The organism is Phaeobacter sp. JH20_02, from assembly GCF_048056915.1.
GTDB lineage: Bacteria > Pseudomonadota > Alphaproteobacteria > Rhodobacterales > Rhodobacteraceae > Phaeobacter > Phaeobacter bryozoorum.
The window spans coordinates 514,154-570,797 of record NZ_JAYMVP010000022.1 but is presented as its reverse complement, the minus strand read 5'-3'; the positions used below and the strand labels follow the sequence as shown (position 1 = coordinate 570,797).

Annotated in this window: 56 protein-coding genes (2 of these 56 cut by a window edge); 18 read left to right on the top strand and 38 right to left on the bottom strand. The window is 61.6% G+C overall.

From position 1 onward, the window contains the following. From VWY34_RS09475 to VWY34_RS09380, 20 genes are all read right to left on the bottom strand, one after another. Positions 1-245: the 5' portion of a carboxymuconolactone decarboxylase family protein gene (locus VWY34_RS09475; protein WP_340545124.1), read on the bottom strand. The gene continues 175 nt to the left of window position 1, outside the view; only the first 245 of its 420 coding nucleotides appear in the window; its start codon is at positions 243-245; its stop codon lies off the left edge, out of view. After that, positions 242-736: an NADH-quinone oxidoreductase subunit NuoI gene (gene nuoI / locus VWY34_RS09470; RefSeq protein WP_340545123.1), complete on the bottom strand. Its 495-nt coding sequence runs from the start codon at positions 734-736 to the stop codon at positions 242-244. The genes VWY34_RS09475 and nuoI overlap by 4 nt, the downstream gene beginning before the upstream one ends. A gap of 3 nt (positions 737-739) precedes the next feature. Then, a complete protein-coding gene (gene nuoH / locus VWY34_RS09465; protein WP_340545122.1) occupies positions 740-1,777 on the bottom strand; it encodes an NADH-quinone oxidoreductase subunit NuoH in 1,038 nt (345 codons plus the stop codon). A gap of 6 nt (positions 1,778-1,783) precedes the next feature. Next, positions 1,784-2,170, bottom strand: a complete 387-nt coding sequence (locus tag VWY34_RS09460; RefSeq protein WP_416535934.1) for a hypothetical protein — start codon at positions 2,168-2,170, stop codon at positions 1,784-1,786. Then, a complete protein-coding gene (gene nuoG / locus VWY34_RS09455; RefSeq protein ID WP_416544714.1) occupies positions 2,167-4,185 on the bottom strand; it encodes an NADH-quinone oxidoreductase subunit NuoG in 2,019 nt (672 codons plus the stop codon). Before nuoG ends, VWY34_RS09460 begins: the two co-directional genes overlap by 4 nt. A gap of 3 nt (positions 4,186-4,188) precedes the next feature. Next, a complete protein-coding gene (locus VWY34_RS09450; protein WP_340546294.1) occupies positions 4,189-4,593 on the bottom strand; it encodes a DUF5333 domain-containing protein in 405 nt (134 codons plus the stop codon). 113 nt (positions 4,594-4,706) lie between these two features. Further along, the gene (locus VWY34_RS09445) at positions 4,707-5,057 is read right to left on the bottom strand and encodes a hypothetical protein (protein WP_340545119.1); all 351 of its coding nucleotides are present in this window, start codon (positions 5,055-5,057) and stop codon (positions 4,707-4,709) included. Positions 5,058-5,073: 16 nt separating this feature from the next. Further along, entirely contained in the window at positions 5,074-6,372 is a 1,299-nt protein-coding gene (nuoF, locus tag VWY34_RS09440) for an NADH-quinone oxidoreductase subunit NuoF (protein ID WP_040172812.1), read from the bottom strand. Positions 6,373-6,378: 6 nt separating this feature from the next. After that, the gene (locus VWY34_RS09435; RefSeq protein WP_340545117.1) at positions 6,379-6,606 is read right to left on the bottom strand and encodes a DUF5337 domain-containing protein; all 228 of its coding nucleotides are present in this window, start codon (positions 6,604-6,606) and stop codon (positions 6,379-6,381) included. 53 nt (positions 6,607-6,659) lie between these two features. After that, the gene (locus VWY34_RS09430; protein WP_340545116.1) at positions 6,660-7,853 is read right to left on the bottom strand and encodes an NADH-quinone oxidoreductase subunit E; all 1,194 of its coding nucleotides are present in this window, start codon (positions 7,851-7,853) and stop codon (positions 6,660-6,662) included. Then, positions 7,853-9,064: an NADH-quinone oxidoreductase subunit D gene (locus tag VWY34_RS09425; protein ID WP_260084618.1), complete on the bottom strand. Its 1,212-nt coding sequence runs from the start codon at positions 9,062-9,064 to the stop codon at positions 7,853-7,855. The genes VWY34_RS09430 and VWY34_RS09425 overlap by 1 nt, the downstream gene beginning before the upstream one ends. Continuing rightward, positions 9,064-9,669, bottom strand: a complete 606-nt coding sequence (locus VWY34_RS09420; RefSeq protein ID WP_416535936.1) for an NADH-quinone oxidoreductase subunit C — start codon at positions 9,667-9,669, stop codon at positions 9,064-9,066. Before VWY34_RS09420 ends, VWY34_RS09425 begins: the two co-directional genes overlap by 1 nt. Before the next feature lie 24 nt (positions 9,670-9,693). Further along, positions 9,694-10,227: a NuoB/complex I 20 kDa subunit family protein gene (locus VWY34_RS09415; RefSeq protein WP_082996117.1), complete on the bottom strand. Its 534-nt coding sequence runs from the start codon at positions 10,225-10,227 to the stop codon at positions 9,694-9,696. After that, positions 10,218-10,583 (bottom strand): NADH-quinone oxidoreductase subunit A, encoded by a 366-nt coding sequence (locus VWY34_RS09410; protein WP_014874151.1) that lies wholly within the window; start codon positions 10,581-10,583, stop codon positions 10,218-10,220. The genes VWY34_RS09415 and VWY34_RS09410 overlap by 10 nt, the downstream gene beginning before the upstream one ends. A gap of 238 nt (positions 10,584-10,821) precedes the next feature. Then, positions 10,822-11,604 (bottom strand): crotonase/enoyl-CoA hydratase family protein, encoded by a 783-nt coding sequence (locus VWY34_RS09405; protein ID WP_416544713.1) that lies wholly within the window; start codon positions 11,602-11,604, stop codon positions 10,822-10,824. Positions 11,605-11,694: 90 nt separating this feature from the next. Continuing rightward, positions 11,695-12,555: a hydroxymethylglutaryl-CoA lyase gene (locus VWY34_RS09400; RefSeq protein WP_416535938.1), complete on the bottom strand. Its 861-nt coding sequence runs from the start codon at positions 12,553-12,555 to the stop codon at positions 11,695-11,697. 91 nt (positions 12,556-12,646) lie between these two features. Further along, a complete protein-coding gene (locus VWY34_RS09395) occupies positions 12,647-14,596 on the bottom strand; it encodes an acetyl/propionyl/methylcrotonyl-CoA carboxylase subunit alpha (protein WP_416544712.1) in 1,950 nt (649 codons plus the stop codon). A gap of 90 nt (positions 14,597-14,686) precedes the next feature. Continuing rightward, positions 14,687-16,291: a carboxyl transferase domain-containing protein gene (locus tag VWY34_RS09390; RefSeq protein WP_416539238.1), complete on the bottom strand. Its 1,605-nt coding sequence runs from the start codon at positions 16,289-16,291 to the stop codon at positions 14,687-14,689. Further along, positions 16,288-16,764 carry a hypothetical protein gene (locus VWY34_RS09385; protein ID WP_416545429.1) on the bottom strand — a complete coding sequence of 159 codons (477 nt, stop codon included), beginning with the start codon at positions 16,762-16,764 and terminating at the stop codon, positions 16,288-16,290. The genes VWY34_RS09390 and VWY34_RS09385 overlap by 4 nt, the downstream gene beginning before the upstream one ends. Continuing rightward, a complete protein-coding gene (locus VWY34_RS09380; protein ID WP_416545427.1) occupies positions 16,761-18,302 on the bottom strand; it encodes an AMP-binding protein in 1,542 nt (513 codons plus the stop codon). Before VWY34_RS09380 ends, VWY34_RS09385 begins: the two co-directional genes overlap by 4 nt. 149 nt (positions 18,303-18,451) lie before the next feature. Here VWY34_RS09380 and VWY34_RS09375 point away from each other — a divergent pair, with 149 nt between their 5' ends. Then, complete coding sequence (locus VWY34_RS09375) at positions 18,452-19,054, top strand: OmpW/AlkL family protein (RefSeq protein ID WP_416536805.1); 603 nt, start codon at positions 18,452-18,454, stop codon at positions 19,052-19,054. A 152-nt stretch (positions 19,055-19,206) separates the two neighbouring features. On the opposite strand, the gene VWY34_RS09370 is transcribed toward VWY34_RS09375, so the two are convergent. Further along, entirely contained in the window at positions 19,207-20,367 is a 1,161-nt protein-coding gene (locus tag VWY34_RS09370; protein ID WP_416545425.1) for an isovaleryl-CoA dehydrogenase, read from the bottom strand. A gap of 198 nt (positions 20,368-20,565) precedes the next feature. Here VWY34_RS09370 and VWY34_RS09365 point away from each other — a divergent pair, with 198 nt between their 5' ends. Next, on the top strand, positions 20,566-21,630 hold the full coding sequence (locus tag VWY34_RS09365) for a Hint domain-containing protein (RefSeq protein ID WP_416545424.1): 1,065 nt from the start codon (positions 20,566-20,568) through the stop codon (positions 21,628-21,630). Positions 21,631-21,651: 21 nt separating this feature from the next. Here the strand turns inward: VWY34_RS09365 and VWY34_RS09360 are convergent, their stop codons facing one another. Further along, positions 21,652-22,860 (bottom strand): DegT/DnrJ/EryC1/StrS family aminotransferase, encoded by a 1,209-nt coding sequence (locus VWY34_RS09360; RefSeq protein WP_416545422.1) that lies wholly within the window; start codon positions 22,858-22,860, stop codon positions 21,652-21,654. Between the two features lie 108 nt (positions 22,861-22,968). Further along, the gene (locus VWY34_RS09355; protein WP_416545420.1) at positions 22,969-23,634 is read right to left on the bottom strand and encodes an HAD-IA family hydrolase; all 666 of its coding nucleotides are present in this window, start codon (positions 23,632-23,634) and stop codon (positions 22,969-22,971) included. Between the two features lie 132 nt (positions 23,635-23,766). Here VWY34_RS09355 and glmU point away from each other — a divergent pair, with 132 nt between their 5' ends. From glmU to VWY34_RS09340, 3 genes are read left to right on the top strand one after another with little or no spacing between them, the layout of a single operon-like run. Then, positions 23,767-25,122, top strand: a complete 1,356-nt coding sequence (glmU, locus tag VWY34_RS09350; RefSeq protein WP_416545418.1) for a bifunctional UDP-N-acetylglucosamine diphosphorylase/glucosamine-1-phosphate N-acetyltransferase GlmU — start codon at positions 23,767-23,769, stop codon at positions 25,120-25,122. Then, positions 25,122-26,930, top strand: a complete 1,809-nt coding sequence (gene glmS / locus VWY34_RS09345; protein WP_340545102.1) for a glutamine--fructose-6-phosphate transaminase (isomerizing) — start codon at positions 25,122-25,124, stop codon at positions 26,928-26,930. Before glmU ends, glmS begins: the two co-directional genes overlap by 1 nt. Then, positions 26,927-27,646, top strand: a complete 720-nt coding sequence (locus VWY34_RS09340) for a DNA alkylation repair protein (RefSeq protein WP_416539231.1) — start codon at positions 26,927-26,929, stop codon at positions 27,644-27,646. Before glmS ends, VWY34_RS09340 begins: the two co-directional genes overlap by 4 nt. A gap of 118 nt (positions 27,647-27,764) precedes the next feature. Here the strand turns inward: VWY34_RS09340 and VWY34_RS09335 are convergent, their stop codons facing one another. Continuing rightward, positions 27,765-28,235: a hypothetical protein gene (locus VWY34_RS09335; protein ID WP_340545100.1), complete on the bottom strand. Its 471-nt coding sequence runs from the start codon at positions 28,233-28,235 to the stop codon at positions 27,765-27,767. 102 nt (positions 28,236-28,337) lie between these two features. Here VWY34_RS09335 and moaA point away from each other — a divergent pair, with 102 nt between their 5' ends. Genes moaA through VWY34_RS09320 form a run of 3 tightly spaced genes read left to right on the top strand, consistent with a single transcriptional unit; the run spans position 28,338 to position 31,747 of the window. Then, positions 28,338-29,345: a GTP 3',8-cyclase MoaA gene (gene moaA, locus VWY34_RS09330; RefSeq protein ID WP_416545416.1), complete on the top strand. Its 1,008-nt coding sequence runs from the start codon at positions 28,338-28,340 to the stop codon at positions 29,343-29,345. Between the two features lies 1 nt (position 29,346). Further along, positions 29,347-30,690, top strand: a complete 1,344-nt coding sequence (locus tag VWY34_RS09325; protein ID WP_416545414.1) for a 3-deoxy-D-manno-octulosonic acid transferase — start codon at positions 29,347-29,349, stop codon at positions 30,688-30,690. A 13-nt stretch (positions 30,691-30,703) separates the two neighbouring features. Continuing rightward, positions 30,704-31,747 carry a glycosyltransferase family 4 protein gene (locus VWY34_RS09320; RefSeq protein ID WP_416545412.1) on the top strand — a complete coding sequence of 348 codons (1,044 nt, stop codon included), beginning with the start codon at positions 30,704-30,706 and terminating at the stop codon, positions 31,745-31,747. 83 nt (positions 31,748-31,830) lie between these two features. On the opposite strand, the gene VWY34_RS09315 is transcribed toward VWY34_RS09320, so the two are convergent. From VWY34_RS09315 to VWY34_RS09295, 5 genes are all read right to left on the bottom strand, one after another. Then, on the bottom strand, positions 31,831-32,994 hold the full coding sequence (locus VWY34_RS09315; RefSeq protein WP_416545410.1) for a M20 aminoacylase family protein: 1,164 nt from the start codon (positions 32,992-32,994) through the stop codon (positions 31,831-31,833). Positions 32,995-33,083: 89 nt separating this feature from the next. Beyond that, a complete protein-coding gene (locus VWY34_RS09310) occupies positions 33,084-34,247 on the bottom strand; it encodes a M20 aminoacylase family protein (protein ID WP_416558543.1) in 1,164 nt (387 codons plus the stop codon). A gap of 10 nt (positions 34,248-34,257) precedes the next feature. Further along, positions 34,258-35,424, bottom strand: coding sequence for a M20 aminoacylase family protein (locus tag VWY34_RS09305; RefSeq protein ID WP_416545406.1), 1,167 nt, complete (start codon positions 35,422-35,424; stop codon positions 34,258-34,260). A 241-nt stretch (positions 35,425-35,665) separates the two neighbouring features. Then, a complete protein-coding gene (argE, locus tag VWY34_RS09300) occupies positions 35,666-36,832 on the bottom strand; it encodes an acetylornithine deacetylase (RefSeq protein ID WP_416545404.1) in 1,167 nt (388 codons plus the stop codon). Positions 36,833-36,836: 4 nt separating this feature from the next. Then, on the bottom strand, positions 36,837-38,657 hold the full coding sequence (locus tag VWY34_RS09295) for an ABC transporter ATP-binding protein (RefSeq protein WP_340545092.1): 1,821 nt from the start codon (positions 38,655-38,657) through the stop codon (positions 36,837-36,839). 329 nt (positions 38,658-38,986) lie between these two features. Between VWY34_RS09295 and VWY34_RS09290 the strand changes: the two genes are divergently transcribed. The 4 genes from VWY34_RS09290 (at position 38,987) to VWY34_RS09275 (ending at position 44,152) form a co-directional block, all read left to right on the top strand. Then, complete coding sequence (locus VWY34_RS09290) at positions 38,987-40,687, top strand: peptide ABC transporter substrate-binding protein (protein ID WP_416536791.1); 1,701 nt, start codon at positions 38,987-38,989, stop codon at positions 40,685-40,687. Positions 40,688-40,840: 153 nt separating this feature from the next. Next, positions 40,841-41,848, top strand: coding sequence for an ABC transporter permease (locus VWY34_RS09285; protein WP_416536790.1), 1,008 nt, complete (start codon positions 40,841-40,843; stop codon positions 41,846-41,848). Next, on the top strand, positions 41,841-42,812 hold the full coding sequence (locus VWY34_RS09280) for an ABC transporter permease (protein ID WP_416536789.1): 972 nt from the start codon (positions 41,841-41,843) through the stop codon (positions 42,810-42,812). The genes VWY34_RS09285 and VWY34_RS09280 overlap by 8 nt, the downstream gene beginning before the upstream one ends. 266 nt (positions 42,813-43,078) lie before the next feature. Then, entirely contained in the window at positions 43,079-44,152 is a 1,074-nt protein-coding gene (locus VWY34_RS09275) for a YeeE/YedE family protein (protein ID WP_416545402.1), read from the top strand. Here VWY34_RS09275 and VWY34_RS09270 read toward each other — a convergent pair. The 8 genes from VWY34_RS09270 to VWY34_RS09235 form a co-directional block, all read right to left on the bottom strand. Then, on the bottom strand, positions 44,088-45,368 hold the full coding sequence (locus VWY34_RS09270) for a DUF3422 family protein (RefSeq protein ID WP_416545400.1): 1,281 nt from the start codon (positions 45,366-45,368) through the stop codon (positions 44,088-44,090). The genes VWY34_RS09275 and VWY34_RS09270 overlap by 65 nt on opposite strands. Positions 45,369-45,499: 131 nt before the next feature. Continuing rightward, positions 45,500-45,871 carry a carboxymuconolactone decarboxylase family protein gene (locus VWY34_RS09265; protein ID WP_416539221.1) on the bottom strand — a complete coding sequence of 124 codons (372 nt, stop codon included), beginning with the start codon at positions 45,869-45,871 and terminating at the stop codon, positions 45,500-45,502. Next, positions 45,864-46,232 carry a MerR family transcriptional regulator gene (locus VWY34_RS09260; RefSeq protein WP_416539220.1) on the bottom strand — a complete coding sequence of 123 codons (369 nt, stop codon included), beginning with the start codon at positions 46,230-46,232 and terminating at the stop codon, positions 45,864-45,866. Before VWY34_RS09260 ends, VWY34_RS09265 begins: the two co-directional genes overlap by 8 nt. 70 nt (positions 46,233-46,302) lie before the next feature. Then, a complete protein-coding gene (locus tag VWY34_RS09255; RefSeq protein WP_416545398.1) occupies positions 46,303-46,677 on the bottom strand; it encodes a VOC family protein in 375 nt (124 codons plus the stop codon). A gap of 98 nt (positions 46,678-46,775) precedes the next feature. Then, a complete protein-coding gene (locus VWY34_RS09250) occupies positions 46,776-48,209 on the bottom strand; it encodes an NAD(P)(+) transhydrogenase (Re/Si-specific) subunit beta (RefSeq protein WP_416545396.1) in 1,434 nt (477 codons plus the stop codon). 13 nt (positions 48,210-48,222) lie between these two features. Further along, entirely contained in the window at positions 48,223-49,794 is a 1,572-nt protein-coding gene (locus VWY34_RS09245) for a Re/Si-specific NAD(P)(+) transhydrogenase subunit alpha (RefSeq protein ID WP_416545394.1), read from the bottom strand. Positions 49,795-49,931: 137 nt separating this feature from the next. Next, complete coding sequence (locus VWY34_RS09240; RefSeq protein ID WP_416545392.1) at positions 49,932-50,393, bottom strand: methyltransferase family protein; 462 nt, start codon at positions 50,391-50,393, stop codon at positions 49,932-49,934. Positions 50,394-50,692: 299 nt separating this feature from the next. Continuing rightward, positions 50,693-51,646, bottom strand: a complete 954-nt coding sequence (locus VWY34_RS09235; RefSeq protein WP_416545390.1) for an MBL fold metallo-hydrolase — start codon at positions 51,644-51,646, stop codon at positions 50,693-50,695. A gap of 248 nt (positions 51,647-51,894) precedes the next feature. Here VWY34_RS09235 and VWY34_RS09230 point away from each other — a divergent pair, with 248 nt between their 5' ends. The 4 genes from VWY34_RS09230 to kynA all read left to right on the top strand — a co-directional run bounded on the left by VWY34_RS09230 (position 51,895) and on the right by kynA (position 55,309). Then, a complete protein-coding gene (locus tag VWY34_RS09230) occupies positions 51,895-52,647 on the top strand; it encodes an SDR family NAD(P)-dependent oxidoreductase (protein ID WP_416545388.1) in 753 nt (250 codons plus the stop codon). Further along, positions 52,647-53,030, top strand: coding sequence for an MmcQ/YjbR family DNA-binding protein (locus tag VWY34_RS09225; RefSeq protein ID WP_416545386.1), 384 nt, complete (start codon positions 52,647-52,649; stop codon positions 53,028-53,030). Before VWY34_RS09230 ends, VWY34_RS09225 begins: the two co-directional genes overlap by 1 nt. A gap of 99 nt (positions 53,031-53,129) precedes the next feature. Then, positions 53,130-54,323 carry a kynureninase gene (kynU, locus tag VWY34_RS09220; protein WP_416545384.1) on the top strand — a complete coding sequence of 398 codons (1,194 nt, stop codon included), beginning with the start codon at positions 53,130-53,132 and terminating at the stop codon, positions 54,321-54,323. 152 nt (positions 54,324-54,475) lie between these two features. Further along, positions 54,476-55,309: a tryptophan 2,3-dioxygenase gene (gene kynA, locus VWY34_RS09215; protein WP_416545382.1), complete on the top strand. Its 834-nt coding sequence runs from the start codon at positions 54,476-54,478 to the stop codon at positions 55,307-55,309. 86 nt (positions 55,310-55,395) lie between these two features. Here the strand turns inward: kynA and VWY34_RS09210 are convergent, their stop codons facing one another. Beyond that, the gene (locus tag VWY34_RS09210) at positions 55,396-55,977 is read right to left on the bottom strand and encodes a TetR/AcrR family transcriptional regulator (protein WP_416545380.1); all 582 of its coding nucleotides are present in this window, start codon (positions 55,975-55,977) and stop codon (positions 55,396-55,398) included. Between the two features lie 102 nt (positions 55,978-56,079). On the opposite strand from VWY34_RS09210, the gene VWY34_RS09205 reads away from it, so the two are divergent. Both VWY34_RS09205 and VWY34_RS09200 read left to right on the top strand, forming a co-directional pair. Further along, the gene (locus VWY34_RS09205) at positions 56,080-56,544 is read left to right on the top strand and encodes a (2Fe-2S)-binding protein (protein ID WP_416536778.1); all 465 of its coding nucleotides are present in this window, start codon (positions 56,080-56,082) and stop codon (positions 56,542-56,544) included. Positions 56,545-56,547: 3 nt separating this feature from the next. Continuing rightward, positions 56,548-56,644 carry the start of a molybdopterin cofactor-binding domain-containing protein gene (locus VWY34_RS09200; RefSeq protein ID WP_416545378.1) on the top strand. It continues 2,144 nt past the right edge of the window, so the window shows 97 of its 2,241 coding nt (coding positions 1-97); its start codon is at positions 56,548-56,550; the stop codon falls past the right edge of the window.

The window sequence follows — 56,644 nt, the reverse complement described above, 5'->3', positions numbered from 1 at the left end:
TGCGCGCCCTGCATTGTCAGCCCGGCCAATGTCAGCAGCAGCCGGGTCTTGGCATCCAGCCCGCCCTTGTTGACGGTATTGCCGAACATCATCTCCATGACATCCTTCGGCATCGTCGGCCACAGCGCTTCAAACTCCTTGAACGCTCCGGTGGGAGAGAAGCTCTCCAACGCCGGGTTCAGGGCTTTGGCCATGTCCTGGGCCTGGGCCATCATGGCCTCAAATGGGTTCTTGGCATCGCTCATCGGTACGGCGCGTCCAGTTCGAGATTGCGCGCGATCTCGGCTTCCCAGCGCTCCCCGTTCGAAAGCAGCTTGTCCTTGTCGTAGAACAGCTCCTCGCGGGTCTCGGTGGCGAACTCGAAGTTCGGGCCTTCGACAATTGCATCCACCGGGCAGGCTTCCTGGCAGAAACCGCAGTAGATACACTTCGTCATGTCGATGTCGTACCGCGTGGTGCGGCGGCTGCCATCCTCGCGCGGTTCTGCGTCGATGGTGATCGCCTGCGCCGGGCAGATCGCCTCGCACAGTTTACAGGCAATGCAGCGCTCCTCGCCGTTCGGATAGCGGCGCAACGCGTGCTCACCGCGGAAGCGGGGCGACAGCGGGCCCTTCTCGTGCGGATAGTTCAGGGTGGCCTTAGGGGCGAAGAAATACTTCATCCCCAGTTTGAAGCCGACCCAGAAATCCTGCAGCAGGAAGTATTTGGCGGCGCGGGTGTAGTCGATGTTCGCCATTGATCAGCCTCCCACGGTCCAGCGGGCGAAGATGCCCCAGAACCAGTCAAATTTTGCAGCAAAGGATACGAAGACCACCCAGGCCAGCGAGAACGGCAGGAACACTTTCCAACCCAGACGCATCAGCTGGTCATAGCGGTAGCGGGGCGTGATTGCCTTCACCATTGCGAAGAGGAAGAAGAAGAACGCCATTTTGCCGACCATCCACAGGACGCCGTCGGGCAGCCCAGGGATCGGAGACAGCCAGCCGCCGAAGAACAGCAGTGTTGTCAGCGCGCACATCAGGAAGATGGCGATGTATTCCCCGGCCATGAACAGCAGGAACGGTGTCGCCGAGTATTCCACCTGGTAGCCTGCAACCAGCTCCGATTCCGCTTCGGGCAGATCGAACGGCGGGCGGTTGGTTTCCGCAAGTGCCGAGATGAAGAACAGGAAGACCATCGGGAAATGCGGGATCCAGTACCAGTTCAGCAGACCCAGATCACCGTCCTGCGCACGTACGATGTCGCCGAAGTTCATGCTGCCGGTGGAGATGATGACCCCAACGATAATCAGACCAATCGAGACCTCGTAAGAGATCATCTGCGCCGCTGAGCGCAAGCTGCCGAGGAACGGATATTTCGAGTTCGAGGCCCAGCCGCCCATGATCACGCCATAGACCTCCAAGCTGGAGACAGCGAAAACATAGAGGATCGCCACATTGATGTCCGACAGGACCCAGCCGTCGTTGAAGGGGATCACCGCCCAGGCGATCATTGCCAGCACAAAGCTGGTCAATGGGGCCAGAATAAACACGGTGCGATCGGCACCGGCGGGGATCACCACCTCTTTGACAACATATTTGAGCGCGTCGGCCACCGTTTGCAGCAGGCCGTAGATGCCTACGACATTGGGGCCACGACGCATCTGGACAGCCGCCCAGATCTTGCGGTCCCCGTAGACGAGGAACAGCAGCGAAATCATGACAAATGCAACAACTGCAAGCACTTGCGCCAGGATCAGAACAGCGATGCCGCCTGGGGTGTTAAAGAATTCAGCCATAGGTCCTCACACCGTGGGTATTCCGTTAGCCTCGCAATCCGCGACCACGACTTCGGCGTCGATGGTGCGCAGTCCGCGCGGGAGGGAAGGCGAGATGGTGTAGACAGCATCTGCCGTCTGATTGCCACCCTCTTGTTTCATTTTTGTGCGCACATGACGTGCAAATCCATAACCGCGGATCAGCGCATATTGCGCCGCCGCGCATTCCGCATAGTTGTCCAGATCGGCACCATTGCGGGCGCCGGTCATGGCCACGTGGAATTGCACCAGATCGCCGTCCAGTAGCCGTGTCTCTACCCCTTTGTAGTCGGGGGTGAACGGCGCCCGAGACGTCTGCGGGGCCTGCACGCAGGCTGCCAGCAGCAGAGGCGATATGATGCTCGCACGGATCACTCCGCCGCGATCTTCTCGGCGCTACGCGCCTTTGCGTTGGCGGAGAGTTCCGCCATCAGCTGCGACGACCGCGCAATCGGGTTGGTCAGGTAGAAGTCCTTGACCGCAGGCAGGAATGCCGCCTTGCCCATGGCCTCAACCTCAAGCGCCGGGCCGTCATTTGCCGCCACTTCGTCAATGCGCGCCAGATGCGGCACCTCTGCCACCAGCGCACTGCGCAGTTGCGCCAGCGAGTCATAGGGCAGCTTGGCATCCAGCTCCGCGCTGAGCGCCCGCAGGATCGCCCAGTTTTCCTTGGCCTCACCGGGGGCAAAGCTTGCGCGCATGGCCAGCTGCGGACGCCCTTCGGTGTTCACGAACAGACCGTTTTCTTCGGTATAGGCAGCACCGGGCAGGATGACGTCGGCGCGATGGGCACCACGATCGCCGTGCGAGCCCTGGTAGATCACAAAGGCGCCTGCATCAATTTCGACCTCATCAGCGCCGAGGTTGTAGATCACCTCTGCGCCGTCGATGGCCGCCTCAAGGCCACCCTCGGTGACCGCATTCACATCCATCGCACCAACACGGCCGGCAGCGGTGTGCAGCACCAGCAGTTTGCTCTCGGTCATGGCCGCGTATTTCTGCGCATGGGCCAGTACCGCCAGACCATCGGCCTCACGCAGGGCGCCCTGGCCGACGATGACCAGCGTATCTTTGCCAATCGCGCCTTCGGTTTCGCCGTTGAGCAGTGTCTCGAGCGCTGCGCGGTCGGTGCCGAGGTGGGCGTAGTCATAGGTCAGATCGACCGGCTGGCCGATCAGGCCGATATTGGCGCCGTTGATCCAGGCCTTGCGCAGGCGGGCGTTCAGAACCGGCGCCTCATTGCGAGGATCGGTGCCAATCAGCATGATCGCCTTGGCGCTGTCGATATCTTCGATGGTTGCGGTGCCGACATAGGCCGCGCGGTTGCCGATAGGCAGACGGGCCTTGTCCGTCCGGCACTCAACCTTGCCACCCTGCCCTTCCACCAGCTGTTTCAGCGCAAAAGCCGCCTCAACCGGGACCAGATCACCAATCAGGCCGGCAATCTTCTTGCCCTTCATTGCAGTGGCCGCTGCCTCCAGGGCCTCCGGCCAGGTCGCGGGCTTCAGCTTGCCGTCAACACGCACATAGGGGCGATCCAGACGCTGGCGACGCAGCCCGTCCCAGACGAACCGGGTCTTGTCGCTGATCCATTCCTCATTCACGCCGTCATGGTTGCGCGGCAGGATGCGCATCACTTCGCGGCCTTTGGTGTCGACACGGATGTTCGACCCCAGCGCGTCCATCACGTCGATGGTTTCGGTTTTGGTCAACTCCCACGGGCGGGCCGTGAAGGCATAGGGTTTCGAGGTCAGCGCCCCAACCGGGCACAGGTCGATGATGTTGCCCTGAAGGTTCGAATCCAGCGTCTCGTTCAGATAGGAGGTAATCTCGCTATCCTCACCACGACCAGTCTGGCCCATCTGGGTAATGCCTGCGACTTCGGTGGTGAAACGAACGCAGCGCGTGCAGGAAATGCAGCGGGTCATCGCGGTGCCGACGAGCGGGCCGAGATCGAGATCGTCGACGGCGCGCTTTGCTTCGCGGAAGCGCGAGAAATCGACGCCATAAGCCATCGCCTGATCCTGAAGATCACATTCGCCACCCTGATCGCAGATCGGGCAATCCAGCGGATGGTTGATCAGCAGGAACTCCATCACGCCCTCACGGGCCTTCTTGACCATCGGCGAATTGGTCTTCACCTGCGGTGCCTGGCCTTCGGGACCGGGACGCAGGTCGCGGACCTGCATGGCGCAGGAGGCGGCAGGTTTCGGCGGGCCGCCGACAACCTCAACCAGGCACATCCGGCAATTGCCGGCGATGGACAGGCGCTCGTGGTAGCAGAAGCGGGGAATTTCCACCCCGGCCTCTTCACAGGCCTGGATCAGGGTCATCGCCCCATCCACCTCAATCTCGGTTCCGTCAATGTTGATCTTGCGGAGGTCAGACATGGTCTATTTCGCCCTCAGTAAAACGCCGATCGCGCTGTTTTTCTTGATTTCCGCACGACCAAACGTACAGAATGTTTCCGTTTTCTCATATGAGACCCCGTTTTGCGCCAGGAAGCGTTCTCCCTTGGCCCGCATCCGGGCTTTTTCCTCGTCCGAGCCGATGTAGGCGCGGATTTCCGTATCCGTGTAGCCAAGAGCATTGGCACGTGCCCGCAGGCGTCGCAGTTCGGTCAGACCCTTGAAGTAACGCGCGGTAATCGCATCACAGTGGTCGGCCACTTCCTTGGCCAGAGCGACCGCGAACAGCGGGTCTTCGATCTCTTGCACATCGCGCAAGGACGGCTTCGCCGCGCCCATCGACGGCAGTAGCATCAGGCAGGCGGCACAGGTCGCAATCAGGATTCGCATTGGTGAACACTCCTTGGTGAGGGAGCGACCAGAACGCGCGCAGGCGACGGCGTTATGCAATAACACCGGCGTGGGCGCAGATTGCGCGGCCAAGGGATATGCCCGGCCTGCGATCACGGGGTGCAGGTTCCGCCATAGACGGCCGTATCGCCATCCAGCGGCACGGCAATATCCGCATCAAGCGGGTTGACCTGCCAGGCAATGCGCGACGTGCCGAAGTTTTCGATGCAGTAACGGGTGCTTTCGTGATGAGCGGCCAGCCGCGCGCCTTCCAGCGAGCGCGAGGCTTTGGATACCGTAGTGGTAAACACCGCCAGCGTCTCTTTCTTGTTGACCGCTTTGGACTTCGCCGAGAAGGGCACGCCCGCGTAGGTCGGGCGATTGTTGACGATACCGTCACACCCCGCCAGCACCCCGCCGCAGACGGCCAGCACAGCCATGGTTTTGGTCACACCCGTGATCATCCGCTACCCCCCGACCCTATTCGGCTGCCATGGCGCCCATGCGCCCGGACTTCTGTGCCTTGATACGGTCTTCGATTTCCTCGCGGAAATTGCGGATCAGGCCCTGGATCGGCCAGGCTGCGGCGTCGCCGAGCGCGCAAATGGTGTGGCCTTCGACCTGCTTGGTCACATCCCACAGCATGTCGATCTCTTCCAGCTCGGCCTCGCCCTTCACCAGACGATCCATCACGCGCATCATCCAGCCGGTGCCTTCACGGCAGGGCGTACACTGACCGCAGCTTTCGTGCTTGTAGAACTTCGACAGGCGCCAGATCGCCTTGATGATATCGGTCTGCTTGTCCATCACGATGACCGCCGCCGTGCCAAGGCCGGAGCCCAGTTCGCCGCGCAGATAGTCAAAGTCCATGATGGCGTCTTTCATCTTCTCGCCGCGCACACAAGGAACCGAAGAGCCGCCGGGAATGACAGCCAGAAGATTGTCCCAGCCGCCGCGAATACCGCCGCAGTGCTTCTCGATCAGCTCCTCAAAGGAGATGCTCATCGCCTCTTCAACCACACAGGGATTGTTGACGTGACCGGAGATCGCAAACAGCTTGGTGCCGGCGTTGTTCTGACGGCCAAAGCCTGCAAACCAATCGGGTCCACGACGCAGAATGGTCGGCACCACGGCGATAGACTCCACGTTGTTCACCGTGGTCGGGCAGCCATAAAGGCCAGCACCAGCCGGGAACGGCGGCTTCATACGCGGCATGCCCTTCTTGCCCTCAAGGCTTTCGATCAGCGCAGTTTCTTCGCCGCAGATATAGGCCCCTGCACCATGGTGCAGGAAGACGTCAAAGTCCCAGCCGGATCCGGCTGCATTGCGCCCCAGAAGACCTTGGTCATAGCATTCGTCGATGGCGGCCTGCAGCGCTTCGCGCTCGCGGATGTATTCGCCGCGCAGATAGATGTAGCAGGTATGCGCATTCATCGCGAAGGAGGCGATCAGCGCGCCCTCGATCAGCGTGTGCGGATCATGGCGCATGATCTCGCGGTCTTTGCAGGTGCCCGGCTCCGATTCATCGGCGTTGATGACCAGATAGGAGGGACGACCATCGCTCTCCTTCGGCATGAAGGACCATTTAAGGCCGGTCGGGAAGCCCGCACCACCGCGTCCGCGCAGGCCGGAATCCTTCATGTTCTGGATGATCCAGTCCCGCCCTTTTTCGATGATGCCCGCAGTGCCATCCCAATGGCCCCGCTGTTTTGCGCCTGCCAATGTGCGCTCATGCATCCCGTAAAGGTTGGTAAAGATCCGGTCCTGGTCCTTCAGCATGTCTGCCTACCTTTGGCTGTCCTGGCGCATCCGCCAGAGTTGAAAAATGTTGACCGCTGCATAGATGAAGCCTGCAAGGGCTGCGAAATCAAACAGCAGAGCGTAGCGCCCGGCGAGCCCCAGCGCGGGGCCGATGAACAACGACATTGCCAGCCAGCCAAGCATGGTTGCGGCAATCACCAATGCGATGTGCCGTCCCTTTGCTGCCAGTGCTTTGTCGCGCTCTACGCTCATGTGGTCCTGAATATTGGCCCCTGCCCCGTAGGACAGGCGCGGTTATCGTGGTGTCAGTCTTTTTTGTAGCGGTCGTCGGCCTTGGCCTTCTTGGCGAATTCGGTTTCCTCGCCAGCCGCCAATTGCCGGGACTGTTCGATCCAGCCGTCGCGGACGATGCGCCCCTTGAACTTCAACCGGCTATCGACCCATGCGATCTGCTCATCCGTCCAGGCGGCGATCTGGTCAAAGTGGTAGAACCCCAGATCATTCAGGGTCTGCTCCAGCTTGGGACCGACACCTTTCAGCATCTTCAGATCATCGGCCTTGCCATCACGCGCTGCGGTCAGGGTTTCCGGTTTCTCTTCAACAGCGGCTCCGGCTTCTGCGGCGGCGCCCTCTGGCGATGCAGGTTCGCTGACAGCAGCTTTTTTCGGAGCGGCCTTCTTTGGGGCGTCGCTCTTTGCCTTGGCAACCTCGGCCTGTTTCACCGCCGGAAGCGGTGTTTTCGGCGCGGGCGGCGGGGTGTCGGCACTGTCGCGACCGGCAACCTTGCCGTCCTTGCCAATCCAAGGCGTCAGGATCGGCACTTCGGTGCCGTCGATACGCTTGACTGTATCGCCAATATCCGCCGCCAGCTGGACCGACGCATTATACTGCGTCTTGCCGCTTTCATATTCTGTCAGCGAGGTCAGCCCCGATTTCGGCTCGGCCGCGTAGCGCCCGTTTTGCGGGCCCGGCAGCGGCACCTGACCGGCAGCCAGATCATCCAGCAGCTTGGCAAAGCCTTCTGCGGTCAGATCTTCGTAATAATCCTTGCCGATCTGGGCCATCGGGGCGTTGGTGCAGGCACCAAGGCACTCGACCTCTTCCCAGGTAAACTTACCATCCGCCGACAGGGTAAAAGGCTTGTTCGCGATCTTTTCCTGACAGACGGCAATCAGATCCTCTGCGCCGCAGATCATGCAGGACGTGGTCCCGCAGATCTGAACATGTGCAACCGATCCAGTGGGTTGCAGCTGGAACATGAAGTAGAAGGACGCAACCTCAAGCGCACGGATATAGGCCATGCCCAGCATGTCCGCGACATATTCGATTGCAGGCTTCGTCAGCCAGCCTTCCTGCTCCTGCGCACGCCACAGCAGCGGAATGATCGCACTGGCCTGACGGCCATCAGGGAATTTGGTGATCTGCGCTTCGGCCCATGTCTGGTTCTCGGGCGTGAAGGCAAAACTATCGGGTTGTTCGGAATGCAGACGACGAAGCATTAGCGGTCAATCTCTCCAAATACGACGTCCATGGTGCCAATGATGGCCGCGACGTCGGCGAGTTGGTGGCCCTTGGCCACATAATCCATGGCCTGCAGATGCAGGAAGCCCGGCGCACGCAGCTTGGCGCGATAAGGTTTGTTGGTGCCATCTGCAACCAGATAGACGCCAAATTCGCCCTTGGGTGCCTCAACAGCGGCGTAGACCTCGCCGGCGGGCACGTGGAACCCCTCGGTATAGAGCTTGAAGTGGTGGATCAGGCTCTCCATCGAGGTTTTCATATCGCCCCGTTTGGGCGGGGTCAGCTTGCCACGGGCCAGAATATCACCGGGGGTTTCGCGCAGTTTGCCGATACACTGGCGAATGATCGACAGCGACTGGCGCATCTCTTCCATACGGACAAGGTAGCGGTCGTAGCAGTCGCCGTTCTTGCCAACCGGGATCTGGAAATCGAATTCGTCATAGCACTCATAGGGCTGCGCACGGCGCAGGTCCCAGGCAAGGCCGGAGCCGCGCACCATCACCCCGGAGAACCCGTAGTTGAGGATATCCTCCTCGGTCACGACACCGATATCGGCATTCCGCTGTTTAAAGATGCGGTTCTCGGTCAGCAGCCCGTCGATGTCATCCAGAACGGATGGGAAGCTATGGGTCCAGGCCTCGATATCGTCGATCAGCGCGTCGGGCAGATCCTGATGCACACCACCGGGGCGGAAATACGCCGCGTGCAGGCGCGCACCACAGGCCCGCTCGTAGAAGATCATCAGCTTCTCGCGCTCTTCAAAGCCCCACAGCGGCGGGGTCAGCGCGCCAACGTCCATCGCCTGCGTCGTCACGTTCAGCAGGTGGTTCAGAATCCGGCCGATCTCGGAATAGAGAACGCGGATCAGCGACGCGCGACGCGGAACTTCCACGCCGGTCAGCTTTTCGATGGCCAGGCACCAGGCGTGTTCCTGGTTCATCGGCGCCACATAGTCGAGGCGGTCGAAATACGGCAGGTTCTGCAGGTACGTCCGGCTTTCCATCAGCTTTTCGGTGCCGCGGTGCAACAGGCCGATATGCGGGTCGCAGCGCTCAACGATTTCGCCGTCCAGCTCCAGCACCAGACGCAGAACGCCGTGTGCCGCAGGGTGTTGCGGTCCGAAGTTGATGTTGAAGTTACGGATCTTCTGTTCGCCGGTCAGGGCGTCGTCCATTTTGGAGCCGTCCATCATTTCGCCCCCTCTTTCTCGTCTCCGGGCAGGATGTATTCGGCACCCTCCCACGGGCTCATAAAGTCAAACTGGCGGTACTCCTGAACCAGGCTGACCGGTTCATAGACTACGCGCTTCTGCGCCTCGTCGTAGCGAACCTCGGTATAGCCGGTGGTCGGGAAATCCTTGCGCAGCGGATAGCCACGGAAACCATAGTCGGTCAGGATGCGGCGCAGATCCGGGTGGCCGGTGAACAGGATGCCGAACATGTCGAACACCTCCCGCTCAAACCAGTTGGCCGAGGGATGGATGGTCACGATCGACGGCAGCATCTCGTCCTCGCGGATCGACACGCGCAGGCGGATCCGCTGGTTCTGATACATCGACAGAAAGTGGTAGACCACGTCGAACCGCTTGGCGCGGTCCGGGTAGTCAACGGCCGTGATATCGACAAGCGACGAGAACTTGCAGCTCGCATCGGCTTTCAGAAATTCGACAAACCCCGCAAGGTTCGACGGGGCAACATCGACATTCAGCTCATCAAAGCTGACATCCCAGTCGATGACACAATCAGGACGTTTGGCAGCGATCTGGGTGCCGAGTTCTTTCAGAGCTTCAGTCATATTTGTCTCTCCAACCAAAGCCACTTAACGCACAAGCGTGCCGGTGCGGCGAATTTTGCGCTGCAATTGCATCAGACCATACAGCAGCGCCTCTGCCGTCGGCGGGCAACCGGGCACATAGACATCCACAGGCACGATCCGGTCACATCCGCGCACCACGGAATAGCTGTAGTGGTAATAGCCGCCGCCATTGGCGCAGGACCCCATCGAGATCACATAACGCGGCTCGGGCATCTGGTCGTAGACCTTACGCAGGGCGGGCGCCATCTTGTTGGTCAGCGTCCCCGCGACGATCATCACATCCGACTGGCGCGGAGAGGCACGCGGCGCGATACCGAAACGCTCGGCATCGTAGCGCGGCATCGAGGTGTGCATCATCTCAACCGCGCAGCAGGCCAGACCAAAGGTCATCCAGTGCAGCGAGCCGGTGCGCGCCCAGTTGATGATATCTTCTGCCGAGGTCAGCAGAAACCCCTTGTCCTGCAGTTCGGCATTCAGGGCCTGGGTGACAACTTCCTTGTCGACGCCAGCCGTATTGGCTCCGGTCATCACTCCCATTCCAGGGCCCCTTTCTTCCACTCATAGGCAAAACCGATGGTCAGCACAGCGAGAAACACCATCATCGACCAGAAGCCCGCATCGCTCATATCCTTGAAGCCGACGGCCCAGGGAAACAGAAACGCAATTTCCAGATCAAAAATGATGAACAGAATCGACACCAGGTAGAACCGGACATCAAACTTCATCCGTGCGTCGTCGAATGCGTTGAACCCGCATTCATAGGCGCTGACCTTTTCAGGGTCCGGATTGCGGACGGCCAGCACAACTGCCGCCAAAATAAGAACAATTCCAAGCCCGACCGCTACGGCCAGAAACACCAGAATCGGGAGGTATTCCCGCAACATCTCTTCCACGAGTGGCTCCTTTCCGTGCGCGCGGATTTCTGCGCGCCGTCAATTGGCGTGTTGACTTGGGGCAGTGTCTACTCCCCTCCCCCCTCACCGTCAACCAACGCATCGTTAATGGATAAACCTTCTGTAACGGGCGCGGCAGATCCACATCATGGGCCTTAAACCCTATTGTTTTCATAGGATAAGGCGTACCCGGCAAAAGGCACGCCCCAAGCGAAGAAATCAGGCATTTTTGACGGGGCTACCGCTGCCAGCTTGGTTTTTCCTTGGCGAAAAACGCGGCAATCCCTTCGGGTGCCTCCCGGCCTTCCCAGCGCTCCACCAATGCGGCAATCGTGTGATCAATCACCGCATCGTCGATTTTCGGCCCCAGATCACGTACCAATGCCTTTGCGGCCCCGACCGCCTCGGGCGCGCAGCTCAGATAGGGGGTCACCTCGGCCTCGATTGCGGCGTCCATCTCGCTGACGGGCACGGCCCGCGCAAGAATCCCCAGATCGACCGCCTCATCAGCCCCGAACAGACGCGCCGACATAAAGACACGCCGCGCCCGCGCCTCACCCATGCGGGCGACGACATAGGGGCCAATCGTGGCCGGGATCAGGCCCAGCCGTGTCTCCGTAAGACCCATCTTGATGTGGTCGGCCCCAATCGCGACATCGCAGACACAGGCCATGCCGACACCGCCGCCAAAGGCATTGCCCTGAACCGCCCCAATCACCGGCTGCGGCAGGGTATTGATGGCCATCAGCATCTCCGCCAGAACCCTGGCTTCGCGCGCGCGGGTTTCGGCATCCGCAGTCATCTGTGCCTGCATCCAGCCCAGATCGCCGCCCGCGCAGAAACTCTTGCCCGCCCCAGTGAGCACGACAACGCGCACCGACCGGTCCGCAGCCAGCGCAGCTGCGGCAGCCTTCAGCTCCTGTAGCATATCGCCGGACATGGCGTTGTGCTTCTCGGGGCGGTTGAGCATGAGGGTCGCAACACCCCGATCGTCGGTGGTCAGCGTGAGTGTGGTGTACATAGGGGTCGTCCTGCCTGTCCTGCTCGCAGCCCACTGCCGGCGGGCTGCGATTTTGGTTTCGGTCCGCTGTTGTTTACGCTTCGGTGTGAATCAGCTGCCGTCGCTGCGCATTGCCTGGGCCATCTTCGCCGCGTCCTGTAGCACAGAACCGTCAAGACCCGTCTCGTAGCCAAGCCGCGTCAGATGCTCATGCACCGCCTCGGTTGCGACATTGCCTGCTGCCCCCGGCGCATAGGGGCAACCGCCCAGGCCGCCGACGGCCGCGTCAAACACCCGGACACCAAGCGAAAGCGACGCATCAATGTTGTCAATCGCCCGCCCAGCCGTGTCATGATAGTGCCCCGCCAAGCGGCTGACCGGCACCCGCTCACGCACCGCAAGCAACATGCGTGCAATCGAATCCGGTGTTGCCTGACCAATGGTGTCGCCCAGCGAAATCTCATAGCAGCCCATGGAAAACAGCCGATCCGCCAGCGCCGCAACAGCGTCGGGGTCCGTTGGCCCGTCAAACGGGCATTCTGTCACACAGGAGATATATCCGCGCACCGGCAGATCGATATGGCGCGCGGCCTCGATGATTGGCGTGAACCGTTCGATGGATTCGGCCACGCTGGCGTTGATATTGGCCTTGGAGAACCCCTCCGACGCAGAGGCAAAGACCGCGATCTCATCCGCTTTGGCGGCCAAGGCATCCTCGTAACCGCGCATATTCGGCGTCAGCGCGGCATAGCGCACATCCGCCCCACGGTTGATCCCGGCGAGCACCTCGCCCGATCCGGCCATCTGCGGCACCCATTTGGGCGAGACAAAGCTCGCAACTTCGATCCGCCGGAAGCCCGCCTGCGTCAGGCGGTCGATCAGCGCAACCTTCTCCGATACCGGTATGTCCCGCTTTTCATTCTGCAAACCATCGCGTGGTCCGACTTCGAAAATCTCGACGCTTTCACCCACAGCACATCCTCCCAAGCTCAATTCACAAATCAAATGGCCCATCAGGCCGCAGGGCGCGGGCACGACCCGAGATCGCGCCCATGCCAGCCGTTTAGCTGTCCGCCTCCTCCAGGCGGACCAACGCGGCCCCCGCTTCGACCTGATCACCAGCCGAGGCCAGCACCTCGGCCACCATGCCGTCGCGGGCCGCCAGAAGCGAGTGTTCCATTTTCATCGCCTCAAGGATAGCGAGTCGTTCACCTTCTTTGACGCTCTGGCCTGCTTCGGCAAAAACCGCCTTGACCAGACCGGGCATCGGGGCCTCGATCACATTCTGATCCCCGCCCGCTGCCGATGCGCGGTCCAGGGGGTCAATCACCTCGAACTCGAGGCCATAGCTATCAAATACGGTGATCGTATTGCCCGATTGGGCGATCGAGGGCAGACGATTACCGCCCAGCACCCAATGTCCACCGATCCTGGTGGCGCAGACCTGGGATTCGGGGTCCTGAGGGAACTCCCAGATCTGGCGATCCGGTCCATCCACCTCAACCGTGGCTTCAAACACATCACCCTGATGGCTGAGGTGAACGGAACGGCGCATATCGGACCAAAGGGTAAAGCCGGTCTCCCAGCCGCCCTCGAGGAGGCCAAGGGCCTGCATACCGGCGGCGGCCTTCTGCTCGGGCGTCACCCCAGGCGCCTGCACCAGCTGATCCAGATCGCGCGCGATAAGGCCCGTGTCGACGTTCCCCGCCGCAAAGCCCTCATGCGCCGCCAGCGCGCCAAGGAAGGCAAGGTTGGTGACCGTGCCGCCGACCTCGGTTGCCGCCAGCGCCTGCGACAGGCGCGACAGGGCGATTGCGCGGGTGGGACCATGTACGATCACCTTCGAGATCATCGGATCATACCAGGGGCTGATGGTATCCCCTGCCCTGACACCGCTGTCGGCGCGGGCCTCAGCCGGGAAGGACAGATGCGTCAGCGTGCCGGTTGCGGGCAGGAAGCCCTTGGGCACGTCTTCGGCGTAAAGCCGTGCCTCAAACGCATGGCCGGTGATGGTGAGGTCTTCCTGTTTGGCAGGCAGGCTCTCGCCCGATGCAACCCGCAGCTGCCATTCCACCAGATCAACGCCGGTGATCAGCTCGGTCACTGGATGCTCCACCTGCAGGCGGGTGTTCATTTCCATGAACCAGAACCCGTCAGGGCGCAGCCCGTCAGAGCCGTCAACGATGAACTCAACCGTGCCCGCGCCCTTGTAGCCGATGGCTTCGGCCGCGCGCACGCCCGCCTCGCCCATCGCGGCGCGCATTTCTGCGGTCATGCCCGGCGCGGGGGCTTCCTCGATCACCTTCTGATGGCGGCGTTGCAGGGAGCAGTCGCGCTCGAACAGATGCACGGCACTTTTGCCGTCGCCAAAAACCTGCACCTCGATATGGCGCGGCTGCTGGATGTATTTCTCGATCAGCACATCGGGGTTGCCAAAGGCGGTGGTGGCCTCCCCCTGCGCGCTTTTGAGCGCGTCGGCGAAATCGGCAGGTTTCTCAACCAGCCGCATCCCCTTGCCGCCGCCACCGGCAACTGCCTTGATCAGCACCGGATAGCCAATCTGATCCGCCTGATCCCTGAGGAAATCGGCATCCTGATTGGCGCCGTGATAGCCCGGGACCACCGGCACGCCAGCCGCCTCCATCAGCACCTTGGCGGCGTCTTTCAGACCCATCTTGCGGATCGCCTCCGCAGAAGGGCCGATGAAGGTAAGGCCCGCAGCCTCTATCGCATCCACAAAACCCGGGTTCTCCGAAAGAAACCCATAACCGGGGTGGATGGCCTGCGCACCGGTCGCCCTGGCAATTGCGATGATCTCATCGCCGAGGAGATAGCTGTCGGCCGGCGCCGGGCCATGCCCGATGTGGCAGGCCTCATCCGCCATGGCGACATGCTTTGCGCCACGATCGGCGTCGGAATAGACCGCCACGGTTTTCACGCCCATGGCGCGGGCGGTTTCCATCACACGGCAGGCGATCTCGCCGCGATTGGCAATCAGGATTTTGTCAAACATGGGGTTGGTCCTTTGTCTGGAGCTCTGGACCGGGGGCTGCCTGCCCCCGGACCCCCGGGGATATTTTGGGCCAGAAGAAACGCGGGGCGCTTACATCCGGAAGACGCCGAATTTGGTCTCTTCGATCGGGGCGTTCAGGGCGGCACTCAGCGACAGGGCCAGCACGTCACGGCTCTTGCGCGGGTCGATGATGCCGTCGTCCCAAAGCCGCGCCGAGGCGTAAAGCGGGTGGCTCTGCTCCTCGAACATCTCGATGGTGGGGCGTTTGAACTCGGCCTCGTCCTCAGTGCTCCAGCTGCCGCCCATACGTTCGATCGCGTCGCGTTTCACTGTCGCCAGCACGCCCGCCGCCTGCTCGCCACCCATCACCGAGATACGGGAATTCGGCCAGGTCCACAGGAAACGCGGGGAATAGGCGCGGCCCGACATGCCGTAATTGCCAGCACCGAAGGAGCCGCCAACCAGCATCGTAACCTTCGGCACATTGGTGGTGGCCACCGCTGTCACCATCTTGGCGCCGTGGCGGGCAATGCCTTCGTTTTCGTATTTGCGGCCGACCATGAAGCCGGTGATGTTTTGCAGGAACACCAGCGGGATCTTGCGCTGGGAGCACAGCTCCACGAAATGCGCGCCTTTCTGGGCGGCTTCGGAGAACAGGACACCGTTGTTGGCGATGATGCCGACCGGGCAGCCCTTCACATGGGCAAAGCCGGTCACAAGGGTCTCGCCAAAGCGCGGCTTGAACTCATCAAAGCGCGAGCCATCGACCAGCCGCGCAATCACCTCGCGGATGTCATAAGGCGTGCGCAGATCGCCCGGCACCACGCCGAGGATTTCCTCGGGGTCGTAGGCGGGGTCCTCTGGGCTGGCCCAGTTCACTGTCAACGGCTTGGTGATATTCAGCGATTGCACCGCGCGCCGCGCCAGTGCCAGCGCATGGGCGTCATCCTCGGCGAGGTAATCCGCCACACCGGAGAGGCGCGTGTGCACATCGCCGCCACCCAGATCCTCGGCGCTGACCACCTCGCCCGTGGCGGCCTTCACCAGCGGCGGGCCCGCGAGGAAGATGGTGCCCTGCTCCTTCACGATGATGGTGACATCCGACATCGCCGGCACATAGGCACCGCCCGCAGTGCAGGAGCCCATGACGACGGCAATCTGCGGGATGCCCTTGGCCGACATCCGCGCCTGATTGTAGAAGATGCGCCCGAAGTGGTCACGGTCGGGGAAGACCTCATCCTGGTTGGGCAGGTTGGCACCACCCGAGTCGACCAGGTAGATGCAGGGCAAACGGTTTTCCTCGGCAATCTCCTGCGCGCGCAGGTGCTTCTTCACCGTCATCGGGTAGTAGGTGCCGCCCTTCACGGTGGCGTCGTTGCAGACCACCATGACCTCCTGGCCGTGAACCCGACCGATGCCCGCGATCACGCCCGCCGCAGGAGCAGCACCGTCATACATGGCGTGCGCCGCAGTGGCGCCGATCTCCAAAAACGGGGAGCCGGGGTCCAAGAGGTTCGCCACCCGGCGGCGCGGCAGCATCTTGCCGCGGCTTTCGTGCCGGGCGCGGGATTTCTCGCCGCCGCCCATGCGCGCGGCCTCTGCCGCCTCGCTGATCTGCGCGAGCGCGTCCAGATGCGCCTCGCGGTTCTGTTTGAAGCCTTCCGAGGAAGGCATCGCCTTGGAATTGAGTTTCATTTCACATCCAATTCATTTGCTACACCGGCAGTGCGTGCCAATTCGCGAGCCGTGCTCCATCGCAACACGACTTTCAGGGTTTCACACATAAATTTCGTCATCTGCGCGCAGTTGGGGGCCAACTCATCGTTCATAAGCGTTGCCAATCTCTGATGATACGATTGCTCCAAGAAGGCGTCAGACAACGATGCCTGTTCAGGAAGTACCGCTGCGATCGCCTCAGTTCGACCTCGAATATGGAGGGTCAGCTCCTCAATGCAGGGCCGCCTTTCATCATACAGCCTCCCATATTCGCAATAGTCGTATGCGGTGGACATACACCGACGATCCATCTCACTGGCAATGTGAGTGCTCGAAAGGGCAGTACAACGGTCAAACCAAAGTGGCACATCGAGTTGCTCTGGTGCTTTCTGCGCAGCTGCACCGGCGGCGCCTGCGATCAGAAGAGCCGATATTGCCAGTTGCCTTATCATTTCACCTCCCCCGCTGCCCGCGCCTTCAGTTCCTTGCGGATCACCTTACCGGTCACCGTCATCGGGAGGGCCTCCAAGAACTCCACTTCGCGTGGGTAAGAGTACTTTGCCAGACGGGATTTGACGTAGTCCTGCAGATCTTTCTCGGATGGCGAGTGACCGGGTTTCAGCACCACATAGGCCTTCACGATTTCGGTGCGCAGCTCGTCCGGCTTACCCACCACACCCACGGTTGCCACGGCCGGGTGGGTCATCAGGCAGTCCTCGATCTCGGCCGGGCCGATGCGATAGCCGGCGGAGGTGATGACATCATCCTCGCGGCCCACAAAGCGCAGATAGTCACCCTCCCAGATGCCGCGATCCCCGGTGACCAGCCAGTCGCCATGAAATTTTTCAGCCGTCGCGTCGGGGCGATTCCAGTATTCAAGCATCATCGACGCCGCGCCCCGGCGCACGGCGACATCGCCCTCAGCACGTGTGGGGGTGCCGTCGGCGTCGATCACCTCGACCACGCACCCCGGAACCGGCCTGCCAATACAGCCAGGACGGACCGGGAAATCAGCGGCGCAGGAGGAAACCGTCATATTGCATTCGGTCTGACCGTAGAATTCGTTGATGGTCACGCCCAGGCTCCGCTGGCCCCAGGCGAGCATCTCTGCGCCCAGGGGCTCTCCACCAGACGCGACCGAGCGCAGACCGTCGAGCCCCTGCCCCGCCGCCTTCAGCAGGCGCAATGCGGTCGGCGGGAAGAAGACGTTGCGCACGTCCCCCCGGCGGATGATGTCGGCGCAAGCCTCCGGCGTAAATTTGTCCAACCGTGCGGCGACAACAGGGACGCCCAGCGCCAGACCCGGCATCAGCACATCGAACAGACCGCCGATCCAGGCCCAGTCCGCAGGGGTCCAGAGGCAATCGCCAGGTTGGCCGAGATGATCATGGCTGATCGCAACACCGGGAAGATGGCCCGACAAAACCCGGTGCCCGTGCAATGCCCCCTTGGCGCTGCCTGTGGTGCCGGAGGTGTAGATCAACACCGCTGGCGTCTCCGGGGTGGTTTCGGCATAGGGCAGCAGATCGCCATTGTGCGCCGGGGTTTTGGTCAGGACCTCCTCCACCAGAAGCGGCTGTGCCAGCTCACCCAGCTGGGCGGCCCCAGCCGTATCGGTCAGCACAAGGTCCAATCCGGCATCGCCGATGCGTGAGGCCAGCGCATCCTGCTGGAACAGCTTGAACAACGGCACCGAGATGGCACCAATCTTCCAGATCGCCAGATGCGCAACTGCGCAGCCGACAGACTGGCTCAGCAGTACACCGACACGATCTCCGGGGGCGACCTGCGCCGACAGGTGGCGGGCCAGCAGGTCCACCTGTCCGCGCAGCATCCCGTAGGTCACATCCCGGCGGTCTGCGGTTGTGAGATCAATCAGCGCAAGCGCATCGTCCGGGTGGTCCAGAGCTTGTTCAGCCATGTTGAGGCGGGCAGGAAACGCCCAGTCGCCTGCGGCCGTCAACCCGGGATATGTCGTCTGCTTGGTCATTAACAGCCCCTCGCAGGTTGCATGGCCGACATGCGTTTTTTCACTGCGTTCCCAAGGGGAAAGCCCGCGCGGGTTTGATCCAGATCAGTGTAACACCCGGCGGATGAGCGCATAGATCCCCCGTACACGAAAGAAGAGGGATAGTCCCAATGACCCGTATGGTTTCCGCCCTGGCTCTTAGCGCTGCACTGGCAGCCCTGGCCGGCCCCGCCCTTGCCCAGTCCCAGGGGGATTGGACCCTTGGCATCGGCATCGCCAACGTCAATCCGAAATCCGACAATGGTACGCTCGCCGGTGCTGCTGCCACGATTGACGACGATACTGCTCTGACCTTCACCGCGGAGTACTTCATCCGCGACAACATCGGGATTGAACTTCTGGCCGCCAGCCCGTTCGAACATGATATTTCTTTGAACGGCGCCTATACCGCGACTACGAAGCATCTGCCGCCGACCCTGTCGGTCAACTATCACTTCCCGACACAGACCAAGTTCAAACCCTTTGTCGGCGTTGGTATCAACTACACGACCTTCTTTGAGGAAAGCTCGCCCGCGGGGGTGATTTCGCTTGATGACAGCGTCGGGCTGGCACTGAACCTTGGCGCCGACTGGCAGATCTCGGATCGTGGCGCATTGCGGGTGAACGTCCGCTACATGGATATCGAAACCGATGTGACCCTGAACGGCACCAAGATCGGCACCGCCGAGATTGATCCGGTCACTGTTGGGTTTGGCTACGTTCACCGTTTCTGATCCCTTTGACGAGTAACTGATTAGAACGAGTGGTTCAGGGAGAGGCGGCGCACCTTATGGGGCGCCGCTTTCTCCGTCTTGCGCCTTGCAGGCGTGTTGCATCACCAAGCCGCAAGACAGCAGTCAGCCAGGGCATCTGCCCCGGTGTCGGCTTACATCTGGCCCATCAGCTCGCGGCCGATCAGCATCCGGCGGATCTCCGAGGTGCCCGCGCCAATCTCCATCAGCTTGGCATCCCGGAAGATACGGCCCACCGGGTTGTCGGAGAGATAGCCCGCCCCACCAAAGGCCTGCACCGCCTGATGCGCCTGCGTCATGGCCACCTCAGAGGCGTAAAGACAGCAGGCGGCGGCATCCTGGCGGGTCACAGTCCCCTTGTCGCAGGCTTTTGCCACTTCGTAGACATAAGCCCGCGCGGTGTTCATCGCGGTATACATGTCGGCGATCTTGCCCTGCATCAGCTGGAAGTTTCCAATCGGCTGGCCGAATTGTTTGCGTTCTTTCATGTAGGGCATCATCTCATCCATGCAGGCGGCCATGATGCCAGTGCCGATGCCCGCCAAAACGACGCGCTCATAGTCGAGACCAGACATCAGGACGCGCACGCCCTTACCTTCTTCACCCAGCACATTCTCAAATGGGACCTCGACGTCTTCGAATACCAGTTCGGCGGTGTTGGAGCCGCGCATCCCCAGCTTGTCAAAATGCGGCGAGGTCGAGAAGCCCTTGAATTCCTTTTCGATCAGGAAGGCTGTGATCCCCTTGGATCCCGCTTCGGGATCGGTCTTGGCATAGACCACCAGCGTGTCGGCATCGGGACCGTTCGTGATCCAGTATTTATTGCCGTTCAGGCGGTAGTGATCATTGCGCTTCTCCGCGCGCAGGCTCATCGAGACAACATCGGAACCGGCGCTTGCCTCGGACATGGCCAGCGCGCCGACGTGTTCGCCGGAAATCAGCCGCGGCAGATATTTTGCCCTTTGTTCGGCATTGCCGTTGAGCTTGATCTGATTGACGCAGAGATTCGAATGCGCGCCATAAGACAGCGACACCGAGGCGCTGGCCCGGGCGATTTCCTCAACCGCGACGGTATGGGCCAGATAGGACATGCCGGCACCGCCGAATTCCTCAGGCACGGTGATACCCAACAATCCCAGCTCACCCATCTCCTGCCATAGCTCGGCGGGGAATTCGTTTTTCTGATCAATCTCCTGCGCCATTGGCTTGACGCGCTCCTGCGCCCAGCGGTGCACCATGTCGCGCAGGGCATTCACATCTTCGCCCAGATCAAAGGTCATGCTTGCGTTAAACATCGTTTTCTCCCGAAGTCGCCGGTTATTGAACACTTGTTCATTAATAGCCACATCCCTGGCCTTCAGTCAATAAGATGACACCTCAGGGTGCAGAAATAATCTGCACATACCCGCCGCCACGGCGGTGCGATTGCCACACTGGCGCCTTACTTTGCGATTAACGCATTGTTTACCAAAAGCAGGCAGAGGCCCGGCGCGATGCAAAATCTGATCATCAACGGAACATTTGACAGCGGCTCCGCCAATTGGAGCGGCACCGACCTGGAGGCCAGCAATACCGAGAGCGCCTATCTCGGGAATGGCTCATCCAATCGCGTGGCCGAAATGGACGGTCAATCCGGCCAGACCACCGTGATGGAGCAGAGTTTTACCGTCACTGCTCCGATCCAGACCACGCTGACGCTGGACGCCGCCCTGCGCACTGCCTCGCTGAGTCAGGCGGGCACCGAGGGATTTACCGTCGAAATTCTGGATGCGAGCGGAGCGGTTATCGCCTCCATGTCGGTGCTGCCGACCACCAGCAGCTTTACCCAGACCAGCCTGAATGTGAACTTCACCAGCCCCGGAGACTACACGCTGCGCCTGACCGAACTTGGCAGCGACGATAGTCTCGGCGCGATCGTCGACAATATCTCGCTCTTGGTATGCTTCTGCAATGGCACCCTGATCGAAACGGCCGACGGTCCCCGCGCCATCGAAACCCTCACGCCGGGCGACATGGTCATGACCGAGGAGGGGCTGAAGCCGCTGCGCTGGATTGGCAGGCGGCGTGTCTCGGCGAACGAGATGAGGGACGACCCCAGGCTCCGCCCGGTGCGGATCGAGGCCGGCGCCCTCGGGCCGGGACTGCCCAAGAAACCGCTGCTGGTTTCGCGGCAGCATCGGATGCTGATCCGATCACGCGTGGCGCAGCGCATGTTTGGCCAATTCGAGGTGCTGATCCCGGCCATTCGCCTTACGGCCCTGCCGGGGATCTATGTATCCGCACCGCAGGAGGGCATCGCCTATTTCCACATGCTGTTCGACAACCACGAGATCGTTCTCGCCAATGGTGCCCCCAGCGAAAGCCTGCTGGTCACCGAACCGTCTCTGGCCGCCCTCTCCCCCGCCGCGCGGCAGGAGTTGAAACAGCTGTTTCCGGATCTGGTTGGCGCAGCCCAGCACGGCCCTGCCAGCGCCAGACCCATCCCGCCACAGCCCAGACAAAAGCGGCTTCTGGAACGGATCGGCAAAAACAATCGCGCTGTCGTGGATCCTATCTGAGCCGAGCAGCCAGCCGACCCGTCAGCGCTCTCCGGCCTGGAACACCGCCGCCACCTCAGCCCGGATGATGCGCGCGATCTGCGCACAGTCGGAAAGCGAGAAGGTCAATGGCACCCGCATGTCGATGATCCCGTGCAGCACCCGATCACTTGCGGGCATTGCCGGTGCCGCCGCATAGCGCCAGCTGTCATAGCGGGAGGTGAATGCGACCGGCTCAGCCGCACCAAACCATTTGAGTTCGACTCCGCGAGCGCTGCACCGGCGCAGCACCTCACGGATCTTGTCAGCCGACCAGTCCAGCAGCAGGAACTGGATGGAGGAGCCGACATATAACTCCGCTTGCGGGCGTTCGACGACCTGCAGGCCGGGCGTGTCTCGCAGCCCTGTCTCGATCTGCTGATAGCGTTCGTTCCAGCGCTGCACCTGCTGGTCCAGTTGCCGCAGCTGCGGGCGCAGGATCGCAGCGCGCAGGTTGTCCATACGGCCCGAAATGTTGGGGGTTTCATATTTGATCCGCTCGAACACCTCAGGTCCGGGCGCAGCCCGATGCCGTGAGTAGAGCATATAAGACCCCGACAGCATGATGGCGCGGGCCGCGATTTCGGGGTCCGAGGTGATCATCAGACCGCCCTCTCCCGAGTTCACGTGCTTATAGGTCTGGCAGGAATAGCAGCCGACAGCGCCGTGACGGCCGGACAGAACCCCGCTCCACCGCGCGCCCATGGTGTGGGCGCAGTCCTCGATCACGGTGACGCCCGCAGCATCGCAGATGGCCATCAACCGATCCATATCGCAAAGATGACCCCGCATATGTGACAGCATCAGAACCTTTGGGTGACCATCCGCCGCCAGCTGACGCTCAAGATCCTCAAGATCAAGGGTCAGCGCTTCGGTTACCCCGACATAGACCGGCTGTGCGCCAACAGCGGCAATCGACCCCGGTACCGGCGCGAGGGTGAAGGCATTGGTCAGCACCCTGTCGCCGGGCCGCACCCCGACCGCGCGCAGGGCGGTTGCCAGCGCATAGCCCCCCGACGCCACGGCCAGGGCATAGGGCGCGCCCATCTGTGCCGCAAATTCCTCTTCCAGCAGGGTTACCTCGCCCGCCTCATCCGCTACCACATTGTAGCGATGCAGGCGTCCGTGGCGCATCACCGCGACGGCGGCTTCGATGGCGTCTTCGGGGATGGGTTCCTGCTGGGTAAAGCTACCGCTGAATATCTCTGTCATGGTGTTTTTGTCTGCCCCTGATCACAGGAGGTCAAGCCCTGCCATGGAACCACCCGAGAATACGGCGACGATGTCACGACGACATCGCCCGGACGACATCGCCTGACATCAAAGAGGCAGCAAGCGGGCCGCCAGTGCCGGAAGATCCTCAAAACGCTGTAACAGCGCCTCGGGGCGCAGCGCCTCAAGGTCGTCGCCGGACGGACCAAAGGTCACCAGCACCGAGGCCACCCCGGCCGCTGCCGAGGTCTTGCGGTCGGTGTCCGTATCACCGATCAGAATTGTACGCTCAGGATCACCCCCGGCCCGCCGGGCAGCCTCCCGCAGCGGCTCCGGGTCAGGCTTGCGCACCGGCAGCGTATCCGCCCCGACCAGAGAGTGGAACGCATCACGTACGCCCAGACTCTGCATCAGCTTCTCCGCCAGCGCCTCCGGCTTGTTGGTGCAGATCCCCACCCGGAACCCGTCGGTTTTCAACTGCTCCACCGCCGCCATGGCGCCCGGATACAACACCGTGTGATGGTCAATCGCATCGCGGTAATACTCCAGAAGCTGCGGATAGTATTCCTCGACGGTTTCTTCACGATACTCCCCGGCGCGTTTCAGCCCGGTGGTCAACATGCTCTTGCCACCGCGCAGGGCAACCGCAGCATCCCGTGGCAAGGTCAGCAGGTCCCCCAGTCCCATCTGACGGAAACAGGCATTCGCCGCAGCCAGAAGATCACCGGATGTATCCGCCAAAGTACCATCGAGATCGAAGATAACAGTTCGCATATCTGCCCTCCCTCGGCGCGTTTCCGCCACCGCTTGTTGCAAGCCGCAACCTTGTTTGATGGCGCTTTGCCTTGCGCGCCTGCTGTTAGCGGATAAAACGGGGGCGCTGAAAAGACAAAGAGAAAACATCACATGAGCACCGCCCTCGTCATTCTGGCCGCAGGCAAAGGCACCCGGATGAACTCCGACCTGCCCAAGGTTTTGCATCCCATTGCCCACGCCCCGATGCTGGAACATACGCTGTCCGCCGGTCGCGCGCTGGCCCCCGAGCGCACCATCGTGGTGGCCGGCCACGGCGCGGATTATGTACGGGCAGCCCTGGCCGATATCGACGAAGATGTCGAAATTGTCGTTCAGGAAGAACAGCTTGGCACAGCTCATGCCGTCGCGCAGGCGCGTGAGTCACTGACCGGTTTCGAGGGCGATATCGTCGTGCTTTATGGCGACACGCCCTTTGTCAGCGCCGAAACGCTGGAACATATGATCGCCGCACGGCAGAACGCCGATCTGGTGGTTCTGGGCTTCACCGCAGCTGATCCGGCACGCTATGGCCGCCTGGTCATGAATGGCGACAGCCTGGAACGTATTGTCGAATACAAGGACGCAACCGAAGCCGAGCGCGCGATTGATTTCTGCAATTCCGGGCTGATGGCCGGCAATGCGGCGCAGATGTTTGCGTTGATTGACCGTGTCGACAGCGCCAATGCCTCCGGCGAATATTATCTCACTGATCTTGTGGAACTGGCCTGCGCCGATGGGCTTCGGGTCACTGCGGTCTCCTGCGATGAGGCCGAGACCCTTGGCATCAATTCCCGCGCGGATCTGGCCGAAGCCGACCGCATTTTCCAGCGCCGTGCACGTGCCGCGCTGATGGAGGATGGCGTCACGCTGATGGATCCGGAGACGGTCTATCTGGCCTTTGACACCGTCATCGGCCGCGACACGATCATCGAGCCCAATGTGGTCTTCGGCCCCGATGTCACGGTCGAAAGCGGTGTCTTCATCCGATCATTCTCACATTTTGAGGGCTGCCATATCTCGCGCGGCTCCAAGGTCGGCCCCTATGCCCGCCTGCGCCCCGGTGCAGAGCTGGCAGAGAACACCCACATCGGCAATTTCGTTGAGATCAAGAATGCTGAAATTGCCGAGGGCGCCAAGGTCAACCACCTCAGCTACATCGGCGATGCCAGCGTTGGTGCCGGTACCAATATCGGCGCGGGAACGATCACCTGCAACTACGACGGCGTGATGAAACACCGGACCGAAATCGGAGCCGGTGCCTTTATCGGGTCCAACACCATGCTGGTGGCCCCGGTGCGCGTCGGCAATCAGGCCATGACCGCGACCGGAGCCGTGATCACGAAATCCGTCGAGGACGGCGCATTGGCCATTTCGCGCGCCGAGCAACAGAACAAACCTGGGCGGGCGCGCAAGCTGATGGACATGCTGCGCGCCAAGAAGGCCCGTCTTGGCAAAGGAGCCGAATAATGTGTGGCATCGTCGGCGTTCTTGGCAATCATGAAGCGGCCCCAATCCTGGTCAAGGCTCTCGAGCGGCTGGAGTACCGCGGCTATGACAGCGCCGGGATCGCCACCGTCAGTGACGGCGCGCTGGACCGCCGCCGTGCGGTGGGAAAGCTGGTGAACCTTTCCGATCTTCTTGTTCATGAACCGCTGCGAGGCAAATCCGGTATCGGCCATACCCGCTGGGCCACCCATGGGGCGCCGACGGTCAGCAACGCCCACCCGCATCGGGCCGGCAGGGTTGCCGTTGTCCACAATGGCATCATCGAGAACTTCAAAGAGCTGCGTGTGGAGCTGGGTCAGAAAGGCATCACCTTTGAGACCGAGACAGATACCGAAACCGTCGCCCTGCTCTGCGAGGCGCTGATCAGCGACGGCAAGTCCCCGGTCGAAGCGGCGCGCGAAACCGTGTCGCGTCTGGACGGAGCGTTTGCCCTAGCCTTCCTGTTTGAGGGCGAAGAGGATCTGATGATCGCCACCCGCAAGGGTTCGCCGCTTGCCATCGGCCATGGCGAGGGCGAAATGTTCGTCGGGTCGGACGCGATAGCGCTGGCTCCGTTCACCGACCAGATCACCTATCTGGAAGAAGGCGATTTTGCGGTACTGACGCGGACCAGCCTCGATATCTGGGACCAGCGCGGCGCCATCGCCAACCGCGAAAAACGCCAGATCCAGCTGGCAAATGCGCGCGTCGACAAGGACGGCCACAAGCATTTCATGGCCAAGGAAATCGCCGAACAGCCGGTTGCCATTGACCGCGCGCTGAAAGCCTATCTGAGCGAGGATGGCCAGCTGGCGCTGCCGTCCGAGCTGGACTTCACCAGGATCGAGCGGCTGACCATGGTGGCCTGTGGCACCGCCTATTATGCCTGTATGGTTGCGAAATACTGGTTCGAACAGATCGCCCGGATGCCGGTCGAAGTCGATGTTGCCTCTGAGTTCCGCTACCGCGAGCCGCCGGTGTCGGAGAAGACGATGGCGCTGTTTGTGTCACAATCGGGAGAGACCGCCGACACCCTGGCCGCCCTGCGCTACATGGACGGCAAGGCGCAGCAGATCGTGGGGCTGGTCAATGTTCCCGAAAGCTCCATCGCGCGGGAAAGCGATGTGCTTCTGCCGCTGCACGCTGGCCCGGAAATCTCTGTTGCCTCGACCAAGGCATTTACCTGCCAGCTGACCATCCTGCTGCTGCTCGCCCTGCGGGCGGCCCAACAGCGCGGCATCGCCCTGCCTGCCGGAATGCCCGACGATCTGCGCGCGCTGCCCGGTCTGATCAACCAGTCACTGACGGGCGCCAAGCAGATCACCGCTACGGCACGCGGGCTGGCGAAGGCACGGGATATCATCTTCCTCGGGCGGGGGCAGCTCTATCCGCTGGCGCTGGAAGGCGCGCTGAAGCTCAAGGAGCTGAGCTATATCCATGCCGAAGGCTACGCCAGCGGCGAGCTGAAACACGGCCCCATCGCGCTCATTGACGAGAAGGTGCCGGTGGTGGTTCTGGCGCCGCGTGATGCACTGTTCGACAAGACAGTGTCAAACATGCAGGAGGTCATGGCACGCGGGGGCAAGGTGATCCTGGTGACCGACACCGAAGGCGCCAAGATCGCCGGTGATGGCACCCATGAGGTGATCGTGATGCCGCAGGTGCCCGATGCGCTGGCCCCGATCCTCTATGCGGTGCCGGCGCAGCAGATCGCCTATTACACCGCAATCGCCAAGGGCACCGATGTGGACCAGCCCCGCAATCTCGCAAAATCGGTGACGGTGGAATGAGCGATCTGACACTGGAGGTGGCACTGGCCGCGCTGGAGAGCGCCGCCGAGCCTGCGCGCGCGGCTCAGATGGCCAGCTATCACAAGCAGAAGCGCGTTGTGCTGGGGGTTCCGAATCCCACCATCAACAGCCTGAGCCAGGAGTGGCGCAAGCAGCTGAGTTCGGGCGACGATGGGGTTGCCGCGCGCTGCGCGCTGGCGCAGGAGCTCTGGGCCAGCGATGTGTTCGAGGCGCGCATCGCGGCGGCAAAGCTGCTGACACAGGCGCGGATCAGGGACGACGCACCGGTCTGGGACCTACTGCAAAGCTGGCTGCCGGATTTTGACAGCTGGGCCATTGCAGACCACGCAGCCTCGGCCATCCAGAAACGCCTTCAGGCTGCGCCCGCACGTCTGGATATCGTCGAGGGCTGGACCGGCTCTGATCACATGTGGACCCGCCGGGCAGCCCTGGTTGCCACCCTGCCCTGGGCCAAGCTGCCCAACCCCAAAGCTGAAGAACTGGCCGCACGCGAGCGGATCCTCGGCTGGGCCGCTGGCTACGTGCCGGATCGCAACTGGTTCATTCAGAAATCCATCGCCTGGTGGCTGCGCGATCTGAGCAAACATGACGCTGACCGCACCCGCGCATTCCTTACCGAACATGGCGCAGCGATGAAGCCCTTTGCTCGCAAGGAAGCGGCCAAACATCTGCCTGCGGCCAGTCACGCCGACTGAACCGCGCAGGCAGGAATCTCGCAACAGCTGTTACCAACAAAATAGGCGCGCAGGAGATATCCTTCGCGCCATTTCTTTTTTTGGGGGGGCTCGCCGGAGGTGACAACCTCAGGGCCGATCAGGCGGCAGGCAGCACCTCAACTTCGACCAGCTCCGTCAGCGGCAGCCCAAGTGCGCGCATCGCATCAATCGAAAGCCGACTTCCGGCGCCGGTGTCTCCACCGATGGGACGCAGAGTCAGCGTGACCTCGGTGCCCCGAGGCGAGCGCACGCGCGCCACCTGCGCACTATCGACCAAAGGCGTATCCATCCACAGGCCGGGCTGCGAGGGATCCCCGAGGCTGGCCACGGTTGAGGCGCGCCCGGTATAGCCCGCAGCCGCGCCGACCGAGGCAACCGAACCGTTAGCAGCGTCCAGCGGTGTCTGTTCGACACCCGGCGCCAGCGGGACCGTAGCGGCCGTATCACTGACCGGATCACCAACCGGGCCAGAGGGCCTACCCCCACCCAGAACCGAGGAATTCCACTGCAACTGGCCACAGGCTCCAAGCAGCACGACAGACGACAGGATCAAAACAGAATAACGCATATCGCGACACTAGCTCCGCGCTCACGGCTTTGCCAGCGGCAATCCCGGGTTCGGCCAAACTCAGCCCTTGCCGCAAGCGCCGCCCCGCTTTACCTAAGAAGAATGACAGCGCCACTCATCGATCCCTTCGCCCGCGCCATTACGTATCTGCGCGTTTCGGTCACCGACCGCTGCGATTTTCGCTGCGTCTACTGCATGTCCGAAAACATGACCTTCCTGCCGAAGAAGGATCTTCTGACACTGGAAGAGTTGGATCGCATGTGTTCGACCTTCGTCAATCTTGGTGTTGAGAAACTGCGGATCACCGGTGGTGAGCCACTAGTGCGCCGGGGCATCATGACTTTCTTCCGCGCCATGACCCGGCATCTGGAAAGCGGGGCGTTGAAGGAGCTGACGCTGACCACCAATGGCTCGCAGCTGGAAAAATACGCGCAGGATCTTTATGACGCCGGTGTGCGGCGGGTGAATGTCTCGCTCGACACCATCGACGAGGCCAAATTTGCCGAGATCACCCGCTGGGGCCGCCTGCCCCAGGTGCTGCGCGGGATTGATGCGGCCCAGAAGGCCGGGCTGCGGATCAAGATCAACGCTGTTGCCCTGAAAGGCTTCAACGAGGACGAGCTGCCCGCCATCACCCGCTGGTGCGCCGAGCGCGATATGGATCTGACCTGGATCGAAGTCATGCCGATGGGCGATATCGGCAATGAAAACCGACTGGGTCAATATTGGTCGCTGAAAGACGTGCGCCGCGCCTATGAGGATCACTACAGCGTCACTGATCTGACCGAACGGACCGGCGGACCGGCGCGCTATGTCCGCCTGGAGGAGACCGGCCAGAAGATCGGATTTATCACGCCGCTGTCGCATAACTTCTGCGAAAGCTGCAACCGGGTGCGCCTGACCTGCACCGGTGAGCTATACATGTGCCTGGGGCAGGAAGACATGGCGGACCTGCGCGCGCCGCTACGGGATCACCCCGAGGATGATCAGGCGCTGGAAGCGGCCATACGGGCTGCGATCACGCTCAAGCCCAAGGGCCATGATTTCGACTATTCCCGGCAAAAACTGGACGGGCAGATGCCACGCCACATGAGCCATACCGGCGGCTGACATGGCCAGCCGCAGGACCAGCGCGCCGACGCTGCTGTTTCACCTCTACCGTGGCGTCACTTCGCTGCTGGCACCATTCGCGTTTCGCAAGGTGGCGGGCAAGCTCGCCGACCATGGCGTTTCTCCCACACGGCAGCGCGAACGTCTGGGCTATGCCAGCCAGCCGCGCCCGACCCCACGCGGACCGGACGGCAGGCCTGCGCCTCTGCTTTGGTTGCACGGGGCATCGGTCGGTGAAAGCCTCGCAGCGCTTAGCCTGATTGACAAACTGGCCCCACGGCTGCCCGGCGCGGAGTTTCTGCTGACCTCCGGCACCGCCAGCTCGGCTGAGATGATGGCCAAGCGTATGCCCGCCAACTGTCGCCACCAGTTCGCCCCGCTGGATGCCACCGCCCCGGTCGATCGGTTCCTGCGCCATTGGCAGCCCGATGCAGCTCTTTTTGTCGAAAGCGAGCTTTGGCCGGTAACGCTCCATGCCGCTGAACAGGCTGCTGTGCGGCTCGCGCTGGTCAATGCCCGCCTCTCGGCCCGGTCTGTGGCGCGGTGGAAATCGAAACCGGCCACCGCGGCGTTTGTGATGCAGAAGTTTGATCTGCTGCTCAGCCAGAACCCGCAGATGGGGGAAAGCCTGATCGAGCTGGGCGCCGCACCGGACAAAGTCCATCCCAGCGGCAACCTCAAGGCCGGTTCCGCTCCGCTGCCCGTCGATCAGGCGGCCCTTGATGCGGTCCGCGCAGAGCTTGGCGAGCGCCCGCTCTGGGTGGCCAGCTCCACGCACCGGGGCGAGGAAGAGACCGTGATCGCCGCGCATAAGGCGCTGCTGGCCGAGGACCCGGACATCTGCCTGCTGCTGGCCCCCCGCCACCCGGAACGAGCCGAGGACATCATCGCGCTGATCGAGCAGGCAGGCCTCAGCGTTGCGCGCCGTAGCGCCGGTCAGGCGCTGACAGCGGATACCCAGGTCTATCTTGCCGACACATTGGGCGAAGTCGGCACCTGGTATGCGCTGTCGCCCATCGTGTTTCTTGGTGGCTCCCTTGCGCCCATCGGCGGCCATAACCCCTTTGAGGTTGCACAGGCAGGCGCTGCCGTGATCACGGGTCCGGGATACTCCAACTTCGCCGAGACCTATCCGCCGTTGATCAGCGCGGGCGGCGCGGTCGAGGTCAATGATGCCAAGGGGCTAGCAGGTGCCGTAAGCCACTGGATGGATGATGATGCCGCCCTCAGCGCAGCGCGCGACGCGGCCCGGGGCGTGGTCGCGGCACAGGCGGCAGCGCTTGATGGCGTGGTTGATCTGCTGATCGACAATCTGGCGCTGTCGCCCGCCCGCCAGCCCCATTGAACGGGACCCGCAGATGGCCGATCTTCTTGTCACCAATTTCAATCGCAACTTCACCGGCGTCTCGGCAACCGCCGCCAATGTGATCCGTCAGCAGGCGGGCCGCTATGATATGGCGCTCGTCGGACGCCCCCTGCCCGGCTGCCCGGACCCCATCAGCATCGCCGCTGCCCGCGCGGCCTCACGCAGGCATCATCCCGCCAAACCCTTTGCCATCTGGCATGTGAGGCGCAACACCGAAATGCGTGCGGCGATCTGGGCACGCGACGTCCTGCGCCTGCCCATCCGCATTGTCTTCACCTCGGCGGCGCAGCGGCGCCACTCGGCCTTTCCCCGCTGGCTGATCTCGCGCATGGACGCTGTGATCGCAACCACCGAGGCCGCAGCGGCCTATGTCCCGCATGTCCGCGCGGTGGTGCCACATGGCGTCGATACAGATCTGTTCACACCGGCGGAAAACCGCAGTTCCGCCTGGGCCGCGCTGGGGTATGGAGGCCAGCAGGGGATTGCCACCATCGGGCGCATTCGCCCCGAGAAGGGCACCGATCTATTCGTGGACGCCATGCTGCGCCTGCTGCCGGATCACCCCGGTCTGGTGGCTCTGGTGGTCGGCCGCGCCGCGCGGGAGCATCAGGGCTTTCTGAAGGGGCTGCAGGCCCGGATTGCGGCGGCTGGCCTTGGCGATCGCATCCTCTTTCCCGGCGAAATTCCGGCTGGCGATCTGCCGCGTGTGATACGGGCGCTGTCCTTGGTGATGCAGCTGCCGCGCTATGAGGGCTATGGCATGGCTCCGCTGGAGGGGCTGGCAAGTGGCGTCCCCTTTGTCGGGTCAGACACGGGCTACTACCGCGCGTTCTCCGCACAGGGAACGGTTGGGACGGTGGTGCCGCTGGAAGCTGTCGAGGCAGCGGCGGCAGCGGCTGATCGCCTGCTGTCGACACCCGATCAGCTGCTGGATTTCGGGCGCGCCGGGCGTGACCTCGCGGTAACGACCTTCAGCGCAAGCGCCGAGGCCGATGGGATTGACGCGGTCTATCAGGACCTCTGGTCCGCAGGCTGATCCAGCTCCCCTCCCCGGCGAGAACGCAAATTGCCTGCCCCGATGGGACAGGCAAGCAGGTCACCGACTGGATGACGGGCTGATCAGGCAGCAGGCATGCGCTGCTCGACGATTTCGGCCCACCAGCTACAGCCCGCCGGGATCGCCTCATCGTTGAAGTTGTACTCCGGGTGGTGCACGGCGGCGGTATCGCCGTTGCCGACCAGAATATAGGCACCGGGGCGCTCTTCCAGCATGAAGGCAAAGTCTTCGCCCCCCATCACCAGCGGCGCGTCATCGCAGCTGCCGGAGATGTCGCGGGCCACTTTGGCTGCAAATTCGGTCTGTTCTTCATGATTGACCATCACCGGGTAGCCGCGGTGATAGGTCACCTCAGCCGTGCCGCCATAGGTCGCTGCCACACCGGCACAGATCTCTTTGATGCGCTTCTCCGCAAGATCCCGCATATCGCCCGACATCGTACGCACGGTGCCTTTGATCTGGACACTCTGCGGGATCACATTGAACGCCTTGGAGGAGGTTTCAAAGGAGGTTACGGACACAACGATCTGATGCACCGGGTCCGCATTGCGCGAGGCGATGGTTTGCAGCGCCAGCACCGCCTGCGCCGTCATCACGGTGGTGTCGATGGTTTCCTGCGGCTTTGCGGCATGGCCACCGCGCCCTTCAAAGGTGATGTCGAACTGGTCCGTCGCTGCAAAGAATGCACCCGGGCGGATCGCAAAGGATCCAACCGGCCGACCCGGCCAGTTGTGCATCCCATAGACCTCCTGGATATTCCAGCGATCCATCATGCCGTCGTCGCACATTTCCTTGCCGCCGCCGCCGCCTTCTTCGGCGGGCTGGAAGATCACCACGACAGTACCGTCGAAATTGCGGGTCTCAGACAGGTATTTGGCCGCCCCCAGCAGCATCGCAGTATGGCCGTCATGGCCACAGGCATGCATCGCGCCATCGGTTTTGGAGGCATAATCCAGACCGGTCTGCTCATGGATCGGCAGCGCGTCCATATCGGCGCGCAGACCGATGACCTTGCCGGAGCTGTCAGACTTGCCCCTGATCACGCCCACAACACCGGTCCGGCCAATGCCGGTGACAATCTCGTCGCAACCGAATTCTTTCAGCTTCTCAGCGACCAGAGCGCTGGTGCGATGGGTCTCGAACAGGATTTCGGGGTTTTCATGAATGTCACGGCGCCAGGCGGTGACTTCCTCTTGCAGTTCGGCAAAGCGGTTCTTCACAGGCATGATAATATCCTCTTTTTTGCTCAATGCGCCGACCGTCATGATCTGCGCCGTATTCGGGTAATTGGATCAGGGCGCAGCGCGCCTGCCCGTCAGGGCAGCGGCAGGCGCTGCTCAATCAGGGTGACAAACCAGCTGCATCCGCTGGGAATTGCGTCATCGTTGAAATCATAGGCCGGGTGATGCAGCCCAGCAGAGGGTCCATTGCCGACGCGGATCATCGCACCGGGGCGTTCCTCCAGCATAAAGGAGAAGTCCTCGCCCCCCATCGCCAGGGGCACCTCCGCGCAACGACCGGCCACAGCCACCGCAGCCGCATGGGCATGTTCGGTTGCGGCAGCGTCATTGATGGTCACCGGTACGCCGTTCACGAACTCCACCTCCGCCGAACCGCCAAAGCTCTGCGCGATACCGGCAGTCACCGCGCACAGCCGCTCCGGGATTTGCGCCCGCACGTCCGGAGAATGGGTGCGAATGGTGCCCTTTACCTCGGCCCGGTCGGGAATGACGTTATAGGCCTTCGATGACGTTTCTGCCGAGGTGACCGATAGAACTGCCTGCATCACCGGATCGACGTTCCGCGACACGATGGATTGCAGGGCGGTGATCAGCTGACACATCATCACCGTGGTATCGACGGTTTCCTGCGGTTTGGCAGCATGGCCGCCGCGCCCCTGAAGACGGATGATAAACTCGTCGACCGATGCCAGAATGGGGCCGGGCCGCAGCGCGAATTGGCCCAGCTCCAGCCCCGGCGAATTGTGGATGGCATAGACCTCGTCGATGCCGAAACGGTCCATCAGCCCATCCTTGCACATGGCCTCCGCACCGTTACCGCCCTCTTCTGCGGGCTGAAAGATCACCACCGCCGCACCATCGAAATTGCGCGTCTCCGCCAGATATTTCGCAGCCCCGAGCAACATCGCAGTATGACCGTCATGGCCGCAGGCGTGCATTGCCCCGTCGATCTTCGACGCGTGTGGCAGGCCGGTATCCTCCGCCATAGGAAGTGCATCCATATCGGCCCGCAGGCCGATCACGCGGCCCTGCGTGTCGCTGCGCCCCCGGATCACCCCGACAACCCCGGTCCTGCCAATACCGGTCACCACCTCGTCGCAGCCAAAGGTCCGCAGTTTCTCGGCAACCAGCGCGCTGGTGCGGTGCGTCTCATACAGGATTTCGGGGTGCTGGTGGATATCCAGACGCCAGGCGGTGATTTCAGCGTGCATTTCGGCAAAGCGGTTCTTCACGGGCATCGGATAATCCTCAGGCTGCGGGCAGACGTCGTTCGACCAGTTCGGCAAACCAGCTACATCCGAGCGGAATTGCCTCATCGTCGAAATCATAGGCCGGGTGGTGGCACATGGCGGTGTCGCCATTGCCGAGGAAGATATAGGCGCCCGGACGTTCTTCCAGCATATAGGCGAAATCTTCGGAGGGCATGATCGGGTCGGTGTCATCGCTGACCTTGGCCGCAACAGCGCGCGCGGCCTCAACCGCGTATCCGGTCTCAGCCTCGGTATTTACGGTGACCGGATAGCCCGGCGTCCAGACGACCTCGGCATGGGCGCCATAGGCAGAGGCGATATCCTCGGCAATGCGGCGCACACGGGTCTCGGCCTGACCGCGGCACTCCGTTTCCAGCGTCCGCACCGTCCCCTGCAGACGCGCGGTATGGGCAATGACATTAGAGGCGGTACTGTCTGTCTCAAATGTGCCAACGGTCAGCACCACACGTTTCAGCGGGTCGATATTGCGCGCCACGATAGACTGGAGCGAGACCACGATCTGTGCCGCGACCAGCGTGGTATCAATCGCCTCATGCGGGGTTGCTGCATGGCCGCCGACCCCAGTCACCCTGATCTCGAACTCATCGGAGGAGGCAAGCAGAGGCCCGGACCGGATGGCAAATTCGCCCACAGGGATCCCCGGAGCATTGTGCAGGCCATAGACTTCCTGAATGTTCCAGCGATCCATCATGCCATCGTCACACATCGCCTTGCCCCCGGCGCCGCCTTCTTCGGCGGGCTGGAAGATCAGCACAACCTTGCCGTCGAAATTGCGGGTCTCGGCCAGGTATTTGGCGGTGCCGAGCAGGATAGAGGTATGACCATCATGGCCACAGGCGTGCATTAGCCCCGGTGTCTGCGACGCATAGTCCAGCCCGGTCGCCTCGGTGATGGGAAGCGCGTCCATATCCGCGCGCAGGCCAATGACCCGGCCAGAGGTGTTCGCCTTGCCCTCGATCACAGCGACAACCCCGGTCCGGCCAATCCCGGTGGTGATGTCTGTGATGCCAAAGCTGCGTAGCTTTTCCTCGACGAAGGCCGCTGTCTTATGCACCTCATAGAGCAGCTCGGGCATCTGATGCAGGTGACGTCGCCAGCCGGTGATTTCGGCGTGCATTTCGGACAGGCGATTCTTGATCGGCATGGGTGTCTCCCTACACTTGATCCGTCGTTCCCCAACCGCACCGCTGGCTGATGCGCACTGAGCCTGCACCTCGGCGATGCGCGTTCAGTCAGGCAGTGCAGACCGGCGACAGCGCTAACCTCCGGGGTCTGCGGCCACTCTCTGCCAGAAAAGTTGCCTTATCAAGTATCGACGTGCAAGCAGATCTCCTTAGGCCGTGATCAGCCCAAACAGCTGCCGCCGACGCGCCGTTGTTCTGGGCTCAGGATGCCAGCCGGTCGACCAGCTGCTGCATGAAGTGGTGGCCAGCGTCGAACTGCGACACCTCGATATATTCATTGGGCTGATGGGCCTGGGCAATGTCACCCGGGCCACAGATCACGGCGGAATAGCCCGCCTCCTGAAACTGTCCGGCCTCGGTGCCATAGCTCACCACATGGGTGCCATTATCCCCGGTGAGCGAGCGCACCAGCGTCTCTGCCTCGCCCTCGACCTCGGGGACCAGCCCCGGAACGTTGAATTTCTTGCTGACGTCGATGCGGGTGTCGGGATGGATCGCCTGCATCTCCGCCTCAACCTCACGCACCCTGGCCAGATAGGCGGCCTCCCAGTCGGCGGCAGATTCGCCCGGCACCACGCGGAAATCCATCACGAAGCGACAGTCCTTTGCGGTGATATTATGCGCGGTTCCGCCGTTGATCATCCCGACATGACAGGTGGTAAAGGGAGGCGTGAACAGCGCTGCAACCTCATCCGGCGCCTTGGCCATATTCTCGGCATTGCGGGCATTGGCCCAGTCGATCAGCCGGGCGCCCTGCATGATGGCGCTGACACCGGTGTGCATGAGCGAGCTGTGCACCTCAAAACCCACCAGATGGGTGCTGTAGCCGATCCCGCCCTTGTGCCCGGTCACCGGTCGCATCACCGAAGGCTCACCAACGATGACACAGGATCCTTTTGGCAGGACCTCCTGCATCGCGACAATCATGGGCGGCGCGCCGGTGCATCCGACTTCTTCGTCAAAGCTGAGCGCCAGCTGCAAGGGCCGCGCGACGCCGCGATAATGGGCGGCCACCAGCGCCCAGATCGCCAGCGCGTCAAAGCCTTTCATATCGCAGGTGCCGCGCCCGTAATACTTGCCATCCCGCTCGACCACGGTGAAGGGATCGCTGTCCCAGGGCTGGCCTTCGATGGGCACCACATCCGTGTGCCCCGAGAGCACAACAGCCCCCTCGACCTCGGGGCCAACATGGGCAAAGACCGCCGCTTTATGCGGCTGCTCGGGATCGACCCAGCGATGCGTGGTGATGCCGTGGCTTGCCAGATAGCCCTCAACCCAATCCACCAGCGGCAGGTTGGTTTCGCTGCTGACAGTGGGAAAGGAGATCAGCTTGGTCATGATCTCCAGCGGGCTGAGCTGATCTGCCATACCCTTAGTAGCCGCTATCAGTTGTCAGAACGAAATGCCCCGGTTCCACCTCGATATATTGCGAGGGCTCCGGCTCGTAGTTCAGATCATGGATCGGCGATGGGATCGGTTTGAAATTCAGGTCCTTCTCCGATTTGCGCTGATTTGGATCGGCAATCGGCACCGCCTTCATCAAGGCCTGCGTATAGGCGTGCTGCGGGTTCTCAAAGACCCGCGCCCGCGGTCCCAGTTCCACGATACGGCCAAGGTACATCACACCGACCTGATGGCTGACCCGTTCGACCACCGCCATATCGTGACTGATGAACAAGAAGGACAGGCCCAATTCTGATTGCAGTTCCATCATCAGGTTAAGCACCTGCGCCTGTACCGACACATCCAGCGCCGAAACGGCCTCATCCGCGACGATCAGTTTCGGGTTGAGCGCAAGCGCGCGGGCGATGGCAATGCGCTGCCGCTGACCGCCGGACATTTCATGCGGATACCGGCGCATGAAGCTGCGCGGCAGATGCACCCTGTCGAACAGATTGGCGACGCGGTCCTGCAATTCGGAGCCGGAGGCAAGCCCATAGTTGCGCATCGGCTCCGCCACCTGATCCAGCAGCTGCATCTGCGGATTGAGCGAGGCAAAGGGATCCTGAAAAATCATCTGCATATCAAGGCGCGCCTTGTGCAGCTCCCGCGGGTTCAGACCCAGAATATCGCGCCCTTCAAATTCCACCGACCCGGACAGCGGCTCCACCAGCCGCAGGATCGACCGCCCGGCAGTGGACTTGCCGCAGCCGGATTCCCCGACCAGCGACAGCGTCTGCCCTTTGAACACCTTGAAGGAGACATCCTCCACCGCGTGAACATTGGCTATGGTGCGGCGCAGAACGCCGCCTTTTACCGGGAAGCGGGTCACCAGGTTGCGCACCTCCAGCAGCACCTCGTCGCTGCCCTTGATCGGCTTGATCTCCTGCTGTTCCACACCCATCAGCTTCATCGGCTCCGGGTAGTCCTTGCCGCGCATCTCGCCCAGTTTGGGAACGGCGGCCAGCAGCGCCTTTGTATAGTCGTGCTGCGGGTTCTCGAAGATTTCGGTGACGGTGCCTTCCTCGACCTTGTTGCCGCGATACATGACAACAACGCGATCCGCCATCTGCGCCACGACGGCCATGTCGTGGGTGATGAACATCACCGCAGTGCCGGTCTCGCGCTTCAGTCGGTCCATCAGCGCCAGGATCTCGGCCTGGATGGTCACATCAAGCGCGGTTGTCGGCTCATCCGCGATCAGCAGGCGCGGTTCGCAGGCCATGGCCATCGCAATCACGACCCGCTGGCGCATACCGCCAGACAGTTCGTGCGGATATTGTTTCAGGCGGCGCTCGGGTTCGGGGATCCGCACCTCACGCAGCAGTTCCAGCGCACGGGCCTCGGCCTGTTTCTTGTTGAGGTTCTTGTGGATCCGCAACCCTTCGGTCAGCTGACGGCCAACGGTGAACACCGGGTTGAGCGCGGTCATCGGCTCCTGAAAGATCATTCCGATCTCATTGCCGCGAATCTGTTTCATCAGCGCCTGATCGGTCTTGCCGAGGTCGACCTCCTCGCCGTCGCGACGGTCAAACAGCAGCTGCCCCGAAGTAATGTCGCCGCCGCCGAACTCGACCAGCCGCATCAGCGACAGCGAGGACACCGATTTGCCGGACCCGGATTCGCCAACGATGCAAACGGTTTCGCCGGGATTGATGTCAAAGGAGACATCCTTCACCCCCACAACCGGACCGTCCTTTGTCTGAAACTCCACCCGGAGTCCCTTAATTTGCGCGATTGGTTGATCCAGCACCGTGACGTCCCCTTCGTGTTCTTCTTTTTCGATGGCGTTAACAGAAATGTGTACGCACCTGCGTTGACCCCGTCAAACCCACCTCCTAACCCTGCGCGATTTTTTCTCCGACGGAAGTCTTGCAATTTGGCAGGAGTCTGTATTCGATACCTTCAGTGCAGCCACGCCTGCCTCCGGTTGCAAGCCATGATCGCGGTAACGTGATCGCAGCCAACGCCCGGCAGATAGCGCGTGCTCAAACGCACAGACCGCAGTGATGTGGCAAATCTCCGGGGCGCCAAAGCCCCGGTCATAAAGAAGGCACATACGTGTCCGACAAGGAGTGAATTATGAAAATCAAGACCCTTTTGCTGGGTGCAATTGCGTCAGCCGCGCTTGCTCCCGCAGCCTTTGCCGAACGGGGATCCGACGGCCAGGTTAACATTATTTATTGGCAAGCGCCCTCGATCCTGAACCCCTTCCTTTCGGGTGGCACCAAGGATGTGGAATCCGCCTCCCTCGTGATCGAGCCGCTGGCCCGCTACGACCCGCAAGGTGAGATGGTTCCCTACCTGGTTGAGGACATTCCCACCGTCGACAATGGCGGCGTGAGCGAAGACCTCACCTCGATCACCTGGAAAATCAAACCCGGTATCCTGTGGTCCGATGGCACGCCCTTCACCGCGAATGACGTGAAATTCACCGCCGAATACTGTATGCACCCCGAGGGCGGCTGCGCGCAGGTGACCAAATTCGAAGGAGTCACCAATGTCGAGGCCGTTGACGATCTGACCGTCAAGGTCACCTTCGACAAGCCGACCCCCTTCCCCTATGGCCCGTTTGTCGGCGGCGAAAGCCCGATCATTCAGGCGGCACAATTTGCCGAATGCCTGGGCGCCAAGGCACCTGAGTGTACTGAAGCGAACTTTGCCCCGATCGGCACCGGCCCGTTTGTCGTGGATGAGTTCAAGCCCAACGACGTGATCACCATGTCGGCCAACAACAACTACCGCGACCCGGCCAAGCCGGCCTTTGCCAAGCTCCTGTTCAAAGGGGGCGGCGACGCTACTGCTGCGGGCCGTGCGGTGATGGAAACCGGTGAATTCGACTACGCCTGGAACCTTCAGCTGGCGCCCGAAGTGGTCGCCCAGATGGAAGCCGGCGGCAAAGGCGTGCCAGTTGCTGGCTTCGGCCCGCTGGTCGAACGCATCATGCTGAACAACACCAACCCCGATCCGGCACTTGGCCCGGATGAGCGTTCGGTGATCCGCCCGCATCCGTTCCTCAGCGATCCTGCGGTCTACAAAGCCATGTCGATGGCCATCGACCGCCCGCTGCTGGTGGAAATCGGCTATGGCAAGGCTGGTAAGGTCACCTGTAACTGGGTGCCGGCACCTGCGGCCTTCAACTCCGACTCGATGACCTGTGACACTCAGGACATCGCAGGCGCAAACGCCATGCTGGACGAAGCAGGCTACAAGGACACCAATGGCGACGGCGTACGGGAAACCCCCGATGGCAAGCCGATGAAGATCCTGTATCAGACCTCGACCAACGCTGTGCGTCAGGACTTCCAGGCGCTGATCAAACAGTGGTGGAGCGAAATCGGCATCGAAACCGAGCTGCGCAACATCAACGCATCCGTCTTCTTCGGTGGTGATCCGGGTTCCCCCGACACCTTCCAGAAGTTCTATGCTGACGTCGAAATGTACGCCAACACCTTCAATGGCACCGATCCGCAGTCCTACCTGGGCAACGGTCTGTGCGACAAGGCACCGCGTCCCGAGACCCAGTGGCAGGGCGAGAACATCTCCCGCTTCTGTGACGAAGAGTTCGACAAGCTGCACGCAGAGTTGGCGCAGACCGCAGGTCTGGAAGCCCGCGCGGAAATCGCCAAGCGCCTGAACGACATCATTGTCGAAAAAGGTGGCATGATTCCGCTGGTGCACCGTGGTCGCCTCTCCGCGCGCTCCAACACCCTTGGCGGTGTGGATCTGAACGTCTGGGACAGCGAACTGTGGAACGCCGCTGACTGGCACCGCACCGAGTAAGCAGCGTCAAACGCCTGCAGAGGCCCCGGTTAACGCGCTGGGGCCTCTTGCCATTCACGTCCGAATGACGTCATTGCGTCGGCCAGAAATGGATCTCAGGCAAAAGACCGCCCAGTTCCACCCCATTCTTCCAATTGCAAAGGCGCCTACTGGATGCTGACCTTTACAATCAGACGCCTTGTCCTGTCGGTACCGACGCTTCTGTTCATCAGCCTGGTGATCTTCCTGCTGCTTGAACTTGCGCCCGGTGACCCGATGGCTCAGGTCCCTCTGACCGTCCCCCCCGAAGTCAAAGAAAAGATGCGCGAAGCGCTTGGCCTTGGCCAACCCGCGCATATCCGATTCTGGAAATGGATCGTGCAGTTCTTCTGGATCGAACCTCAGGTTCTGATCGATTATTATTTTGGCACCAGCTTCTCCGCAGGTGACCTGCGGGTGATCTCCTGGCAGACCCGCTCGCCGGTGATGGATATCGTCGTGCAGCGTATTCCCCAGACCCTGTGGGTCGTGGGCACCGCCTATCTGGTCGCCATCGCCATCGCCCTGCCCATCGGCATCTATTCGGCCTATCGCCAGTATAGCTGGTTCGATCAGGTCGGCACATTTGTGTCGATGGTGGGTTTCTCGGTGCCGCCCTTCTTCTCCGGCGTACTGGTGATTGTGATCTTCTCGGTCCAGCTGGGCTGGTTCCCCTCGATCTACGACACCACTCATGTCGTGAACAGTTGGGAGTCTTTTGTAAAGCAGCTGCAACAGATGATCATGCCGGTCATGGTGCTGGCGCTGCAAATCACCGCACAGCTGAGCCGGTTCATGCGGGCCTCGATGCTGGACAACCTCAATCAGGATTACGTCCGCACCGCCCGCGCCAAGGGCCTCAGCGAATATGTGGTCGTCATGGTCCATGTTCTGCGCAACTCGATGATCCCGGTCGTGACCGTGATCGCGCTGGGGATTCCGTCGATCTTCGGTGGCGCCATCATCACCGAACAGGTGTTCAAGGTGAACGGCATCGGCCAGCTGCTGATCGGCGCGATCGAGGCCAACGACCTGCCGATGGTGCAGACGCTGACCTTCATCTTTGCCGTGCTGATCGTGCTGTTCAACCTGATTGCCGACGTGCTCTATGGCATTCTAGACCCGAGGATCCGCTATGACTGATAAGGACCGTCTGGTGCCCGACGAAGGGATTGTGCCCGCCTCGACCGCGCTGCCTGCGGCGGGCGTGATCGAAGAACTGGACCAACCACCCCGCAGCCAGTGGCTGGATGTGTGGGATCAGTTCAAGTCACACAAGGGCGCCATGCTTGGCGGGGCATTGTTCCTGCTGATCGTACTGGCCGTCTATCTCGGCCCGTTTTTCTGGGACATTGATGCCACCCGCATTGATATCCGTGCCCGCAACCAGAGCCCAAGCTGGGCGCATCCTTTTGGCACGGATCAGCTGGGGCGTGACATGCTGGCCCGGATGATGGCAGGCGGCGCGACCTCGGTCTCCGTTGGCCTGACCGCGATGCTTCTGGCGCTGTTCCTCGGCTCATTGGTTGGCGTTCTCGCAGGGTTCTTCAAACGTCTCGACGGACCGCTGATGCGCCTGACCGATCTGTTCCTGGCGCTGCCGCTGTTGCCGCTGCTGCTGGTGATGATGCTGTTGTTCCGCGAGCCGCTGAATGCCGCCTTCGGCCCGGAACAGGGGATCTTTATCCTGATCGTGGCCTCGATCGGCATCACCAGCTGGATGCCCACCGCGCGGATCGTGCGTGGCGATGTGCTGGCGATCAAGGAACGGGAATTCGTTCTTGCGGCCCGCTCCATCGGCACCACCAACAGCAAGCTGATTTCGCGGCACATCCTGCCCAACGTGCTGTCACCGATCATGGTTTCGGCCACTCTGGGGATTGCAACCGCGATCATCACCGAATCCGCCCTGTCCTTCCTCGGCCTGGGCTTCCCGCCTGATTTCCCGACATGGGGGCGTCTGCTCTATGATGCGACGGACTATCTCCAGCAATACCCGGAGCGGGTGTTCTGGCCCGGTATGGCGATCTCGCTCACCGTGCTGAGCGTGAACTACCTCGGCGACGGTCTGCGCGACGCCTTGGATCCACGGATCCGCGGGCGCTGACCATACCAGAGATGTGAGGGCAGAACGGCTCAACACATTCAAATAAAAACATATCAACCGGCCACTTCTCCCAGGTGGCCGGTTTGTTTTTGCCCGCAGCGGCAGGGCTGGGACACATAGCCTGCGAAGGGCACCTAGCAGAGAACATCATTCTGCCGGATGCCGCGCCAACTTGGTGCCATAGGGTTGCTCAGATCACAAAAACCGGCCATTTCGGGAAAATATTCCAAACGTGACGAATCCGCTCGCAACGATGGAGACCGCATATGTTCGAGACACTTGGCTTTGAAGACACCACCGCGCGGGCGGTTTCGGTACTGTTTGCACTCTCTGTCGGTGTCCTGTTCGGCGGGCTGGCGCAATTGACCCGCTTCTGTTTCCGCCGCGCTGTTGTCGGCGCGGATCGCCGTCAGGCCGCAGGCGTCTGGACAATGGCGCTGGCCGTTGCTGTTCTGGGCACGCAGGCCGCCGTGGCGCAGGGCTGGATCAGCTTTGCCGAGCACCGCCTGATGGTCGCGGATCTGCCGATTGCTGCGGTGGTAGTGGGCGGCCTTATGTTCGGGGCCGGCATGGTGCTGACCCGTGGCTGCGTCTCGCGCCTGATGGTTCTGACCGGCAGCGGCAACCTGCGGGCGCTGGTTGTGATCGTGACCTTTTCAATTGTCGCCCACGCCACGCTCAAAGGCGTGCTGGCACCGCTGCGCAGCTGGATCGGCGGCGTCACGGTGCCGATTGGGGATTTCGCCTCTCTCACCGCACTGCCCGGCGGCGCGCTGACGGGCGCCGGGCTGATCGTTGCGGCCGCTCTTGTCATCGCTCTGCGCTCGGGCAATCATCCTCTGATGCTGGCCGGCGGGGCCGCCATCGGCGCGCTGGTGCCGCTGGCCTGGGTCGGCACCGGCTATGTGCTGTATGATGAATTTGACCCCATCGCCATGGAGAGCCTCTCCTTCACCGCGCCTTCGGCGGAAACACTATTCTACACGCTGGCGTCCAGCGCCGTGCCTGCGGGCTTCGGGACCGGGCTGGTGGGCGGCGTGCTGATTGGCGCGCTGGTCGCTGCCCTGCTGAGCGGTCGCTTCCAGTGGCAGAGCTTTGAAAGCCCGCGGCAGACCGGCCGCTACCTCACTGGCGCGGTGCTGATGGGGATTGGCGGTGTACTGGCTGGCGGCTGCACAGTCGGGGCCGGTCTCGCCGGTATCCCAACCCTCAGCCTAGCAGCTGTTCTGGCACTGCTGTCGATTGGCGCAGGCGGTTTGGCGGCAGACGCCCTGCTCAATGCAGCCGCTTCCGGATCTGCCGCACCGCGAGCCAGACCAGCAGCACAACCGGCAGAGTAAGTGCTGCCGTCATCATCCCCTTGCTGAGGTCCAGCACCGCCGCGAGGGGATAGAGCGCATAAGACGCCAGCGACACAGCGTAATAGCTGATCGCCACCACTGACAGCCCTTCCACCGTATGTTGCAGCCGCAGCGCCATATCGGCGCGGCGGTCCATGCTTTCCAGCAGGGCCTGGTTCTGGGCACTGCGTTCCACATCGACACGGGTTCGCAGCAGCTCCCCGGCGCGACGCGCCCGGTCTGCCAGCGTAGCGAGCCGCCCTTCGGTTGACTTCACCGTGCGCATCGCCGGTTCAAATCGGCGCAGCATGAACTCGGCAAAGGTCTGATACCCTTCAAAACGGGTCTCGCGCAGCAGGGCGATCCGTTGGTTGACCAGCGCATCATAGGCCCCCGTCGCACCAAAGCGGAACGCTGCCTGCGTCGCCATCGCCTCCAGCTCAGCCGAGACCGTGAGCAGCTGCGCAAGGGTCTGTTCCGCCGGCATGCGATCCCCGGTCATCTCGGCCATCATCTCGCTCAGATGGGTGTCGAGCGCGCCAATCGTCGGACTCAACCCGCGCGCCCGCGAAAACCCGAGCATCGACATCGCCCGATAGGTCTCAATCTCGCAAAGGCGCTGCACCACCCGGCCGATCCGCTGGGCGCCGGTTTCCCGGTTCGGGAAAACCGCAAACCGCATATGCCCAGCCGGATCAATGCGGAAATCCCCCGCCACCACGCAGCTGTCGTCCAGCACTCGGGCCACGGCGAGGCTTTCCGGCACAAACCAATCGGTCAGAGCCGCCCGAACGTCAGAGGTTTCGCCACGAGGCAAGACCCGCAGCATGATCGAAGTGATGCGCTGACCCGGAGCCTCCGCCAGCCAGTCCGACGGGAAGACATCAAAATCCGCAGGATCATACGGGCGGGCGCTGATACCGTCGAAATACAGGGTGTAGGACACAAATTCAGTATGCTGTTCCCATTTGAGCGTATGGCGGCCCAGCTGCACCGAATGATGGGTCGCCCCCGGCGTCGGGTGGGCGACACCGTGACGGTCCAAGAGATCGACCAGATGCGCAAGGTCCCGGCTGCGATCCCGATGCACGGCCTCCTGCGGCTGCTTGATCGCCAGGTAGATCACCGTCGAGGGGTTGCTCATCGTCGGGAACGGGCGGGCGTGCAGCTCATTGGCCAGCTGGTAGCGCAGCGGGTGGTCTTGGATCGGCGGCATCTATGGTCTCCCTGAGCAGCAGGCCACAGGTTAGCCGAGGTGGAGCAACCTGTAAAGAATTACGTTTTTTCAATGCCTTAACTGGATACAACCGTATACAATTATGGGACAACCCTCAACTCTCGCCGACATTATGCCGCCTCGAACACCTCAATCGCCGCATTCAAACCATTGATGGCCGCAGGCATGCCGCCATAGACCGCCATCTGCCAGATGACCTCCAGAATCTCGCCTTCACTTGCCCCTGCGGCGAGGGTGTTGGCGATATTCACCTTGAGCTGCGGCGCGGTCTGACCACCAAGCGCAGTCAACGCTGCAACCGTACAGAGCTGCCGTGTCCGCAGGTCCAGCCCCGCGCGTGCGTAGTGGCGCCCATAGGCCCATTCCACCAGGCTCTCCGACATTCCCGGCAGATGGGCGTCATAGCGCTCTGCCAGGATATTCTCCAACTCCGGGTTCAATTCGGCCAACAGATTACGGCCCTTGGTCACTGCGTCAGACATCTGCGCTTTCCTTCTCCAGCTCGTGGTAGATCGCAACCTTGCGATCCATCAGGGCAAGCGTGTCATGAAGCTGCTCCAGCTGCTGGCGGATCACCTCGCGGTGGGCCTCCAGCATTGCGCGGCGTTCGGCCAGGGTTTCGCGCCCCCGCGCCCGCAACCGCGCATAGCGGACCCGATCCGCCTGTTTCATTCCGGTGGCGTTCAGCTGCCCCAGAAAGCGGATCCAGCCGAGGATTTCGCGATCATAGACCCGCCGTCCGGCGGCATCCCGCGCCGGCGGATCAATCAACCCGATCTTCTCGTAAAAGCGCAGGGTATCCACGCTCAGCCCCGTGGCCATCGCCACCTCTGAAATCTTCATGCACATCTCTCTTGCTGCCCACCCCTCATGGGTGAGTCGGGACACCCTAGCGGTTGGAGTACACTCCAGCTCAAGCGGTATCTGCGGCGCGTCCAATCGGCTGCCAGAGTTCTATCGGATTGCCCTCCGGGTCATGCAACCGCGCGAAATAGCCGATCTCGCCGTCCCACTCCGGCCGGGTCTCAACAGCAATTTCGGCGGCAGTCAGCTGGGCGATCATCGCGGCCAGATCCGTCACCCGGAAATTGATCATCCACTGTTTGCTGGTATCTCCGAAATAATCGGTATCCTCGGCAAATGGAGCAAAGACGGTATAGCCGCCGCCCTGCATCCAGGGGGTTCCGCCGACGGGGTCAATCCCCAGATGGTCATTGTACCACCGGCTCAGCGCTTCGGGGTCTTTGGCGCGGAAAAACACGCCACCTATGCCTTGGGCCTTTTCCATATCATCCTCCTCGGCTGGCGAATGATACCACAGGATCACGAAAAAAGAGCGCCCCGGCAGGAGCGCTCTTTCGGTATGTGCAGCGATAAGCCGAACAATCAGCTGATCATGGTCAGCAGTTTATCCAGGCTGGCCTTGGCATCGCCATAGAACATGCGGGTATTCTCCTTGAAGAACAGCGGGTTCTCGATGCCCGAGTAGCCCGTACCCTGCCCGCGCTTAGAGACGAACACCTGTTTCGCCTTCCAGCATTCCAGCACCGGCATACCGGCGATGGGCGAGTTCGGGTCTTCCTGTGCCGCCGGGTTCACAATGTCGTTGGAGCCAATGACGATCGCCACATCCGTGTCCGGGAAGTCCTCGTTGATCTCATCCATTTCCAGCACGATGTCATAGGGCACTTTCGCCTCGGCAAGGAGCACGTTCATATGGCCGGGCAAACGACCGGCAACCGGATGGATCGCAAAGCGGACGTTCTTGCCCTTGGCACGCAGACGGCGGGTCAGCTCAGCCACATTCTGCTGGGCCTGCGCCACTGCCATGCCGTAGCCGGGGATGATGACGACACTGTCGGCCTCATCCAGGGCTGCGGCCACGCCATCGGCATCAATCGCGATCTGCTCACCGTCGATTTCCATCGCCGGGCCGGCAGTGCCGCCAAAGCCACCAAGGATCACGGACACAAACGACCGGTTCATCGCCTTGCACATGATGTAGCTGAGGATCGCACCGGAGGAGCCCACAAGCGCGCCAACCACGATCAACAGATCGTTGCCGAGCGAAAAGCCAATCGCCGCCGCGGCCCAGCCGGAGTAGCTGTTCAGCATAGAGACAACCACGGGCATATCCGCGCCGCCGATGCCCATGATCAGGTGGTAGCCGATGAACAGCGCTGCCAGGGTCATCAGGAACAGCGGGAAGAAACCGCCAGTGTTAAAATACCAGATCAGACAGATCAGCGAGAGACCCGCAGCACCGGCGTTCAGCATATGGCCGCCGGGCAGCTTGGTCGCCGCCGAGGACACTTTGCCTGCCAGCTTGCCATAGGCAATCACCGACCCGGTGAAGGTCACGGCACCGATGAAGACACCGAGGAAGAGTTCCACCCGCAGGATCGCGATCTCGACACCGTCTTTCTTGGCCAGAAGCGCACCAAAGCCTTCGAGCGCCTTTTTCGCAGTGTCATCCATCGCCAGAACGCGGCCAAGCTCGATATGGGCGATAAAGCCCACGAACACCGCAGCCAGACCCACCAGCGAGTGCATCGCCGCCACCAGCTGCGGCATTTCGGTCATCTGCACGCGTTTGGCGACGTAGTAGCCGATGATACCGCCTGCGGCGATCAGGACGATCGACAACAGCCAAAGACCTGCACCGGGACCAATCAGGGTTGCCAGAACCGCCAGCGCCATACCCGCAATGCCGTACCAGACCGCGCGTTTCGCACTTTCCTGACCGCTCAGGCCGCCCAGCGACAAGATGAAGAGAACAGCCGCAACCACATAGGCGGCAGTTGTAAAGCCAAAGTCCATACTCCCGGCCTCCTTAAGATTTCTGGAACATGGCAAGCATGCGCCGCGTGACGAGGAACCCGCCGAAGATATTGATCCCGGCCATGAACACCGACAGCGCCGCAAGGAAGATCACCAGGAACGACCCGGATCCGATCTGCATCAACGCGCCAAGGATGATGATCGAGGAAATCGCATTGGTGACAGCCATCAGCGGCGTATGCAGCGAATGGGCAACGCCCCAGATCACCTGGAAGCCCACGAAACAGGCCAGTGCAAACACGATGAAATGCTGCATGAAGCTCGCGGGGGCAAACAGCCCCACAAACAGCACCAAGGCACCGCCGACAGCCAGCAGGGTGACCTGGTTCTTGGTCTGCAGCTTGAAGGCTTCGACCTCCTGCGCCCGCTTCTCTTCGGGCGTCAGTTCCTTCACCTCTTTCTTCGGCTGGGCCGCGATGGCCTGCACCTTGGGCGGTGGCGGCGGGAAGGTGATTTCCTTCTCAAAGGTCACCGTGGCGCCGCGGATTACGTCGTCTTCCATGTTGTGATTGATCTGACCGTCCTTCTCGGGCGTCAGGTCAGTCATCATATGGCGGATGTTGGTGGCATAAAGCGTCGACGCCTGCGCGGCCATCCGGCTCGGGAAATCGGTATAGCCGATGATGGTCACGCCATTCTCGGTTACCACTTTTTCGTCCATCACCGTGCCTTCGACGTTGCCGCCCTTTTCGGCTGCAAGGTCAACGATCACCGAACCCGGCTTCATCGCGGCGACCATATCCTCAAGCCACAGCTTGGGAGCCTCACGGTTGGGGATCAGCGCGGTGGTGATGACGATATCGACATCGGGAGCCAGTTCGCGGAACTTCGCGAGCTGCGCTTCACGGAACTCCGGGCTGGAGACCGCAGCATAGCCGCCGGTTGCCGCGCCATCCTGCTGGTCTTCCTCGAAATCCAGATAGACGAATTCGGCCCCCATGCTTTCGACCTGCTCCGCCACTTCGGGGCGCACGTCAAAGGCGTAGGTCACCGCACCCAGGCTGGTAGAGGCGCCAATCGCCGCAAGGCCTGCAACCCCTGCACCAACCACCAGAACCTTGGCCGGAGGAACCTTGCCCGCAGCTGTGATCTGACCGGTGAAGAACCGGCCAAAGTTATTCCCGGCCTCAATGACGGCGCGGTAACCTGCGATATTGGCCATCGACGACAGCGCGTCCATTTTCTGGGCACGGCTGATACGTGGCACCATTTCCATGGCGATCACATTGGCGCCCTTGGATTTGGCGAGTTCCAGACCTTCGCTATTGCCGCCGGGATTGAAGAAGGAGATCAGCGTCTTGCCCGCTGTCATCCGCTTCAGCTCCGCTTCGGTGGGCTGACGCACCTTGGCAACGATATCGCAGGCTTTCCACAATGCGGCCGGTGTCTTGATGATCTCGACGCCGACAGCCTCGTAGGTGGCGTCAGAAAAACCTGCCGCTGCCCCGGCACCGCTTTCAATCGCGCAGTCGTAACCCAGCTTTTGCAGTTGAACCGCGGAGTCCGGGGTCATCGCAACCCGCGCCTCGCCGTCAAACACTTCTTTTGGTGTGCCTATTTTCACCTTGTCGGTCCCCCTCTTTGTGTCCGCATCAGACTGACTGAGCACGGATCGCAAATATTTTGACTACATTGCGCAATATTTTTGCGCAACAGTTTCGCTGCGTCGCCGCAACACTTTGCTGCGGTGCCGCAAATCCGTCACAGCCATCGTCCTGTGTCTTTTTCGTAGCGCCCCCACTGCGCCCTGAACTGCCGCCGCAACCGGTTTTCCTCGGGCAGGATGAAACGGCGTTCCAACACCCAGACAAAGACCGGCAGCAGTATCAGCGACAGCACCGCGTCAAACCGCAGAATCAGTCCGAGCAGCAGCAGGCAATCACCTAGGTAGATCGGATTGCGGCTGCGTTTGAAAATACCCGATTGAACCAGCTGGCTTGGCCGCCCGTGTGGATGCAGCGTCGTCCTATGACGCCGCATTTCCATCACCGCGAGCAGCATCAGAATGACTCCCGCTCCGATCAAGAGGCCGCTGACCAGCCCGACGACGGCGCCGATCACGCCATGCGACAATTCGAGCCCCATAGGTATGAAACGTGCCTGACACCAGGCCAGCACTGCAAACCCCAGCAACCACACAGGAGGCACGTCAATCCATTTCATTGCAGACGGCACTCCGGGTGATCCTTGTCGGTCTTGATGCGCATCAGCGGCAGTTTTCCCTCATGTGGCCAGAACGTCCAGCCTTCGGAGATGACTTCCGAAGGATAAGGACAGATTGCCCAAAATGGTCGTGAAACGGCGAATCCGTTCCGTTTGCGGCATGATCCTGCATATATTGTTGCGAATGACCACGTATACTTTTGCATGCCTGCCGCAACTGATCGGGATGCTGAGTTCTGCTACCGCTCACAGTTCTTGTCGCAAGGATGACGATGGGCACAGATCACCGGGCGGGCGCGCTATTCCCACTCCATCTCCTCATAGACACGCCCGGCATTCTTGGTCGCCAGTTCCTCAAAAGTATCGAGCTGCTGCCAGCGGGCCTGATCCACGTAATAGGCCGAGGCCAGATCGCCGCCCTCCTCGATATGGGAGCCAATCTTGCTGCGCAGATCGAGCAGATACTCCAGAGTGTAGCGCCGGACCTGATCCAGGTTGGTCGGATGACCATGGCCGGGGATCACATAGGTCGGCGCCAGCGGTTCCAGCTTGTCCTGCCAGGTCTCGATCCAACAGCTGGTGCAGGTATGTTCAAAAATCGGCAACATCCGCTCGTGAAAGGCAATATCGCCTGCGATCAGCATCCCCCACTGCGGAATCCAGACCTGCGTGTCACCCGGATCATGGGCCGGACCAAGATGCAGGACCTGAAAGTCGACCCCGCCAAGCGACAGATCGTAACGATCTTCAAAACTCAGGTTCGCAGGCTCCACCCGCGTGTCCCCGGCCTTGTCCTTATTGTAGCCTTGCATCCCCTGAAGGATAAAATGACCGTTCTGCGTCACCTCGGCCGTGGCATCTACATGCGCCAGAACGTCAACGCCCCGATCGCGCCAATAGCCGTTGCCCAACATCGCATGGCCCTGCCCGTTTTCATTGATCACCAGAACCACCGGCTGATCGGTCACCGCCTTGATCTCGGCATGGAGCGCGGCAGCCAGCGCATCAGACGCCCCCGCATTGATCACCACAACACCCGCCTCGGTCACAACGAAGCTCAGGTTATTGTTATGGCCGGCATTTTCATAGGTTGGCGGCGCGGTGGCTCCAATGGCCGAAAACACATGCGGGATCACCTCCACCGGCTTTGAGTAAAGCTCGGACTGCGGGTATTGATCCGCGATATCTTCGCTGGCCAGCCCGCATAGAGGCAACATCAGCGCGGTTGCCACGCCACAGACAAGAGCTTTCATGGGATCCTCCGTCAGCCTTGGTGGCGGTTCGTCGCCACATGCCGTGACATTCACACATAGGAATATTTCTGTAAACCATTTCTCCGAGACCCGTCGCCGCAAGCGTTGTGCCCGTGCCGGTTGATAAAGTGACGGAACGGAGATCTTGCCAGCCTCCCTGCGGCGGTTAGGCTCATATCAAGATCCGGGTTGCATGTGGGGATCACCCGCATGGCCCCAACAGTTACGAACAACAGCGGAGCAACACCATGACACTCAAGGGAAAACACGCATTGATCACCGGCGGTGGCACCGGCATTGGTCTGGCGATGGCCAAGGCGCTGGCCGCCGAGGGGGCTGCGGTGACGATCACCGGCCGTCGGCAGGAGGTGCTGGAGGAGGTCGCAACCGATGGGCTGCATCCGCTCGCCATGGATGTGCGCGACGAACAGGACGTGATCGCAAAAATTGACGCCGCCACCGCAGCTCGCGGTCCGGTGCAGATCTGCGTCCCCAATGCAGGCATCGCCGAGGGCAAGGCCCTGCACAAGATGTCGATGGACTTCTGGCGCAACATGATGGCAACCAACCTCGACGGCGCTTTTCTGACGATCCGCGAATGTATGAAATCCATGCGCCAGACCGACTGGGGCCGTGTCGTCACCGTATCCTCCATCGCAGGCCTGCGCGGGCTGCAGGGCGCGCCCTGCTATTCGGCCAGCAAACACGGGCTGATCGGCCTGACCCGATCGCTGAGCGAGGATTATCTGGGCACGCCCTATACCTTCAACGCGCTCTGCCCCGGCTATGTAGATACGCCGATCATCGACCGCAACGTCACCTCGATCTCTCAGCGCGCCGGAATGAGCGAAGAACAGGCGCTGAAGATCATGGTCTCTGCGAACCGGCACAAGCGGCTGATCCAACCGGATGAGGTTGCCGCCGCGCTGCTGTGGCTCTGTGGTCCCGGCTCTCAGTCTATCAACGGGCAAACCATCGAAATCGCAGGTGGGCAGACCTGATGACCCGCGACGAGTTCAACGCCTTCTGCGCCAGCTTCCCCGCTACATCGCATGTCATCCAATGGGGCGATGCCGATGTGTGGAAGGCAGGAGGCAAGGTCTTTGCCATCTGCGGCTGGGCCGAGGGCAAGGACGCCTTTACCTTCAAGACGGGCGAGATCGCCTTTGAGGTTTTGCAGGAGCGACCGGGCGTCCGCCCGGCGCCCTATCTGGCCTCGCGCGGGATGAAGTGGCTGCAACATTTCAAAGATCCCGGCCTGACCGATGCCGAGCTGAAAGAGCAGATCAGCCTGTCGTACAGTCTGGTGACCGCCGGTCTGTCGAAACGAAAACGAACTGAACTGGGCATTCCGGAACCGCAGCAGGATCCCACCAGCCGCTAATCTCTGGACAGGACAGATCCGATGCGGTAGCACTCGAGAAGCTTTAAGCCTAAAATAAACCGCGCCGTCCGTCAGGCCGCCCATGATCACGAGGTTCAGATGACCGATTTCGCCGCAACCAAGGCTATGTTTTCCCTGCCCGAAGGGATGATCTACCTCGATGGCAATTCTCTGGGTCCGATGCCGCGTGCAACCGCCGAACGGGTGCGCAGCACGATCGAGGACGAATGGGGCGAGATGCTGATCACCGGCTGGAACAGGGCCGGGTGGATGCAGAAACCAACTTCCATCGGCGACCGGATTGCCCGGCTGATCGGCGCAGAACCCGGCCATGTGGTGATGGGTGACACCCTGTCGATCAAGGTCTATCAGGCCGTCGCCTCGGCACTGGAGCTGAACCCATCGCGCAAGGTGGTCCTGTCCGACAGCGGCAACTTCCCTTCCGATCTCTATATGGTCGAAGGTCTGGTGAAATCGCTTGGCCCGGACTATTCGCTTCGCGTGGTCGCACCGGAGGAGGTCAGCGCCCATATCACCGACGACATTGCCGTGCTGATGCTGACCGAAGTCGATTACCGCAGCGGTCGCAAGCACGATATGAAGGCGCTGACCGAACAGGCCCACGCTGCCGGTGTCGTGACGGTCTGGGATCTGGCCCATTCCGCAGGTGCGCTGCCGGTCGATCTGGCAGGCTGCAAGGCCGATTTCGCCGTAGGATGTACCTATAAATACCTCAATAGCGGCCCCGGTGGTCCAGCGTTCATCTATGTGGCGCCGCGCCATGCCGACACGGTCCGCCCGGCGCTCTCCGGCTGGCTGGGTCACGCCGCGCCGTTTGAATTCGACCTGAATTACAAACCCGGCAGCGGGATCGAACGGATGCGCGTCGGCACGCCGCCGGTGTTACAGCTGGCCGCACTCGAGGCCTCGATGGATATCTGGGACATGGCCGATATGGCCGATGTGCGCGCCAGATCCATCGAACTTTGCGATCTGTTCATTGCCGAGGTGGAATCCCGCTGCCCCGATCTCACTCTTGCCTCGCCGCGCGACGGCAACGCCCGTGGCAGCCAGGTGTCCTTCCGCTTCCATGAAGGTTATGCCGCCATGCAGGCGCTCATCGCCCGTGGCGTGGTGGGAGACTTCCGCGCGCCGGATATCATGCGCTTCGGCTTCACCCCGCTCTACATTGACGAAGGTGACGTCAGGGCCGCTGTTGATATCATCGAGGACGTGATGACCAACGCGCTCTGGGATCGCCCGGAATACAAAACCCGCAACGCAGTCACCTGATGGCGAGCCTGCCCGCATATCGCCTGCCACTGTGCCGGCCAGCGGGCTGGATCGCCCTGTGGCGACGACTGGCCCAATGCGGTACGCTCAACGCAAGAAAGGCCCCCGTTCCCGCAATCTGATACACTACCGGAACACCAAGGAGCCTTTCCATGTCCACCCCCTATGATCCCGCCAAGGAAGGCGCGCAGATGTCGTTTGACGGGCGCATGTCCTATGGCGACTACCTGTCGCTCGACACGCTGCTGACCGCGCAGAAGACCTGGACCAACACCCATGACGAGATGCTGTTCATCATCCAGCATCAGACCTCAGAGCTTTGGATGCGCCTCGCCATTCACGAGCTGACCGCCGCGCGCGCGCGCCTGCTGGCGGAAAAACCGCATGAGGCGTTCAAGATGCTGGCCCGCGTTGCCCGGATCTTCGAACAGCTGAACTCTGCCTGGGATGTGCTGCGCACCATGACACCCTCGGATTATTCTGCCTTTCGCGATGAACTGGGGCAGAGTTCCGGCTTTCAGTCGCATCAGTATCGCCAGATCGAATTCATGCTCGGCAACCGCAACAAGGCGATGCTGCTCCCGCACGCCCACCGCCCCGACATTCTGGCGCTTCTGGAAGAAGAACTGCGCCAGCCCTCGCTCTATGACGTTGCCCTGCGCGCCCTGTCCAAGCGGTTTGAGCTGCCCGAAGAGGTGCTGAACCGTGACCTCTCCGAAACCTATAGCCCCAATCCGGCGGTTGAGGCGGCCTGGACCGAGGTCTACCGCAATACCGAAGCGCATTGGGATCTCTACGAGCTGGCCGAGAAACTGGTGGATTTTGAGGATTATTTCCGCCGCTGGCGTTTCAACCATGTCACCACGGTGGAACGGGTCATCGGCTTCAAACGCGGCACCGGCGGCACCGGTGGCGTCAGCTATCTGAAACGGATGCTGGAGGTGGAGCTGTTCCCCGAGCTCTGGCACCTGCGCACCACGCTCTGACGCCAGATGGGATCGGCGGCAGGCCAGCCCTGCCCGCCCCCCCAAGGCTGCCCCATTTGGACCTGCCCTCAGTCAACCTGCTCCAGTCAGCGCGGCGACAGCGCAGCCGCAAACAACAGCGCTAGTTGGCGAACGCCCGAGCGGTAGGCGGCATAATCTGCCGAGGTATGTTTGACGCCCTTCATGGCACTGCAAAAGCTGCGCGCCACATCCTGCGGCGTGCCGGCCAACCGCACCAGTCCCGCAGCCGCCATATCCTTTAGCCAATCCGCATAAACCCCGCGCATCAGGCATTCGCCGGCCTCAATGTGATCGCCGGCGGCGTTCATGCTGGCTTCCAGCGTTTCCATCCCGTGGGGCGTGCTCAGCATGGCCTCTATAGCCGGGCCGCCCTGCGCGTCGAATGCGTTCAGAACCTTCGACTGAAGATCCCCGTCTGCGGTCAGCGCTGCGTGAACCGCTCGCGCTGTCTCGGCGTAATAGGCATCAATCAGCGCCTTCAGGATGGCTTCCTTGTTCTTGAAATGCAGATAGACCGCAGGGCGAGACATCCCCGCCCGCTTGGCAATGTCATCCATTGAAGTCTTGCGAAACCCATAGGTCGCAAAGGCTTCCCAGGCGGATTCCAGAATGTTGCGCTGTTTGGGGTCGATCTGCTGCATGTCCATAGCGCAGTTCTGACATTCGATACCAAATTTGTCAATTGACACACTGACACATATACATCATTTTGTCACAAAGTCACGCAGCCAGCACAGAAAGGACACCCAATGTCCACCAGCCTTCGCATAAACGGGAAATCCCATCAGATTGACCTGCCTGACGACGTGCCGCTTCTTTGGGTGCTGCGCGATGAAGTCGGCCTGACCGGGACCAAATTCGGCTGTGGCGTCGCGGCCTGTGGCGCCTGCACCGTGCATATTGACGGCGAGGCGGTGCGCTCCTGCCAAGTGGCGCTGTCCGATGTCTGGGGTGAGGTCACCACCATCGAGGGGATCGGCACACCCGACGCCATGGCCGCCGTGCAAAAAGCCTGGGTCGCCAATCAGGTCGCGCAGTGTGGCTACTGCCAGTCCGGCCAGATCATGCAGGCCGCGAGCCTGCTGGCGGAAAACCCCGCCCCCTCGGATGCCGATATCGACGAGGCGATGCAGGGCAACCTCTGCCGTTGTGGCACCTACCCCCGAATCCGCGCCGCCATCCATGACGCCGCCAAAATGATGAAGGAGGTCTGAGCCATGGCCAGCATTCGCAGAATCGCCCGCCGCAGCTTTCTCATCGGCTCTGCTGCCATCGTAGGTGGCGTCGCCTTTGGCACCTATAAGTACCACCAGC

Bases quoted from the DNA above. Each gene is read 5' to 3' on its own strand.
- VWY34_RS09230 (WP_416545388.1), top strand. From the start codon at position 51,895: ATGACACTCAAGGGAAAACACGCATTGATCACCGGCGGTGGCACCGGC.
- nuoI (WP_340545123.1), bottom strand. From the start codon at position 736: ATGGCGAACATCGACTACACCCGCGCCGCCAAATACTTCCTGCTGCAG.
- VWY34_RS09250 (WP_416545396.1), bottom strand. From the start codon at position 48,209: ATGGACTTTGGCTTTACAACTGCCGCCTATGTGGTTGCGGCTGTTCTC.
- VWY34_RS09265 (WP_416539221.1), bottom strand. From the start codon at position 45,871: ATGTCTGACGCAGTGACCAAGGGCCGTAATCTGTTGGCCGAATTGAAC.
- VWY34_RS09255 (WP_416545398.1), bottom strand. From the start codon at position 46,677: ATGGAAAAGGCCCAAGGCATAGGTGGCGTGTTTTTCCGCGCCAAAGAC.
- VWY34_RS09275 (WP_416545402.1), top strand. From the start codon at position 43,079: ATGTTCGAGACACTTGGCTTTGAAGACACCACCGCGCGGGCGGTTTCG.
- VWY34_RS09395 (WP_416544712.1), bottom strand. From the start codon at position 14,596: ATGTTTGACAAAATCCTGATTGCCAATCGCGGCGAGATCGCCTGCCGT.
- VWY34_RS09340 (WP_416539231.1), top strand. From the start codon at position 26,927: ATGAGCGATCTGACACTGGAGGTGGCACTGGCCGCGCTGGAGAGCGCC.
- VWY34_RS09315 (WP_416545410.1), bottom strand. From the start codon at position 32,994: ATGCCTGTGAAGAACCGCTTTGCCGAACTGCAAGAGGAAGTCACCGCC.
- VWY34_RS09390 (WP_416539238.1), bottom strand. From the start codon at position 16,291: ATGAAACTCAATTCCAAGGCGATGCCTTCCTCGGAAGGCTTCAAACAG.
- VWY34_RS09285 (WP_416536790.1), top strand. From the start codon at position 40,841: ATGCTGACCTTTACAATCAGACGCCTTGTCCTGTCGGTACCGACGCTT.
- VWY34_RS09420 (WP_416535936.1), bottom strand. From the start codon at position 9,669: ATGACTGAAGCTCTGAAAGAACTCGGCACCCAGATCGCTGCCAAACGT.
- VWY34_RS09205 (WP_416536778.1), top strand. From the start codon at position 56,080: ATGTCCACCAGCCTTCGCATAAACGGGAAATCCCATCAGATTGACCTG.
- VWY34_RS09325 (WP_416545414.1), top strand. From the start codon at position 29,347: ATGGCCAGCCGCAGGACCAGCGCGCCGACGCTGCTGTTTCACCTCTAC.
- VWY34_RS09305 (WP_416545406.1), bottom strand. From the start codon at position 35,424: ATGCCGATCAAGAATCGCCTGTCCGAAATGCACGCCGAAATCACCGGC.
- VWY34_RS09405 (WP_416544713.1), bottom strand. From the start codon at position 11,604: ATGTACACCACACTCACGCTGACCACCGACGATCGGGGTGTTGCGACC.
- VWY34_RS09290 (WP_416536791.1), top strand. From the start codon at position 38,987: ATGAAAATCAAGACCCTTTTGCTGGGTGCAATTGCGTCAGCCGCGCTT.
- VWY34_RS09240 (WP_416545392.1), bottom strand. From the start codon at position 50,393: ATGAAATGGATTGACGTGCCTCCTGTGTGGTTGCTGGGGTTTGCAGTG.
- VWY34_RS09415 (WP_082996117.1), bottom strand. From the start codon at position 10,227: ATGGGAGTGATGACCGGAGCCAATACGGCTGGCGTCGACAAGGAAGTT.
- VWY34_RS09225 (WP_416545386.1), top strand. From the start codon at position 52,647: ATGACCCGCGACGAGTTCAACGCCTTCTGCGCCAGCTTCCCCGCTACA.
- VWY34_RS09360 (WP_416545422.1), bottom strand. From the start codon at position 22,860: ATGACAGAGATATTCAGCGGTAGCTTTACCCAGCAGGAACCCATCCCC.
- VWY34_RS09335 (WP_340545100.1), bottom strand. From the start codon at position 28,235: ATGCGTTATTCTGTTTTGATCCTGTCGTCTGTCGTGCTGCTTGGAGCC.
- VWY34_RS09260 (WP_416539220.1), bottom strand. From the start codon at position 46,232: ATGAAGATTTCAGAGGTGGCGATGGCCACGGGGCTGAGCGTGGATACC.
- VWY34_RS09385 (WP_416545429.1), bottom strand. From the start codon at position 16,764: ATGATAAGGCAACTGGCAATATCGGCTCTTCTGATCGCAGGCGCCGCC.
- nuoG (WP_416544714.1), bottom strand. From the start codon at position 4,185: ATGTCTGACCTCCGCAAGATCAACATTGACGGAACCGAGATTGAGGTG.
- VWY34_RS09430 (WP_340545116.1), bottom strand. From the start codon at position 7,853: ATGCTTCGTCGTCTGCATTCCGAACAACCCGATAGTTTTGCCTTCACG.
- nuoH (WP_340545122.1), bottom strand. From the start codon at position 1,777: ATGGCTGAATTCTTTAACACCCCAGGCGGCATCGCTGTTCTGATCCTG.
- glmS (WP_340545102.1), top strand. From the start codon at position 25,122: ATGTGTGGCATCGTCGGCGTTCTTGGCAATCATGAAGCGGCCCCAATC.
- VWY34_RS09355 (WP_416545420.1), bottom strand. From the start codon at position 23,634: ATGCGAACTGTTATCTTCGATCTCGATGGTACTTTGGCGGATACATCC.
- kynU (WP_416545384.1), top strand. From the start codon at position 53,130: ATGACCGATTTCGCCGCAACCAAGGCTATGTTTTCCCTGCCCGAAGGG.
- VWY34_RS09370 (WP_416545425.1), bottom strand. From the start codon at position 20,367: ATGTTTAACGCAAGCATGACCTTTGATCTGGGCGAAGATGTGAATGCC.
- kynA (WP_416545382.1), top strand. From the start codon at position 54,476: ATGTCCACCCCCTATGATCCCGCCAAGGAAGGCGCGCAGATGTCGTTT.
- VWY34_RS09210 (WP_416545380.1), bottom strand. From the start codon at position 55,977: ATGGACATGCAGCAGATCGACCCCAAACAGCGCAACATTCTGGAATCC.
- VWY34_RS09445 (WP_340545119.1), bottom strand. From the start codon at position 5,057: ATGATCACGGGTGTGACCAAAACCATGGCTGTGCTGGCCGTCTGCGGC.
- glmU (WP_416545418.1), top strand. From the start codon at position 23,767: ATGAGCACCGCCCTCGTCATTCTGGCCGCAGGCAAAGGCACCCGGATG.
- VWY34_RS09450 (WP_340546294.1), bottom strand. From the start codon at position 4,593: ATGCGAATCCTGATTGCGACCTGTGCCGCCTGCCTGATGCTACTGCCG.
- nuoF (WP_040172812.1), bottom strand. From the start codon at position 6,372: ATGCTGAAGGACCAGGACCGGATCTTTACCAACCTTTACGGGATGCAT.
- VWY34_RS09235 (WP_416545390.1), bottom strand. From the start codon at position 51,646: ATGAAAGCTCTTGTCTGTGGCGTGGCAACCGCGCTGATGTTGCCTCTA.
- VWY34_RS09365 (WP_416545424.1), top strand. From the start codon at position 20,566: ATGCAAAATCTGATCATCAACGGAACATTTGACAGCGGCTCCGCCAAT.
- argE (WP_416545404.1), bottom strand. From the start codon at position 36,832: ATGGCAGATCAGCTCAGCCCGCTGGAGATCATGACCAAGCTGATCTCC.
- VWY34_RS09280 (WP_416536789.1), top strand. From the start codon at position 41,841: ATGACTGATAAGGACCGTCTGGTGCCCGACGAAGGGATTGTGCCCGCC.
- VWY34_RS09375 (WP_416536805.1), top strand. From the start codon at position 18,452: ATGACCCGTATGGTTTCCGCCCTGGCTCTTAGCGCTGCACTGGCAGCC.
- VWY34_RS09425 (WP_260084618.1), bottom strand. From the start codon at position 9,064: ATGGACGGCTCCAAAATGGACGACGCCCTGACCGGCGAACAGAAGATC.
- VWY34_RS09435 (WP_340545117.1), bottom strand. From the start codon at position 6,606: ATGAGCGTAGAGCGCGACAAAGCACTGGCAGCAAAGGGACGGCACATC.
- moaA (WP_416545416.1), top strand. From the start codon at position 28,338: ATGACAGCGCCACTCATCGATCCCTTCGCCCGCGCCATTACGTATCTG.
- VWY34_RS09380 (WP_416545427.1), bottom strand. From the start codon at position 18,302: ATGACCAAGCAGACGACATATCCCGGGTTGACGGCCGCAGGCGACTGG.
- VWY34_RS09310 (WP_416558543.1), bottom strand. From the start codon at position 34,247: ATGCCCGTGAAGAACCGCTTTGCCGAAATGCACGCTGAAATCACCGCC.
- VWY34_RS09320 (WP_416545412.1), top strand. From the start codon at position 30,704: ATGGCCGATCTTCTTGTCACCAATTTCAATCGCAACTTCACCGGCGTC.
- VWY34_RS09270 (WP_416545400.1), bottom strand. From the start codon at position 45,368: ATGCCGCCGATCCAAGACCACCCGCTGCGCTACCAGCTGGCCAATGAG.